Origin of the sequence: Silvimonas terrae (assembly GCF_014202765.1) — a bacterium.
In the GTDB taxonomy this organism is placed as follows: Bacteria; Pseudomonadota; Gammaproteobacteria; order Burkholderiales; family Chitinibacteraceae; genus Silvimonas; species Silvimonas terrae.
This window is the reverse complement of record NZ_JACHHN010000003.1, coordinates 57,672-115,342: the sequence shown is the minus strand read 5'-3', so window position 1 is coordinate 115,342 and position 57,671 is coordinate 57,672. Positions and strand designations below refer to the sequence as shown.

Sequence of the window (57,671 nt, the reverse complement as noted above, 5' to 3'; positions counted from 1 at the left end):
GGCAAGGTCGATTCCATCCAGATTTTCTCGCATGGGGCGGCGGGGCAATTTACCCTGGGCAACCAGACCTTTACTGCTGATACCCTCGGTCAAGTGACGGCCACGCTCAATAGCTGGCGGGCCGAACTCAACCCCGGTGCTGACATCTTGTTGTATGGCTGCGATGTGGGTGAAGGTGTCGCGGGCAAGACGCTGGTCAACACCCTGGCCAATCTGACCGGGGCGGGCGTGGCGGCGTCCAGCAATGCCACGGGCAGCAGCGCTGCCGGCGGTGACTGGGTCCTGGAAACCAGTAGCGGCGTGATCGACAAAAGCATTGCGCTGAGCGCCAGCGCGCTGGATCACTACGATGGGCTGCTCGCCAATGCCAGCCCGGTGGTGACGATCTCTGTCCCCAGCAACAACGTCCTGCTGGGCGATCAGGTGACCTTCAATGTCTCGCTCACCAACAGTTCCAGCCAGGTGGGCTATGCGCCGTACATAGACCTGTTCATGCCGGCCACCGGCAAAGATGGCAATGACGGCTTGTCGTTTGTGTCGGCCAGTTATCTGGGGCAATCGGTCACGGCGTTTGTCATTACTTTTGACGCCAATGGCAATGCCACGCACCCCTTGGCCAAGGACAGCAGCGGCAACCCGCTGGTGATCAACGCGGCCACCTACGGCTTGCGGGCCGGGGATCAACTGGTTGTACTGGAACTGCCGTTTGCCAGTGTGTCGCAATCTCAGCCCGCCATTGCCGTGCAAGTCACCGCCACACTCAGCAACCTGGCCGACACCAGTTTTTCCAACGGTTCACCAGACCTGACGGTGCAGGCCCGGGCCGGGTTCCAGTTTGGCAATGATTCGCTGGACAACCCGACCGTGGACCCAAGCATTGTTGAGGCCAGCACCAGCAGCCTGGCCATCCACCCCACCCTGGTCAAACTGAGCCAGACGATCGACATGCCGGAAGGCGAAACGGCCACGGGCCCCAACTATGTCCATTCGGAAACCATCACCGCCACACCGGCCGCCGGGCAGACCCTGACCGATGTCACGGTAACCCAGGCGATCCCGGGTAACGTCCAGGTCACGGCCATCAATACCGGCAGTGGCACACTCACCTCGCTGACCATGCAAGATGGCAGCGTGCTGACTGATCCCACGGCCATGAATCTGGCCATTGCCAGCAACACGCTGTTTATCCGCAGCTATACCGTGCATTACGCTACCCTCAGCGGCCCCACCAGTATCGTGGTGAGTTTTTATGTGCCGGAAAGTGACGCCACCGGTTTGCCGGTCCTCAATACCCAGACCGGCGCGAGCGTCACCATTGATTTTGGCGCACCGTCCGCCACCGGCTCCTGGGTGCCGCTCGACCCGCGTGATCTGCCTCCGGGCGAAACCACCATTGATTTCTCGGGCACGGGCGACGGTTCCGGCGGCAGTTTTCTGGCCAAATCAATCACGCTACAAAAGCAGGTCAGTGACGTGAACGATATCGGGCCTGCCGGGGTGACCCCGGGTGATACGCTGGGCTATACGCTGAATCTGAATATCTCGGATTACTACGCGTTTGGGATGACGTTGCTGCGTAATGGCTCGTTCACCATTACCGATCAACTGAGCGACGGGCAAACCCTGACCGGCACGCCCACGTTTACCTTCACCATGAACGGCGTGACCCAAACGGTGGCCCTGGTGGCGACCAGCACCGTCAACGCCGACGGCACCACCACCATCCAGTTCAATATCGCTTCATCGGTCCTCAATGCCGGGCAACTGGGCGCGCTGGTGGGGGATCTGGCATTTGACAGCAACCAGGACGGGGCAACCACGGCCAGTATCCATTACACCGCCCTGGTCGATCAGCACTACACCAGCACCTACGCCCAAAGCGAGATCAACGAGGGCGATTCATTTGGCAACAACGCCACCACCACCGCCACGGTCATGGTCGATCAGGTCAATCTGTCCGGTTTTTCTGCTACGGATAATTCATCGACCAACACCACCATTGGCACCGACACAGTCGATATCGCCATTACCTCGGTCAACGGTGGCACCCCTCCGTCCAGTGGTGAGCTCAATCCTGGCGATGTGGTGACCTTCCAGATGAGCTATGACCTGCTCACTGGCGACTACGAACACATGAACCTGACGGCCTATCTGCCGTTGCCGCTGTTTGATCTGACCAGCATCAACTGGACCCAGGGGACGGGCGCGGGCACGTGGGCACTGGGTGCGGGCAATACCAACGCCGGCGCTATCGATAGCGTGACCACCGGCCCGGGCAATTCGGTGGTGTTTAACCTGGGCAACTTTGCCACGTCGATCACCACCGGCAGCCGCATTGAGGTGACCTTTACCTTGCGCGTGGGGGATCAGCCCTACGCGGATCAGCGCTCTTTCAATGTGCTGGCCCAATCGGACCAGCTCACCACCATCACCCAGCAGCATCTGATTTCGTCTGACGTCGCCCCGATTGTCTCGATTGCCGAGCCAGTGCTGACCATTGCCCAAGGCGTCGTGTCACGCACGGGAGATGGCACCATCAGCAGCGGCACCACCGGCACATGGGCCGCACCGGGCACCAGCGGCGTGCCCTTTACCGGGAGCGTGACGGATATTTCTACCGTGACCGGCAGCATTAGCGGCATTGACGCGGGCGATACGCTACGCCTGGCCACCACCATTGAAAACGCGGGCGGGGGCGGGGCGTTTGATGTCGCCACCACGGTGACGATTCCTACCAGTTTGCAGTTCATTGGTGGTGCGCTGGGCACGGCCAATCTGCAAATTTATCGCGGCGACGGCACCGCGCTGGTACTGGGCACGGATTACAGCGTCAGTGGCAACACCATTACTTTTCTGGATGCCGGCAGCGTGGCGTCGCTCTTGCCTGGCCGGACTGGCACCACGGCGGATACCAGTGGCAGCAATGTGGTGGTGATCACCTATGACGTCAAAGCCATCAACACCATTGCAGCAGCGGCCACCCTGCAAACGTCGGCCACGCTAACGCATTATTCCAGCGTGGAAGGCGGCACCGATTTCACCCCCACCGACCTGATTGCCACGACCACAGAGCAAGTCTCCTCACCCGATGTCAAAGTGGTGTTTGCCGGCGGCGGCACCACGGCGGCAGATGGTGACTCCAGCGCCAGTCACACCACCGGCAACAACCTGGTGATTGGCGAGAGCATGCAGTACGACCTCGTCGTCACCCTGCCCGAAGGCAGCACGCAAACGCTCACGCTGGATGATCTGATCCCGGCCGGCATGCGGCTGGATACCAGCTTCAATGGCGGCCTGGGTTACCAGTTGATCACCACGGCTGCGGGCACCACGGCACTGGGCGCGGACTTTGGCGGCAGTGTCACCATCAGCGGGCTCACCGGTGCGGGCGGCACCCTGGGCAACGATGGCGTTGGCGCGCACTGGACCTTCTCTGCCGCCACCGCCACGGCCGACAACGTCAGTGGCAACAACAGTTTTGTGATACGCGTGCAGCTGGTGGCGGACAACGTCAGCAGCAATCAGGCTGGTACCCAGTTGCCCAGCACCGCCCGGCTGACCTTTAGCGACCCGGATGGTGACACCGCCAACGGCGCCACCCCCGTCACCCGCACGGTCAACCAAAGCGCACCGGTGGCGACCGCCGTGGTGGTTGAACCCACGTTGCAAATCACCCAGACGCTACTCACCGATCCTGGTCTGGGTGTGGATGCCGGCGACACGGTGGAATACATCATCACCATCAGCAACGGCACCAGCGCCACTGATTTTGATGCGTTCGATCTCAATCTGCAGGATGTGATCCCCGCCGAGCTCACCAATGTGCAACTGGTAGGCGGCGTGCTGTACCAGAACGGCGCCACCAATCATGGCGGCGTGGACTTCCAGTTGTCTGGCAATACCCTGAGCACGCTGGCCGGGGCCAATATCGACATTGCCAAAGGGGGCTCGATTACCTTGCATATCTCGGGCCAGGTGGTGGCGGCCGCTGCGGGCGAGCAATCGTTCAGCAATACGGCCACCGTGCGCTGGACCAGTCTGGACGGCACCTCCAACACCACCGCCGACCCGGCGGGCGAGCGCACCGGCGCAGATGGGTTATTGAACAGCGGGGCGCTCAATGACTACCGCAGCGCGGCCACCCAGGTGGTACCGATTGCACAAGCGGTGATTATCTCGCGCGTGGGCGGCTTGCCCGATACGCCCGCGCCCAATCCCACCAACGCGCCTTCTGAAAACGTCACCATTGGTGAAGTGATCCGCTACCGCGTGAGTTCCGTTGTGGCAGAAGGAACGACCGGGGATTATCTGGTGCAGGTGACGCTGCAAAACGGCCTGGCGTTTGTGAATGACGGCACGACGGATATCGCGTTTATTTCCAACCAGGGCGCCATTACCACCTCGTTCACGGATCTGATCAACAGTGGCACGCTGGCGGTCAATGGCAATCAGGACAGCGCCATCGCCACGGCCATTACCCCGGATTTGTCGGGGGCCGCGCCCACCGGCGTATTCAATACCGCCAACCACCTCACCATCAGTACCGATGCCAATGGCAATCAGGTGCTGACGTTCAACCTGGGCAACCTGCATAACCCGGACAACGATGCCGATCTGGAAGGCATTACGCTGGAATTCAATGCCCGCGTGCTCAATCAGGCTTCCAATGTGGCGGGTGCGGCGCTGGCGGTGTCGGCCAAAGATATTTCCGGCAGCACTACGCTGGCCAGTTCGCAAGCGGTGACAGAAAACCTGGTCGAGCCCAGCCTGACTGGCCTGAACAAACAAATCACCTCGTTTGACCCTAACCCGACCGGCACCACCGGCACGGCCACCGTGGCGGTGAGTTTTACCGCCGGCAGCACGGTCCCCGCGTTCAATGCCGAACTGGCCGATGGCTACCCCAGCGGCACCAATCTGACCGCAGTGAGCCTGGAAATCAACGGCACCACCTATGCCATCAATAGCGTACCGGGCAGCGTGGGCTTTACCTATTCGGTCACCGGCAACAGCATCACCGCCGATTTCAGTCAGTTGGACCCGGGCACCAGCGTCAAACTGATTTACCAGATTACATTGCCCAACACCGCCACCATTGCCAGCAGCGCCGCCAAACTGACGTGGACCAGCTTGCCAGACAGCTTTACCAGTTGGGGCGGCTCCAGCGTGGGAGCAGCCGGGGGAAGCACCGGCGAGCGCACAGGCAGCGGCAGCGGCCCCAACCAGTACGTGCTGACCGAAGGCGCGGGCCTGGGCGTGATCAGCGGCACCTTGTGGGACGACACCTTCTCTGCCACCACCTCCACCACGCCGGATGGCACGGCCCTGGCCGGCCAGACCGTCACCTTGACCTGGGCCGGGGTCGATGGCGATTTCAGCACCACCGCCGACAACCTGACCTTTACCACCACCACGGACGCCAGCGGCCATTACCAGTTTGGCGTGCTGGCGGCGGGCCTGTACCGGATCACCACGCCGACCACGATCAGCAATTACTCGCCCACCATTGGCGACCTGGCAGTGCGTATTGATAGCGACGCCGCCAGCCCGCTGGGCCAGGTGAATATCACGCTGGGTGAGTCCGCCACCGGCACCGCCAATGTCGGGTTTGTCGAACAAAACGACGCGCCGGTCAACCACCTGCCCAGCGCGCCAGCCGGGCAGGAAGATACGCCATTGCCGATCACCGGCGTGAGCATCAGCGACGTGGACGCCGGTAACGGCACCATGTCGGTGACGCTGGGTGTCGCCCACGGCACGCTCTCCATGGCGGCGGTGGCGGGGGTCACCATCACCGGGCAAAACAGCGGCACGCTGACCCTCTCGGGCACCACCACCAACATCAATACTGCGCTGGCCGGGCTGATTTACCTGGGCAACCTCAATTACAACGGCAGCGATACGCTGACCATCACCACCAACGATAACGGCAACTTTGGTGACCATAACGGCAACGGCATTCCGGGCGAACCGGGCGATGCGCTGATTACCCAGAACACCTTGCAGATCAATATAGCCGCAGTCAATGACGCGCCGGTTGGCGTGAACGATACCGCCAGCGCCACCGAGGCGGGTGGCACCAATAACTCCACCGTCGGCATTGATCCGCGGGGCAATGTGCTGACCAACGATACCGATGTGGATATCGCCACCAACGGCGATAGTCTGCGCGTGATTTCAATCCAGGCGCCGGGCGGCCCCACGGTGCTGTTGCCCGCTGGCGCCGGGAACATCGTGACCGGCCTTTACGGCTCTTTGTTCGTCAATACCAGCGGGGGTTTCGAATACACCGTCAACAACAGCGATCCGGCCGTGCAGGCGCTGCGCACCTTCGGCCAGACCCTGACCGATACGTTCACCTACACGCTATCGGACACCGGCAACGCGCACGCCACCGCGACCATCACCATTACCATTCACGGCGCCAACGACACGCCGGTCGGGGTGGATGACACCGGCAACGCCACGGAGGCGGGCGGGGTGAACAATGGCAGCGGCGGCAGCAACGCCACCGGCAATGTGCTGACCAATGACACTGATGTTGATAGCGCCGCCAATGGCGAAGTGCTGCATGTCACCGGCGTCCGCAATACCGTCGCCAGCGACAGCAGCCCGCTGACCACCGTGAACAGTGGCACCACCAGCGCCAATGGCACGCAGATTGTGGGTACTTACGGCACCTTGATCATCGGGGCGGATGGCACCTACCGTTATGTGGTCGATAACAGCAACCCCACCGTACAAGCGCTGGTGCCCAGCTCCGCCCCGCTGGTTGATCACTTCAGCTACCAGGTGACCGATGCTGGCGGCCTGAGCGCGCTGGCCAATCTGGCCATCAATGTACACGGCAGTTACGACAACCCGGTGGCCACGGATAACACCGCCAGCGCGACGGCGGGGTCGGCCCTGCTGGGCGTAAATCCGGTGAACCCTATTGGTAACGTCATCACCGACGACAACGGTCACGGCGTGGATTCTGATGTGGATGCGCCGGATCAGGTGGCTGGCGCGCTCACCGTGACCGGCGCCCGCACCGGGCCGGAAAGCGCCGGTGGCGCGCTGTCTGCGGTGACGGCAGGCAGTACGTCCGCCAACGGGCTCGGCCTCACAGGCAGTTATGGCACGCTGCACCTTGGCGCCAACGGCAGTTATGAATATGACGTCGACAGCACCAATGCGGCCGTCCGCGCACTGCCGGCCGGAGCCACGCTGACGGAGACGTTTACATATCAGATCACCGATACGGAAGGGCTGACCGATACGGCGCAACTGGTTGTCACCGTGACCGGCGTCAACGACCCACCTGTCGCCAACCCCGATACCGCGCACGCCGTGGAAGCGGGCGGCGTCAACAACCAGACCGCTGGCGTTAACCCCGGCGGCAACGTCCTGACCAACGATGCGGATCCGGACGGCGACGCCATCAGCGTCACCGGCATCCAGACCAGCGGCGGCACGACCGGCACCGTGGGCAGCGCACTGGTTGGCACCTACGGCAGCCTGACCCTGGCCGCCAACGGCCAGTACACCTACACGGTGGATAACAACAACGCTGCGGTGCAGGCGCTGCGTACCGCCAGTGACCAGCTCACGGAAAGCTTTACCTATACCGTGGCCGATAGCCATGGCGCCACCACCACCACCACGCTGACGATCACCATCACCGGTCAGAACGATGCCCCGGTCGGCGTCAACGACACCGGCGATGCCACCGAAGCGGGGGGCACCAACAACGGCACGCCCGGCAGCAACGCCATCGGTAATGTACTGACCAACGACACCGATGTGGACGCGGGCGACAGCAAAACGGTCGATGGCGTTGGCACCAGCGGCAGCTTCAATGCGGTGACCGGCCCCACCAGCGTTACCGGGCAGTACGGCACGCTGACCCTCAACACGGATGGCAGCTACACCTATGTGGTCGATAACAGCCTGGCCGCCGTCAATGCCCTGGCGCCGGGGGAAAGCCTGGCCGACACCTTCAGCTATCGCCTGCACGATACCGCCGGGGCCCAGGCGAGCGCCCAGTTACAAATCACCATCCACGGCGCCAATGACGCGCCGGTGGGCCACACCGATCTGAACTACGCACTTGCCGACAATGGTAGCGGCACCCCGGTGAATGCCAATGGCAATGTGCTGAACAACGACACGGACGTGGATCATAACGATCATCTGACGGTCACTGGCGCCGCGGTGGGGGCCACCGCATCCAGCCCCACACTGTCTGCGGTGACTGCAAGCAGTACCAGCACCAGCAATGCCCTGACCCTGGTGGGCACCTATGGCACGCTGACCATCGGCGCAGATGGCTCTTACAGCTATATCATCGACATCAACAACCCGACGGTGCAGAGCCTGACCGGTACGCAATTCCGGCTGGAGAACTTTACCTATCAACTGACCGACAGCGGCAACCTGCACGACGTGGCGCAACTGACCATTATTGTGCGTGGTCGCAATGATCCGCCGGTGGCCGTCAATGACAGCGGGGTGGCTGTCGAGGCCGCCGGCCTGAATAACACCACGCCTGGTAGCAACCCGACCGGCAACGTGCTTACCGGCGCCACTGACCCGGACAATGACGTTCTGGAAGTCACTACGCTGCACACCGGCGGCCAGGGCTCCAACGCGCCTTCAGTGACGGCAGGGACGCCCTTGCAGGGTGAGTACGGTTCGCTGGTCCTCAATGGCGATGGCACCTGGACCTATGAGCTCAACAATGATCTGCCGGCCGTGCAAGCTTTGCGTACACCAACGCAAACGCTCACTGAACAGTTCACTTTTGTCGTCTCTGACCCGTGGGGGGCGACGGACTCGGCCACCTTGACCATTGTGATTTCCGGCCGTAACGACACCCCCATTGCCGTGAACGACACCGCCACCGCGACCGAAGCGGGTGGCGTCAACAACGGCGCGCCCGGGGTCAATCCGACCGGCAATGTGCTGGCTAACGATATTGATGTGGATAGCGTCGCCAATGGCGAAACCAAAGCCGTGGACACCTTCAGCAACAGCAACGGTTCCAGCGCCAATGCCGGCAGCACACTGACCGGCACCTATGGTTCATTGACGCTCAATGCCGATGGCAGCTACCAGTACGTGGTGGATAACAACAACGCCACCGTGCAGGCGCTGCGGCCAGGCAGCACGCCGCTGACCGAGGTCTTTACCTACCAGATGCAAGATGCCGCCGGTGCGCAATCGGTCGCACATCTGACCATCAGCATCCAGGGGGCCAACGACAATCCGGTGGCGCACGACGACACCAATGTCGCCACCGACCAGACTCCCGCGCCGCAAGCCACCGGCAATGTCTTGCCCAACGACACGGATGTGGACGCTGGCGATCAGCTCACCGTGGTTGGCATCCATACCGATGGTAAAGAGGTACCTGGAACCACCGGCACCATCGGGCAGCCCATCGCCGGCCATTACGGCACGCTCACCCTCAAGGCAGACGGCAGTTACAGCTATGTGATCGACATGACCAACCCGGACGTACTCAAGGCGGCCGGGGCAGGGCAGGTACTCCATGACACCTTCACCTATACGGTCAGTGATCAGGCCGGCGCGACCGATCAGGCCGTGCTGACCATCAACCTGGATATCTCGGCCCCGTATATTCCGCCGTCACCCCCCATTGACGTGCTGGGTGCGGGCCCGAACGGCACCACGTATTACAACGACCCGGCGCGCACGATCCCGGTTCGCAATCTTGACCCGGTGGTGTTTGTGACCCCGGTCGTCCAGCAAACGGAACTGGTTCAGACGGTCTCTGCCTGGGAGGCCGATGGCAGCGACTTGCGCATGGGTGGCCAACCGATCCCCATCAGCCCCTCCATTGGCGCCGGGCTGGGGGTGATCCCCGGCTTGTACGTAACCACCACTGTGCGTGACAGCAGCCTGGAAAACGCAGAGAACGATGCCTGGGTGATGGGTCGGCACAGCCGGGTTGATCTCACTGCCGATGGCTTGTTGAGTGACCCCTCCGTGTTTGCCGTCGGCAGTCACGAACTGACGCGCAATGCCCCGGCCGCGCCGCATGCCCCGGATCGTCCCGCGCATCCGGCACACCCTGCCCGTCCGCACGGCAAGCATCCAGCCCCGAAAGTAGCCCAGGGCTTCAAGGCGCAATTGCAGGCGGCCGCGCCCGCGCTGCCGCCCATTCAAACGCACGAACCCGTGGAAAGTGAGGCATGACCCTTATGTTGAAGCCCCCTGCCACGCTGACATTGGTCCTTGGTAGTAGCTTGCTGCTGGTGGCGTGTTCATCCATGCAACCCAAGCCGGCCACCGCCGATGAAATGCGTCAGCGCGTCATTGATGACCAGGTCAAGATGTACGCTGACCAGGAACCGGTGACCGGCCCCATCACCTTTTACGAAGCCGCCGCCCGCGCGCTGAAATACAACCTGGACTACCGCCTCAAGCTGATGGAAAGCGCACTGGCGGCCAATATGCGGGATGTGTCCGCCTATGAAATGCTGCCCAAACTGGTGGCCTCGGCCGGTTATAACCAGCGTAGCAATGATTCGGGCGGCACCTCCATCGGCATTGAGGACCGCCAGGTCAGCTTGCGGCCATCCACCTCGGAACAGCGCTATCACACCTTGGGCGGACTGGGGCTGAGCTGGAGTCTGCTGGATTTTGGCGTGGCCTATTACCGCACCCAGCAAAAGTCCGACCAGATTCTGATGGCTGAGGAGCGCCGCCGCAAAGTGGCGCAAAACGTGCTGCAAGACGTCCGCAACGCCTATTGGCGAGCCCTGGGCGCGCAACGCCTCAAGCCGGAAGTCGATCAACTGTTAAAGCGCACGCAAACCGCGCTGGATGCCGCGCGCGTGGCAGAAAAAAAGGGCCTGTTACCCCGCCAGGAAATTCTGGCGTATCAGCGCGCCTTGCTCGATTCCATCTCTTTACTCACGGTGCGCCGGCAAGATCTGGAATTCGCCCAGTCTGAACTGGCGGCCTTGATGTCGCTGCCGCCAGGCTCGCCCATGATCCTGGCCGACGAACAGGAAACCACGTTGCCCGACATGAATGTCAGCGAAAACAAGCTGGAAATGCTGGCCATGGAGCACCGCCCGGAGATCATGGAAGAGTGGTATCGCAAACGGGTGAACGAGAACGATCTGAAAATTGCCAAGGCGCAACTCTGGCCCAACGTGGGGCTGGACTGGAGCGGCCAGTACGATTCCAACCAGTACCTTTATAACAACCAGTGGTCACAGGTCGGGGTGCAGGTCTCGATCAACCTGCTCAAGCTGTTGCAGTACCCGGCTTTGAATGCCGAACAAGATGCCCAGGCGCGCACGGACGATATGCGTCGCATTGCGCTGTCGATGGCGATTCTGACGCAGGTGCGCGTTGGCAATCTGCGCTATCGGCTGGCCCGCCAGGAAATGGACTTCGCTGACGAAAGTCTGCGCGTGGACGGCAGTTTGCTGGATTACGCCCGTGCGGCCAAAACCACCTCGTTTGGTTCTGAACTGGAGGTCATCCGCGCCGAAGGGCGTTATCTGCTGTCGCGCTATCAACGGGAGGCCGCGTATTCAGACGCCCAGGCCGCATGGGGGCGTTTGTATAACTCGGTTGGTTTTGACGTATTGCCGGATTCCATCGAAAAAAATGACATCAAAACGCTCGCTCAAGCTATCAAAACCACGATCACTGCAACACCGCAGCTTCGTTCTGACATCGCTGAAAAAGCCGTGCCCCACGCCGTGGATGCCTCGGCACCAGCGCCACAGTAAATGGCGCTGGCTGGCGCTGCTGGCGGCGGTGGCGTGTTCCGCCAGCCTGGCCGCCACTGCGCCGCCCAAAGCGGCCGAAACCTCGGATGACATTCGGGTATTGCTGGCGCCCCGGCTGGAAACCACGCTGTCGGCCCAAATGAACGGCACGCTGAGCGACTTTCACCTGACCCTGGGCAAGCGGGTGGGCAAGGGCGCAGTGCTGGCGCAACTGGATTGCGCGGAGGTTGAGGCGCGTGCCAATGTCGCCAAGGCGGAGTTAAACATGGCCCGGCAGAATCTGGCGGCCAAAAAGAGCCTGCAACAATTGAATGCCGCCGGCGACATTGAGGTTGCCACCATGCAGACCGAGGTAGAAAAAGCCAACGGCGCGCTGGCTCTCTCCAAGGCGCAACTGGGCTATTGCAAAGTGCTGGCTCCGTTTGCCGGCCGCGTTGCCAAGGTCTACGTCAAACCCTATCAGACGATCAGCGCCGGCACGCCGCTGGTGGATCTGGTCAGCGATGGCCCGCTGAAAGTGCGGCTGAATGTGCCATCCACCTTGTTGCCCAAACTCAAAGCGGGCATGCACCTGAATGTGAACATTCATGAAACCGGCAAGAGTTACCCGGCCCGCATCAGCGCGGTGAACTCCCGCGTGGATGCCGTGGCGCAAACGGTGGAACTTGAAGCGCAACTGGACAAGGAAAGCCCGGAACTGATCGCGGGCATGAGCGGCACAGCCAGCTTTGCCGATACCCCATGAACGCCCCCACACCCACGACCGCCAATCTGCCGCATCCGCAGTTGCTACTGCACCTGGATGCCCTGCGTGACCGGGCGCTGGCGGCAGAATCACTCAATGCGCTGGCCTTTACCATGGCCAACGATCTGTACGCTTTGCTGCATTTTCGCCAGGCGGTGGTGTTTGCGGAACATGGCAGCCGGCTGGAACTGCTTTGTATTTCTGGTCTGGCCAAACCGGCAGAAGACTCGCCTTATCTCGTCTGGCAAAACCGGACGTGCCGCTGGCTGGCCGACCGCCTGACGACCGATCAACCCGAATGGTTAGCGCGGGAAACACTGGATCTGCCCCCGGATATGGCCGAAGGCTGGGCCGAGTGGTGGCCCGCTGGCGTGTGGTGTGTTCCGGTACAAAAAACCGGTGAAAAGCGGCTGGGTTTGTTGTTTGTGCTGCTCGATGAGCCCCCCGCGCTGGCGCTGGAAGATCTATTACAGGGTGTGCGCCAGACCTGGTCCTACTGCTGGTCGGCCTTGACCCGGCAACAACGGCACTGGCGCTGGCTGCCCGGTCGCAAACAGGTGTTGATCGGGCTGGTGGTGCTGGGTGCATTGCTGTTGATTCCGGTGCCGCAGACCGTGCTGGCCCCGGCAGAAATTATCTCCAGCGATGCGCGGGTTATCAGCTCGCCCATTGATGGCGTTATCGCCCGCATGGCTGTGCGACCCAACCAGCCAGTGGCCGAAGGCGATTTGCTGTTCACGCTGGATGAGACCTCGCTGCGCAGCCGGGTAGAGGTACTGACGCGGCAAGTCGCGGTCGCGGATGCAGAACTGCTCTCTGCCAGTCAGCGTGCGTTTGATAACCCGCAAAGCAAAAGTGATCTGACCGTGCTGGCCGGCACGGCACAACAACGCCGGGCAGAACTGGCCGCCGTGGCGGCGCAGCTTGAGCGCACCCAGGTGCTGGCACCCGAGGCCGGCGTGGCGGTCTTTAGCGATCCCAATGACTGGCTGGGTAAACCGGTGCAAACCGGTGAACGCATTCTGCAACTGGCCGACCCCACCCGACCGGCCATCCTGATCCAGTTGGCGGTGGCCGACGCCATTGCGCTGGAACCTGGCGCAGAAGTCACGCTTTACCTCACCGCCTACCCGCTGGCGCCCCTGCACGGCAAGATTCTGCAAACCAGTTACCAGGCCAGAACCGGCGATGATGGTGTGGTGGCCTACCGGTTACTGGCGAGTATCGACGGCAAGCCGGCACACGCCCGGCTGGGTCTGCATGGCACGGCCAAACTGTACGGACAAAAAGTCAGCCTGGGCTACTACCTGCTACGCCGGCCGCTGGCTGCCGCCCGCGCCTTTACGGGTTGGTAAATGGAACTCGACCCCACACTGCCGTTTCCGCCCCTGCGCGAAGACCTCAAACTGGTTGAGGCGGCCACCGGCAAAGATGGCGAACCCAGCTGGGTGATTCAGGATACCGTGCTGAACCGCTTCTACCGTATCGGCTGGCTGGAGTTTGAATTTCTGCTGCGCTGGGCCCTGCCACCGGCGCAAATCTGTGCCGATATCGCGGCCCAGACCGCGCTCCAGCCTGATCTGGAACAGGTTGTCGGGTTCCGGCAGTTTCTGGAGCAACATCAACTGCTCCGGCCCACGGCGGCGGGGCTGGCCCGGTTGCAACAACGCCAAAGCGCCCAAAGTGGGCTGAGCTGGCGCTGGTTTTTGCACCACTACCTGTTTTTCCGCATACCGCTTTTGCGCCCGCAGGACTTTCTGACCCGCCTGGTGCGCCATCTCAACTGGCTGTTTACGCCGTTGATGGCGGGCCTCGTCATTGCACTGGGTTTGCTGGGCGTGATGCTGGCCCTGCATCAGTGGGATACCTTTTCCGCGGCGGTGGTGGAGTCATTCTCGGTCAATGGCTTGTTGAGCTTTGCGCTGGCGCTGGCCTTTGCCAAAGCCATGCACGAACTGGCGCATGCGCTGGTGGCTACCCGGCTGGGTTTGCGGGTGGCGCATATGGGCGTGGCGTTTGTGGTGTTGTTTCCCATGTTGTACACGGATACGGGCGAGAGCTGGAAGCTGCGCAGTGCGCGCCAGCGGCTGGCCATTGCCTCGGCCGGTATCTTGTGTGAACTGGCCATTGCCGGGCTGGCGACGCTGGCCTGGGCGCTCAGTGATCCCGGTGCATGGCGCAATGCCATGTTGTACCTGGCCACCACCAGTTGGGTGTTATCGCTGGGCCTGAATGCCAGCCCGTTCATGCGCTTTGATGGCTATTTCATCCTCTCTGACTTGCTGGATTTCCCCAACCTGCACGAGCGGGCCTCCGCGCTGGCCAGGGTCGCCATCCGGCGTGGCTTGTGGGGGCTGGATGAACCCTGGCCAGAAGCCTTGCCACGCACCCAGCGCCGCTTGCTGATTGTGTTCGAGTTTTTAACCTGGCTGTACCGGCTGGTGCTGTTCCTGGGTATCGCGGCGACCGTGTATTTTTTCTTTTTCAAACTGCTGGGCATCTTTTTGTTTGGCGTGGAAATCACCTGGTTCATCGTGATGCCGATACTCCGTGAATTGAAATACTGGTGGGCCAACCGCGCTCGCATTCGCGCCAATCGCCGTGCAGGGTTCTGGCTGTTGCTCGGGCTGGTGATCGTGCTGCTGGCGTTGCCGTGGCGTAGCCAGGTGGCGGCGGTGGGGGTGGCGCGCTCCGCCCACCAATTGCGCGTGTTTGTGCCGTTCCCGGCGTTGATCCAGCAGATTCATGCGGGCGGCACGGTTGCTGCCGGTGACACGCTCATGGTCATGCAAGAACCCGATCTGGCGTTGCGCATGCAAGGCAGTGAAGCCGGGTTGCGCGGCTATGAAGCACGCCTGGCCGGGTTGATTGCGGATACCGAGGGGCTGGAGCAACAAGTGGCCACGCAACAGCGTATTAACGTCCAGCAAAAAGAGTCGCAAGCCACGCAGCTGGAAATGGCCCGGCTCACCCTCAATGCGCCTTTTTCCGGACAGTGGATGGATGTGGACCCCGCCTGGCGCAAAGGGCAGTGGATCGATGCCAAAACGCCCATAGGCGTGTTGATCGACCCCAGACACTGGCAAGTGGATGCCTATGTCCGCCAGGACGATCTGCAGAAAATCGCCACGGGTAATCCTGTGCGCTTCTATCCGGTGGGGCAAACGGCGGTGCTGGCCGGTACGGTGATCTCGATCAGCAGTACCCGGGTCAAACAACTGGACCACGCCATGCTGGCCTCACGTTTTAAAGGGCCAATTCCGGTGGCGACAGAGCGCGACACGCTGGTGCCCAATCCGGCGGTGTTTCACGTTCTGGTGCAGCTGGACACGCCGCCGCCCAGCCAGTGGGAAACGCGGGGACAATTGCAGATTCAGGGCCAGCGCCGCAGCGTGCTGGCAGAGACAGGCGCACATCTGCTCGCGGCATTATTGCGGGAGAGCGGGTTTTAGTGCGGGTGCGTCAAAAGCTGGCGGCCAGCCCCACCGACACCCCGGAGACATTGTTGCCAAACACATAGCGGGCGACGAGCCGGGTGCGGGTGATGAACACATCATATTTGCTGGAATCCAGCTCCAGCCCGACCCCGAGCGAGGTCAGATAGTCAAACCCCAGCGCCCCACGCAACTGGCCCAGGTATTGCGTATGGGCAAACTCCAGCACATAGCGCACCGGCCGATCCAGCGCGGTCATCCCGGTGGGCGCGCGGTAGCGGGCCCAGACGCCCAGGCTTTGTGCCACTGCACGCCCCTCTACGGCGGCATTGCTCTCAAAACTTTGCAGCACGATATTGGAATAACGCACCTCTACTTCCTGCTCGCGTTCCGGTTTGAAATCCTCATACACCAACATCAGCGAGCCACCCAGCCCAAAGGCATTGAGTGAGCCCCCATTCACAAAGCTGATATCCCGATCGGTCTTGTGGTTGATCAGCCATTGCCCGGCCGTGAGGTCACTGACGACCTTACCCAGGGCAATGTTGAAAATAGGCCGGATCTTGATGTATTCGGACACCGGGAAATCCCAACCAATCCCGCCGCTGACATCACCGGTATTCCAGCGCAATGGCAATTTCCGGTCCTCTGCACCATCGGTGGCGACAAAGGTGGGGTCATAACGGGTGTAGGCCGCCAGGCCTTCCAGATACAGCGGTACCGAGTCGCTGATGGTCGCGCCGCCGCCCAGTTGGGTGGACCACAAACCCGGGTTGCCGGAACTGCCGTTGTTAATGGATAGCGAACTGGTGGTGACGTCCGGCACGACGGCGTAGCCGATCAAGGCCACCACGGCATTGGCCTGGCGCTGGACATCTGCACCCACCACCCGGTAAGGCAGAATCGGATCGGCCTGTGCCGCAACACCGCAACACACGCTGATCAGCAGCAAGCCCGCTTTGCACAAACGGGCTGACCCATGGGCGGCGCTGATGCTGAAACGGTGCATGGGCATGCTTTACTCCAGGAGGTTGTGCGAGCCAACAAAACCTGACGCCGCGACCGGCAAAGGCCCCGACACTGGCGGGGCCTTTGGCAAGGGACTTCATCCGGCCAGTGGAAACTCAATCTCCGCTGGGCATGGGCAGGTTGAAGCCTTCTTTGGCCAGGTTATCCCGCACGTACTGGAAGCGCATGTATTGGGTGAGGGTGATCGGGCCGGTATACGCTTCACCTTGCGGCTTGCGTGGCGGGTATTTCACGTAGGTCGCCATCAGCTTTTTAACCTCTTCATTGAACACTGGCAGTGTCCAGGTGCGTTCGGTGTAGTTGTTCATGAACAGGTCATAGCGCTCTTGCGGGTCTTGCCAGAGGTCAAAAATCTGCGGTACGGCAGCCACGTAGGAAGAAGCGCCTTTCCAGCCCAGATTGGAGTCCACCGCCAACCCGCCGGTGGCGGTACCGTCGCTGCCGCGCAAGTTGTAAACCGCCTTGTAGTTACCCACCCGCACCGCACCGGGGGAGAGTTCATCTTCAGTGAAGTAGAACCAGGTATTACGGGCCGATTTGCCGGTACCAAACAGTTCGGGCGACATATCGTAACTATCAAAAATGATGGGCTTGCCTTCACGGTCATTGACCGGCAGTTTGACGCCGGCCATGGCGGCAAAGGTGGCCATCAGATCAAGACCGCCATTGATCTCGTGATTGCGGGTATCTGCCTTGATATGGCCTGGCATCCACGCAATGGCGGGCACGCGGCTGCCACCTTCCCGGTCCGTACCTTTGGTGCCACGGAACGGGGTATAACCCGCGTCAGGGTAGACATCCTGCCAAGCGCCATTGTCTGTGGTGAAGAACACCAGCGTGTTTTTATCCAGCCCCAGCGCGCGCACTTTATCCATGATCCGGCCAATGCGGGCATCCAGTTCGACCATGGAATCGGCGTACTTGGTCTTGGACATGGATTTACCGATGTAATCCGGATCAGGCATGTTGGGCTGGTGGTTTTTCATGAAATTGATGCTCATGAAAAACGGTTTGCCGGAGCTACCGTTTTGGTCCAGATAATTAATGGCTGCTTTTTCGACATAGCGATCAAAGAACGGAATGCCCACCACGCCAGGTTTGCCATCGACAACCGGGGTATCGACGTACTGACCATTGACCTTGAACTCTTCCACTGGTTTTTCACCGGCCTTGCCAGACAGGGCGCCGCGCGTCACTTTCTGGAACATCGCACGCAGTTTGGGATCCATGTCCGGAAACCAGGTGGTGTCGGCATAGGTATACGCGTTCAGGTGATACAGCCCGACGTATTTCATGTCGTCATAGCCCTGCGCATTGGGCAGCGAATAATCAGCCTCGCCCAAGTGCCATTTACCGGTAAAAAAGGTCTTGTAGCCCCCGGTTTTGAGTACCGAAGCCAGGGTCCATTCCGCTGCCGGTAACCCGCCCCCCTGGCCCTGGAAGGCAACTGTGGTCATCCCGCTGCGGTTGGGAATGCGCCCGGTCTGCATGGCAGCACGCCCCGGGGTACAACTGGGTTGACCGTAAAACGAATAGAACGTCATGCCTTCTTTGGCCATCTGGTCGATGTTGGGCGTAGGCATGCCGCGACCCTCGCCACCACCGTATGCGCCCAGATCGCCATACCCGGTATCGTCAGCGACAATCAGGATGATATTGGGTTTATCTGCTGCATAAGCTGCCGGGAACATCAGGGCAAGAAAAAGACTGATGCAGAACAGCAAGCAATGCCTGGCTTTGGTATGTGACAACATGGTCTGGCTCTCCAACGGATCAATGATGGATACAGCAGAACACCAGCAAGCAGCTTGCTGCCGGTAGACCGGGAGACGACCGCCGTTGGCTCCATTCAACTTAGCCAGGCTTTCAAACTTTGTTGGAAATTCAAGCAAACCAGGTGCCGGAGCGCCCGGCCAGACTATTTGCCCATTGAAGACGCCAGGCTCAACAGGTTCTGCGGCACAACGCGGATCAGCCCTTTGCGCGGGCTGTCGATATCGGCGATCAGCATCAGAGAGATGGCAATCGTTAACGGCATGATTGCCAGTAGCCGGGTGCTGGTCTTGGCCCCGTGCGCGCCATAGCCGACCAGAAAATTGCAAAACAGCCCCAGCACAATCATGAGTGCCCACGCCTCAGCAGGAATCCGGTTCCACCAGGCGGCCTGCGTGTAGCCCTGGGTATTGATCACGTCATTTGCGCCGGCCACAGCCAACGCGGTGACTGGATTGGGGCCGCTCTGGGTGCCATCTCGCGCGGCCATCCAGATGCTGTTTTGTAAAATGGCAGTCTGCTTGTTGTGGGCGGCGAGGGCCGCCTCATCCAGCGGCGAATAATAAAGAATCCGTTGTTCCAGATATTGCTTGAGCAAGGTGCGCATCTGCTGCGCCTGGGCGGGAGCCAGTAAATCTGCCCGCAAATACTCTGTGCCAATGGCGTTGGCTTCTTCCTCTTCATAGTTTTTGCGCTGGTCATAGCGGCCGACCGCCATGGACAAGCTAAAACCAATCACCAGAGCCAACAGGGTCAAGGCCGCAGACTGTACGGTACCGAAGTCAGCGCGGACCTCATCGTCCTGCAGACGCTCTTTGTGCGTAAAGCGGGCGCCCAGCAAGGCCGCCAGAAACATGAAAACCAATGCCACAACAAAGAAAATCAGCGGGCGATCGATGAGTTGAGCCATGGTTACCCTTTCTGGTGAAGGCGGGAGGTTGCTGGCCTCAAAGGCCAGGGTTTCCGGAATTATAGAAACCCGTGCCGCAATCGCTGGCATTGTTAAAACCTGCCGGCCGCAACAGGTGTTTCTGTCAGGCTGACGCAACGGGGGTGTGTGGGGAAATGCAAAGACACAGAGGCGGCCAGGTGGGGCGGCGCGTCAGCGGAGAGGTCGGCGTGGAAAACAAAAAAGCCACCCCGCAGGGTGGCTTTTTTGCTGACTTTCTGGAGGCGCGAGCCGGAGTCGAACCGACCTACACGGATTTGCAATCCGGTGCATAACCGCTTTGCTATCGCGCCAGAAGCACTGGCAAAAAAGGGAAAGTCATTGCTTTCCCTTTTTATGAATATCTGGAGCGGGAGACGAGGCTCGAACTCGCGACCTCAACCTTGGCAAGGTTGCGCTCTACCAACTGAGCTACTCCCGCATAGTTGCCGGGCACAAAAACGATACAGTGGAGCGGGAGACGAGGCTCGAACTCGCGACCTCAACCTTGGCAAGGTTGCGCTCTACCAACTGAGCTACTCCCGCACTGTTTCGCTGCTGTGCTGCAACGAGGAGCGCATTATGGCCGGGCCACCTGGGTGTGTCAACACCTGTTTTTGAAGAAAACCGAAAAACGGTGCTTTACCTGACATACCAATATGCTAATCTGGCTGACCCGGTATTGCATTGCGGGATTCGCAATGCGCAAAAAGTACCGTGGCGACAGAGAGTTGCGTCAATTTGTGGCGCAGCAGACCCACCGTCAAGCCCGTTTGCGGGATAGCCCGCAAATTTTTACATGGAGGAACGCCATGTCACGCCGCGTCGTTACGCTCGCGCATTACTATACCGAGCCCCACATCCAGCAAATGGCCGATAAAGTCGGCGATAGTCTGGAACTCTCCCTTTATGCCAAAGAATGTGAAGCCGACACCATTGTGTTTGCCGGTGTGCGTTTCATGGCTGAAACCGCCAAGATTCTGAACCCGCAAGCCGAGGTGATCCTGCCGGATCGCGGCTCGACCTGTTCTTTGGTGACCCAGACCGATGTCACCGCCCTGAAAGCCTGGCGCGAAAGCTATCCGGATCACGTGCACGTGTCGTATATCAATTCCTCAGCCGAGCACAAAGCCCTGTCTGACTGGATTGTGACCAGCCGCAACGTGGACGACATCATTGCCCATCTGTATGCCGAAGGCAAAAAGGTCATCTTCTCGCCTGATCGCAATATGGGCGCGTATCTGAACTTCCAGTATGACTACGACATGCCGTTGTGGTCGGCCGTGTGCGAAGTACACGACAAGTTCAACCAGGCTGCGCTGGATGAAGCCTTTGCTGCCATTAGCGGCGACAAATATCTGATCGCCCACCCGGAAAGCCCGTTGCCGGTGCTGCAAAAGGCCGATTACGTCGGTTCGACCTCCGGCATGCTGGGCTGGATCAAGGCGTATCACAGCGCGCCGGATGCCACCATTTTTGTGGCGACGGAAGACGGCATCCTCTACAACATGCGCAAGGCCCGCCCGGACCTGAAGATTGAACAAGCCCCCATTTACGCGGGCTGCCAGTGCAATCAGTGCCCGTACATGAAGCTCAACACGCAACAGGCGGTAGAGCGTGCGCAAGCCGGGGAGGGTATCCGGATTGACTATCTGACCGAGGCGCAAATGGACGCCGCGCGCTTGCCGATCGAGCGCATGCTGGAGTTCAGCCAGCGCTACTATCAGTGAGCGTAAAGATCGAAGAGGGCTGTTGCGACAGCCCTTTTTCAATGGATGCCGCTTGCCGGCAGACGAAGAGAATGGTGATTCATGCGTTTTGACTACCTGGTTTTCATTGGCCGTTTTCAGCCAGTACACCTTGGCCATATGAAGGTGATCGAGGCCGCCATGCAACAGGCCGGCAAGCTCATCATCATTTGCGGTTCCGCCCGCCAGGCGTTGAGCCCGCGCAATCCGTTTACCCAGGATCAGCGAGAAGACATGCTGCGCGCGGCTTTGCCGGCTGAGTGGCAAGACCGCGTGTTTCTGGTGGGCTGTTCTGACCGGATGTACAACGATCAGCAATGGGTGACCGAGGTGCAGAACCTGGTCGACAAGGTCATCGCCGTGGATACCGCCAATGTGGGCAGCCGTGAGGCGCAGTTTCGCATTGGCGTGATTGGCAGCCCGTCCCGTCGCCACACCTGGTATCTGGATCTGTTCCCGCAGTGGGAACGCGTCGAGGTGGAAGACGAGCCGGATATTGATGCCTCTCACATTCGCCAGGGCTTGTTGTGTGACGGGGGCAAGCACTTTGCCGACTACGCCCGCAAATTGCCGGCCGCTGTGTATGGCTGGCTGGAGCAGTTTCGGAGTGGCGAAACCTGGCAGACGCTGGCCGACGAATACCGCTGGTTGCAGGACCACAAAAAAGCCTGGTCTGTCGCGCCATACCCGCCCACCTTTGTGACCGTGGACGCGGTGGTCATCCACTCGGGCCATATCCTGCTGGTTCGGCGTCGCAACTTGCCTGGACGCGGCTTGTGGGCACTACCGGGTGGGTTTGTGAATGAAGATGAACCGGTGCGCGACGCGGCGATTCGGGAGTTGCGTGAAGAAACCCGCTTGAAGGTGCCCGCGCCGGTGCTGGCAGGCTCTATCCGTGCCAACCGGGTGTTTGACCACCCGCGTCGCAGCCTGCGCGGCCGTACCATTACGCATGCGTTTTTGATTGAACTGACCCCGACGGGCGATGGTTTACCCAAAGTGCGCGGTGGCGACGATGCCGACCGGGCGCGCTGGGTGCCGCTGTTTGAGTTCACGCGGATGGAAGCGCAGTTGTTTGAAGATCACTTTTATATTGTGAACTGGTTTCTGGGGCAGATTTAGGGGCATGGGACTCTGACGGCAATACATCTTTGCAAAGGGCACAGGTCCCTTGTCTGATTCGGATCGACAGGACGTTTGCGGCAGGGCAAATTATCGCCGCCTGGACATCTGCAAGCATGTTGAGGTTGATTAACCACTTCGTCATTCCCGCGCAGGCGGGAATCCAGCCGCAATGCCTGATAAACAACCTGCCGTTTACATCCTTGCTAATGCCAGAAACGGCACGCTCTATATTGGTGTCACATCAAATCTATTACAGCGCATGTGGCAGCATCGTGAATCTGTGATAGACGGGTTTACCAGTCAATACGAAGTCAAAACCCTGGTCTGGTATGAAATGCATTCGACGATGGAAAGCGCAATTTGCCGGGAAAAGGCACTCAAGAAATGGGAAAGAAGCTGGAAGTTGCGGTTGATTGAAAAGACCAACCCGCAATGGTGTGGTCTTTGGCCGCAAATCATTGGTTTGACTTGATCATGCTTGCGAATGGCGCAACTGGATTCCCGCCTGCGCGGGAATGACGAGGTGATGTGCTGGAAGTGTTGGTTGTTGTGCCCGGCGGGCACACGCTGGCTAACCGCCAACCGCCAACCGCCAACCGCCAACCGCCATTTCCAAATCCCTTACCGCCGCATCGCCCCGCCTCCGCTGGGCCATTGCACAAACTTCCAGTCCTGATAACTGTTCTTGTTGGCAAACGTGGCATAACTGGCGGGGAAATTATCCTGCTTGAGCGGCTTGTCCGTCGACTTGCTGTACACGCCCATAATGCCGCCGCCAGGCGCGGCAATATACAACCAGTCTTCGCCGGTGATGGGGTCTTTGTAGGGTTTGCGCAGAAAACGGCGAGGGAAGGGCACGCGCGGGTCGGAGACCAGATCATCCAGCGTTTTGGGATATTGCACCTGCTGGCCGGCGGCAGTCTGGGCAATGTAACCGGCGAGGGCGTGGCCGATTTCATCGCCTTCGATCAACAGTTCCTGCTCTTTCAGGCGGCGGATGCGGGTTTGCCAGACATCGGCTACCTCAGCCAGGTAAATGCCGGTGATCAGCACCATCATCAGCGCCCAGGCATAGGCAAACCCCCGCTGGCGGCGCATTTTACCAATCCTTGTAGGCCGTGCCGTCGTGTGCGGTGCCATCGGCGCCACTCTTCACGTCGTATACGCCGGTGCCGTTTTCCGGGTTGACGATCACCCATGTATCACGGCGGCTGGTGATGGGGTCGAGTGGTACTTCGCGCAGGTATTTGCGCGTGACCAGTTCATCCAGGTTTTCCGGGTAATGACCGGTGTCGGCATCAAACTTGTCGATGGCGTCACGCATAGCCACCAGGTTGTGCCGCAGCACCACTTCCTGGGCACGGTCGGTCTGCTGGAAGTACCGGGGTACAACCAGCGTCAACAGGCTGGCCATGATGGCCAGCACGACAAGGAGTTCGATCAGCGTAAAACCACGGCGGCTGGTCAGAGAGGAGGGGCGGATGGGCATGAATCAACGGTTACCACTGGCGATACGGCTGGCCATTGACGCCCACCGCTTCTGATAAAGAATAGACGTCATATACATCCTTGCCTTCTTCCGGCGAGTCTGGCGGACTGGCGTAGCTGCGTTTGCCCCAGGTTTCGTCGTTTTTCTTGCTGGGGCAGTCACAGAACGGATCACGTGGAATGCGGCGCAAGAAATACATCTTGTTGCCGGCCGGGTCTTTCATGTCTTTCACGCCATCAACCAGCACGTTGAGCGTCGGTGGAAAACCCGTGTCTTCAATCGATTTGGTGATGCGGCCGTCATCCGACGCTTGCTTGTAGGCGTCAATGGCGGCGCGCATCTGCCACAGGTCACGGCGCAGTTCTTCTTCACGCGTGCGCTGGGCGGCAATCTGCGTCAGCGGCAACGCCACCGTGGCCAGCACCGCCAGAATGGTCAGTGTCACCATCAGTTCAATCAGCGTAAAACCGCATTGCCGTTGCATCATGCGATCCCGGACTTAGCGCCTGCCCATGCTGCTGCGCACCTGCGGCACTGGCGTCGGTTGCCCGGTCGGCTGCGGCACGGGTTGTGGCGGCAAGGGCTGCGGTTGCGGCACGCCCGGCAATTGCTGTTGTGGCACCGGCATGACCGGTTGTTGGGCCGGCGCGGGTGCGGGGGCCGGCATGCTGCCATCCGTACCGTTGGTGATGTTGACCGTGGACTTGCTGCGCAACAGCAGTGGCTCCGTGGTCATCTGGCCTTCGGTACCGCTATCAAAGGTGGTGATGTAGGAGCTGGGCAGCGGCAGGTTGCGCACAATATGCGGCGTGATCAGCAAAATGAGTTCGGTTTTGTTCTTCTGGGTGGATTTGGTGCCAAAAATCCGATCCAGCACGGGGACTTCACCCAGGCCGGGAATGGCCGAGCCGGTGATCTGGTCATTGCGTTGCAACAGGCCGCCCAGCACCTGGGTTTCGTTATCGTGCGAGGCCATCACGGTTTCGGCGTGGCGCGTGCCAATCTGGTACACGGTCAGGCCGGTTTGCGTGGTAATGGTGTTGGTGACGTTGGAGACTTCCATCGTTACCTTCATGCTGATGTCGCCTTCCACCGAGATGGTCGGTTCTACGTTCAGCGTCAGGCCCACGTCCTGGTAGTTCACGTTTTCGCTGGTCACGCCGTTGCTGGTGGTGTTGGTAATCACCGGCAGCCGGTCACCAATCAGGATTTTGGCTTTTTCCTTGTTCTTCACGCGGATATTGGGCGAGGCCAGTACATTGGTATCGCCTTTGTCATGCGTGAGGTTGGCCGTGATGGTGGGCGAGCCAAAGTTCATCAGCACGTTGGAGCGGTTGATATTGGCCAACTGGCCCAGCGTGAGCGAGCCGGTATAAGTGCCGGCCGCGCTCGGGTTGACCGTGCCATCCGCATTGAGTGCCGGTACGCCCAGCGTGGCCGTAGCACTCTTGGGGTACTGAATGCCCAGGTTCAGCAGATCGGTGGTGGTGACTTCCAGAATCTGCGCGTTGATATCGACTTCAGACTGCGGCAGGTCAATGGCGTGGATCAGCCGTTCGGCCACTTCAATGGCTTCTGGCGTGTCCCGCATGACAATCATGTTCAGCCGGTCATCAATGTAGACGTCCCGCGTTTTGACCATCTGTTTGATCATGGCCAGCACTTGTTTGGGATCGGCGTTGCCCACGTAGAACGTGCGCATTACCAGGTCCTTGTAGTCCCGGTCTTTATCCGGACGCTTGGGATAGATCAGGATGGTGTTGTCGTTGAGGATCTTCTTGTCGAGCTGATTGGTGGTTAGCAACAGGTTGATCACATCCTGCACCGTGGTATCACGGGCAAAGATGGTGGTTTTCAGATTGGGTGGTACGTCCCGGTCAAAAATGAAATTGACCTTGCCAATGCGCGAAATAATGTCGAACACACTGGTCAGCGATTGGTCCCGAAACTGCAAAGAGATGGGGCTTCTGAGCGCAGCGGCCAGGGTCGGCTTGAGCGTGTTGTTGCGGGTGATTTTGCTCTGGATTTCATCTTTGAGGCGGATGGCCTGGATGTTGCGCGGATCGTCCGCCAACACCTGTTCGATCACCACCAGCGCGTTCTCGGGCTGATCGTTCTTGAGCGTTTGTGCGTACTTGAGCATGGAGGCGCGCCGCAGGTCGCCTTCAATCATGCTCACGCCTTCCTTGGCTACCGCATTGCCGGGCGCCCATTGCAGGGCATGCTGGAACGCGGCCAGCGCATTGGGGCTGTCACCCGCGTCACGCGCGGCGGCACCTTGTTGCACCAGCAACTGGACATACGTCTGCTTCTGGCGCTCATAGGCGGCTCGCAGTTGCAGATCATCCGGGTGGGCCGCCAGTTCGGTCTGCATGTACTGCATGCCCTGTTCCGGATTGCCCTGCAGGATCATCTGCCGGCCCATATCGGGCGCGGTCGGCGTGCACGCTGCCAGCAGCGCGGCCAGCAGGCCGGACCCCAAGTAGCGTCGCAAGCAAAATTGCGGGATGGTCATCATTCTTTTGTCCGCGCCGGTTACGGCGCTCCTCCGACGGGAAGCGTCTGCGGTTCATTGAGCGGCAGATAGGTCATGGCGATGGCGTCGCGGCTGACTTTATCTATGCGGTAAATGCCCAGCAGCACTTCTCCTTGTTGTACGCGTCCCAGCGCATCACAACGCTGGCAGATCACATATTGCTGACCACCCGCTTCCACCACAATCTGGTCGCCGGCCGGGTCATGCCAGGTGGCGACAACCCGCAGTGGCAATGGGGGCGCCACAGGTTTGGGTGTCGGTGTGGGTTTGGGGGTGGGGGTAGGTGGGGGCGGCAGCGGTTGCCAGTTCTGCCGCGGAAACAAATCAATAAAAGCGACGGCAGAGGCCGTGGATGCGGCAGAGGCTGTTTTGCCCGCCACAACGACCCCGCTGGCGGCGCTGGCCGTACTGGCGTCGGCCGCATCATTGCTGGCTGCCGCTTCACTGGCAATCTGGCTGATACGGGCAGGGCGGGCGCGGGATTGCACCACGGCATGGCTAGCGCTATCGGCCTCTTGCTGGCGGCCTTGCCACCAGGTGTAACCGGTCAGGCACAGGGTGACGCCCAATACAATCTGCAACGGACGCGACAGCATCAGCGTACCTCCGTCAGGTAGCTCAGCTGCAACTGCATGGACAACAGATCGTCATCAATGCGGCCACGCGTCATGATCAGTGTTTCTACCCGCACGCCAGGCAGGGCCTGCAGGTCTTGTACCAGCCCCCGGATATCCAGATAACGCCCTTGCGCCGGAAACTGCACGCCATAGCGCACCAGATGGCCATCGGCCTCGGTGGAGGATTTGAAATCGCTCTGGTTGATGACAATGTGGTGCTGCTCGCCCAGGGTGCTGACCTGGCGCAAAAAGTCGGTAAAGGTATTGGGGGTCTTGAGAGCCTGCAAACCCGCCGTGGCCGACGCCGCGCTGGCGTTGCTGCGCAGGCGGTGCGACAGGTCTTCCACATCCGCCTCGCGCCGGTCCAGATCCTTGTTGAACGGCATTACGGTCTGCCGATACACCAGAATGCCGGCCACGATCAGCGCCAGACCCACCCAGCCCAACAGACCGGCGTATTTGGGCCACTGCCGCAGTGTCCAGATCACTTGGGCTTGCTTCATGGCTGCGGCTCCCGCCACACCACTTCCATCACCGCTTGCGTTGGCTTGAACGGGTCGGTGATCTTGACGCCTTCATGCGCCATGGTCACACGCTGGACGTTGGGCGTTTTTTGCAGGGTATCGACCAGCGCCAGGGCATCGTTGAGCGAGCGTGATTCCAGTTCCAGCTTGAGATCACGGTCGGCCGTATTGACCTCAATCTTGGTGTAGGCCACGTTAGGGCCCCAGGTTTTTTCCAGCAGCGCCAGGCCGGTGACCGGGCTGATCATCTGCCCACGGCGAATGGTGGCGATCTTGGCGTTGGCCGGAATCTCCTTGCGGGCGGCCTGCTGCTGCTGTTCCAGGTGTTTTTTCTGCCAGTTCACCTGGTCTTCGCGCTCCGCAATCTGGTCGCGGCGCTGCTTGGCGATATCTTGCTGGGTCAGTGCCCACAACATGACCACGACGCCAATCGTGGTCATGACCAGGCCAATCCACGGGGTGTGGGTGGCTTTACGATGAAAATCAAGCTGGATGGGCTGCATCAGACTTGCCCCGCCAAGACGGGTTCAGCCGCTTCACGCCAGTCGGCGGGCCACGCAAAGCGCGGGTGCACGCCACCCAGCGGCTGCAAGGTCATGCCTTCGGACTGCAGATCAGCGGCTTGAAGCTGGATGTCTGAGGACACCACATACACCTGGCGCGGCATGAAATCCGACACCAGCATGGCTGCATCACGCACCAGCGCGGCCAGCGCTTCGCCATCCGGCCTTGGGTTCAGTGCAAAGGGCAGGGTGACACTGGCACGCCAGCCGCTGCGCCAGAACACACAGGTGCTGTGCTCGGCTTCAATCAGCAGCAGCACAAACTCTTTGCCTTTGAGCGCTTTGTGATGGCGGTTGATGGCGGCGGTCAGCAGCGGCTCGCAATGGGTCAGACGCACTTTCTGGGTTTTGGCCAGCTCCACCAGGGTTTGATACAAACCCTGGTCCATGGCTGCGGCCAGCCGTGGCCGGCCGTACACGCCCTCGGCTACCTGAATGCGCCAGGTTTCCGTTCCTACGCCATATTGCTGACCCAGCAGCACGCGGGCGTAGCCTTGCCAGTCCGCATCCCGCTTCAGGTTGTCTTGCCACGGCAGCACCGTATAACGCACCCACGGCGCGCCAATCATTAACTGCAGTGTGTCGATACCAAAGCGCCCGCGCGGAGATTGCGCCAGCAGTTGCTGCAAGCGGGTGATGGCACTTTCGGTGGATTGTTCAATCGGGGCGCGCCGGCGCTGGGGCAGGGCTTTGCCGAAAGCCGGGCCGCTGGCCAGCAAAATGTGCCGGCGCGAAAACCATGCGTGATGGTTAATCCAGGAATGTGACACGATTCACCTCCTGTAATGTCGTTTCTCCGCGTGACACCACCGCAATGGCGGCCTTGCGCATGCTGATAAACCCTTTGCTGGCGGCCAGTTGTTTGACTTCCCCAGCGGGTGCGCGGCTGGCGATGGCTTGTTTGAGGGCGTCATCCAGCCGCAAGACTTCGGCAATGGCTTTACGGCCCAGGTAGCCGGTGCCACGGCAGGCCTGGCAGCCGGTGCCTTTCCGGAAACGCCAGGCGGCGGTTTGTTCACGCGTCACGCCGGAGACGGCCAGCAGCTCGTCGTCCGGATTGTCGTCGGTAATACAGTGCGGGCAAATCTTGCGGATCAGCCGCTGTGCCACCACGCCAATCAGCGCGTCGACAAAACTGTGTGTTTCCACGCCCATATGCAAAAAGCGGTCGAGCACGCTGAACACATTGTTGGCGTGGACGCTGGTCAGCACCAGGTGGCCTGTCAGCGCCGCCTGCACCGCAATATTGGCGGTTTCACCGTCACGGATTTCCCCGACCAGAATCTTGTCCGGGTCATGCCGCAAAATGGAGCGCAACCCCCGTGCAAACGACAAACCCTTCTTGTCGTTCACCGGAATCTGCAAAATGCCCTGCAACTGGTATTCCACCGGGTCTTCAATGGTGATGATCTTTTCTTCACCGGTGTTGATTTCGGAGAGCGTGGCGTACAGCGTGGTGGATTTGCCCGAGCCCGTGGGGCCCGTCACCAGCAACAAACCGTAGGGCTCGGTGGCCAGGCTGCGGATATTGCTCATGGTGGTGTCATCAAACCCGAGGATATCCAGCCGCAACTGTTTGAAGGCATCCCCGGCGTTTTGTTTATCCAGCACCCGCAGTACCGCGTCTTCGCCCCAGATGGAGGGCATAATGGAGACGCGAAAATCCACCTCGCGGCCATTGGCCAGCACCTTGAAACGGCCATCTTGCGGAATACGTCGTTCGGAGATATCCAGTTCTGCCAGCACCTTGAGGCGAGAGATCACCTGCTCGGCGGTCTCGACACCGCTGGCACCGCCAATATGCAGCAGTACGCCGTCAATCCGGTATTTGATCGCCAGACCAGTGTTGGTGCTTTCGAGGTGGATGTCCGACGCCTTGGCTTTCAGTGCGTCATACAACGTGGAGTTCACCAGCTTGACCACCGGGTTGCTGTCTGCGGCCAGCGTGGCCAGACTGATTTCCGGCACGCCGGCCTGACCGGTTTCGCCTTCGGTGCCGACAGCCAGTTGATCCATGGCCCGGTGCGAGGTCTCAAAACTCTCCAGCCAGGTACGCACATCGTCGTAATGCGCCAGCACGGTGGTGTAGGGCATGGATACGCGTTGTTGTACCCAGTTGCGGGTCACGCGGTTGAACGGGTCGCCCAGCACCAGCCGCAGCGTGCCATCCACGTCTTCCACCATCAAACATTGATGGCCGACCGCATCGCCATAGGGCAGCAGGTCATAGCGCGGAAATTGCGCCGTCAGATCTTCCCGGCCCAGAGCGGGCAGGCCCAGATAGCGGCTGACTTCCTGGCGGTAACCGTCGTTATCCAGCCCCAGCGTTTGCTGTAACAACAGCGGCACGCCCGCTTCGCCGGCGCTTTGGCGCAAATGGCTCAGGAGTTCCAGGTTGAGCGTGCTCATTGCATGCTCCCGGCCAACTGGAAAATCGGCATATATAAAAGGAACACGATGGAGCCGATCAGTACGCCGATCAGCAACATCAAAATGGGTTCAAACAAGCGCGTGAACATTTCAATGGCGCGATCCAGTTCTTCATCACAGAACTGTGCCGCGCGCTCGCTCATGGTGGCCAGCTCGCCGCTTTGCTCACCCACGCGCAACAGGCGTTCAGCCACCGGTGTGGTCAGCCCGTAGCGCGGCAGGGTAGCAGAGAGCGACTGGCCGGATTTGATATCGACAATGGCTTGCCCCAGCGCCAGACGCATGGGGGTGGGCAACAATTGCGCCGCCATTTCCAGCGCCGCCACCAGCGATACCCCGCCCGACAACAACAAGCCCACGGTGCGGAAAAACCGGGTCAGCGAAAACAAGCGCCGGTATTCGTTCATGCTGGGTAAACGCCAGAACGCCTCGGTCAGCGCCAGTTGCACCGCCGGAGTCCGCAGCAACACCACGGCCAGAATAATGCTGCCGATAATGCCGCCAAACAAAATGTCGCCATGCTGGTGCACCAGTTCACCCCACCACAGCAGCACCTCTGCGGCAAATGGCAGATTCTTCATGCTGGCGTAAATCTGGCTGAATTTCGGGATCACATAGAACAGCAAGAACAGCATGATGCCGCCGCCAATGGTGATGATCACCATGGGATAAATCAGCGCGGAGATAATCTTCTTCTTCACCGCCGCCAGGCGCGATTCGTAGTGGTGATAACGCTTGAGCGCGTTGGCCAGATGCCCGGTTTTCTCGGCTGAACCCACGGTGGCAATGTACAGCGGCGGAAAATGCTCCGGCATTTGCGAGAGCACCCGGGAGAACGTCAAACCCTGATACAGGCCATCAATCATCAGCCCCAGCACCACACGGTTACCGTCAGCGGCACTTTTTTCCTTGAGCGTTTCCACGGCTTCCACCAGCGTCAGGCCGGCTTCCAGCAGCGCAATCAGCTCTTGCGTGAACAGAGAGAGCGCAAACTCGCTTTTGCCCATGGAAAGCCGTTGCACCGGGCGTGCCGAAACCAGAGCCGCACCCTGCGAAGCGAGGCGCTCTTTAAGCTCGGCCTCGTTGGCAGCGTCCAGCTCCAGTTCCTGCAGATTACCGGCAGAAAGGGCAGTGACCTTGTAGCGCATGGCGCAAGACCGGGGTGCGCTTACTTACTGGAAGTAAGAGATGTCGGCGTCCTCATCGGTCCCGCCCGGTTTGCCATCGGCACCGTAGGAGATGAGGTCGAAATCGTGGCCGTTCTCGCCAGGGCGGCGATACACGTAGGGTCGATCCCACGGATCATTGGGCACGTCCTTGGTCAGGTACGGGCCTTGCCACTTGGGCTCGTCGTTGGGCTTGGTGTTGAGCGCAGTCAGACCTTGCTCGGTGGTGGGGTAGTGGCCCACATCCAGCCGGTAATGGTCCAGCGCGTCTGCCAGAGACTTCATCTGGCTGGCTGCGGTTTTGATCTTGGCCTTGCCGACCTCGCCAAACAGCTTGGGGCCGACGTAGCCGGCCAACAGGGCAATGATCAACAACACGACCAGCAATTCAAGCAGCGTAAAGCCGCTGTTACGCATACGACGATATTGCATTGCTTTATCTCTACTTGTTTTTACCTGCTTTGGCCGCGCCGTTTGATCCGGCGCAACTCCATCCTCAAATCGCATCGTATACGGCAGGCTAAAGTGCGGCAAGCGAGAGGGCGCGCGGCAGGGAGCAGGTATGCTAAAAGAGTCAGTACCCACCACGAAGCTCACAGGGAGCTGACGGGCAGCAGACAGAATCTACAGTGACTTGAGTAAAAAGGGTCAGAAAATCAGAGCTTTGTCGGTTAGAGGCAACAATCAGGATGAAGTGTCGCAGATTATCGGCAAAACAACACCGTTGGGCCGATGCAACAGCCTGAAAGGATTGTCAGCCTGTGTTGGCTTCACGGTGATGACAATGGCGTGCCTTGATGAAAAATCATTTGCCAGCGGGCCTCACGCTGCTGCCAGATTGAGCTGCGCAAAGACCGTGCGCCTGGCCGCTGCGCCGTGGCTAGCCGCTCTGCCGCATAGGTCACCAGCGCCGTATCTGGCGCCAGCCGGGTCAGCACAAACTGGCTGATGCGCCGTTCAGAAAATGTTTCTTGGGCCAGGGCCTCAATCACCGCAGATTTGTGCCAGTGCGTGCCGTTGATGCCGTGCTCAAAATAATCATCCGCCAGTAACTGCCCCAACGCGGCCGCATCCGCCCGGATGTTTTGCTGGTGCAGTTGCTGTTCCAGATGCAGCAGATGATCTGCCAGGTGCGCGTCAGTCATATCGTTGCCAGAAATACGGTGTATGGATATATAGCCTGAACATTGCCTGAACGGCGCATCCGAAACAGCAAACCAGAAGGAAAAACCATGTCCGCACCCGTCACCGTTGCTGCTGATAGCACCGCCGTTCGCGTTGCCTTATGGCGCGCACTGCATCTGGAAGCCGACGCCGCACCGCATGTCATCCATGACGATGTGGGCCTGAAACTGGCGGCCCCGGAGGGTGACTGGCGGGCACGGCCGGATATGCACCCCCAGCACACCGCACCGTTCCGGGCCTCCATCATTGCCCGTTCCCGGTTCATCGAAGACCAGGTCATCGACGGGATCAAAGCGGGCGCGGCACGGCAGTACGTGTTGTTGGGCGCCGGGCTGGATTCGTTTGCGCTGCGTCGCCCGGATATCGCCGCGCAACTGGCCATCTTTGAAGTTGATCAACCGGGCCATCAGGCGTGGAAGCAACAACGACTGGCCGAACTGGGCCTGACGCCGCCCGCGAGCGTGCATTTTGTACCGGTGGATTTTGAAGCGGGAGATGACTGGCTTAAAAAACTGGTCAAAGCGGGTTTCCGGACGGACGAGCCCGCCATGGTGACCTCTACCGGCGTCAGCATGTATCTGACGCATGACGCCATTGTCGCCATGTTGCAGCAGGTGGCCTCCCTGGCGCAGGGCTCGCAATTGGTCATGACTTTTCTGTTGCCGATCGAGATGGCAGACCCCGCCTTGCAACCCGTTTTGCGGATGGGTGAAGCGGGCGCAGCCGCCAGCGGTACGCCCTTTATCAGTTACTTTCAGCCGCAAGAGATTGTGAATCTGGCCCTGGCTGCCGGGTTCAGTGAGGTCACGCATATCTCGGCCGACGCGCTGGCCGAGCGCTACTTTGCCGATCGTCCGGATGGCCTGCGTCCGCCCGCCCGTTGTGAAGAGTTGATTGTGGCGACGGTGTGACCTCTGCCGGTCAGCCTGGCGCTTTGACCTGCAACAGGCGTTCGGCCAACTGGTGGATTTCCGCCACCAGTTCAGGTGGCGAAACCACTGTAAACGCATAGGGCATCTGCGCCAGTTGGCGTGCCATCCAGGACAGCGTGTCTACCTGACTGCGCAGGCGCGTACCCTCCGGGGTGCTCTCCAGAATACCCAGATCGGCGTAGACATATTTGCGCGTGTCTTCCAGCGGCGCATGCAGGATGACCTCCACCGCAAAGCCGCGCGGCAAAACGGCCATGGCGTGGTTCAGAAAGGCCAGCACATCAAAGCCTTCCGGTCGCAGAAAACTGGCCGGCACCGGGCGCACGGCCAGCATGCGGTCCAGCCGGAACGAGCGCATTTCACAGCGCAAGTGACAATACCCCACCGCATACCAGCGGCCATCGCGCCAGGCCAGGCTATAGGGGTCAAACTGGCGCTCGGTGATCGCGGCATCGGTCTGGTATTTGATCTGGACGCGTTGCTGCAATTGGGCGGCGGTCGACAACGCCACCAGCGCGGCATTGTCCTGGACTGCCGGGGCGCGGGTCAGGTCCAGGGTGACGGTCTCTGCCACTGCGCGCAACTGGTGACGCAACATGTCTGGCAGTACGCGCTCCAGCTTGGCCTGGGCGCTGCTCACGGCCGGCGCGGCCTGGGCCAGCCCCAGGCTGCGCGCCGCTTGCAGCCCCAGTGACAAGGCCAGGGCTTCCTCGTTGGTGAACATCATGGGCGGCAGCTTGAAGCCATGCATCAAGCGGTAGCCGCCATCCCGCCCGCGTTCTGCGGTAATGGGGATGCCCATTTCTTCCAGCCGCGCGATATCGCGCCGCAGGGTGCGGACGTCTATATCCAGCCTTCGTGCCAGTTCACTGCCGCTGACCAGTCCCTGGGTCTGCAGCACTTCCAGCATGGCCAGCAAGCGATGGGATGAATGTGCCATGCCGGAGCCTGTTCATGGCCTTTGCGCGCCAGCGTTCATGACGCAAGCGGTGCGATACAAGGCGCAAGTCGCGCCGTGGTACGGGTACCCCGAAAGCGGGGCACCACAAGGGCGCCACAAGCGGCTTGCAACGCCGTAGCGTGCCGCTTGCGTCTTGAACCCGAAGGGCCGGGCCATTAAAAGGTCATTCACTGCGTTGTACTCCTTGCCAATAACCGGTTATTGGCTGCGTCGCACGCCTTGTGCCTGACCTTTTAATGACACGGCGCTGGTGTGCAAAGACCATGAACAGGCTCCAATCATAAGCGCGAATCAGGGCAGTTTCTGTCCTCTTTCGCGCATAAAGTTTGTCCACGGCAAATAACCGGCAACGACCGCTTTTGACACTGGCACAAGAACGCAGGAGCAGATCATGGACAGCTTGGCAGGACTCTGGTTGATTTTTGGACACGCCATCACCGCCCAGTTGCGGACGCACCGGCTGCAAGCCCGCTGGTGGCTGCTGCGACTGGCGGTGGTGTTGTTGCTGGCGCTGGCATTATGGTTGATCTACACCCACTGGCCGACGTGGCGACCGGCCCCCATGCATTTTTCCATGGCCATTGATATCAACCTCTTCGATAGCTCATCGGGCTGATTTGCCAAAGCATCCGGCGCGTTGGGGCGTAAACCGCTACCATTGCGGTTTTACCGCTGTATGCCGGATTAAACCCATGTCTTTTGACACGCTTGGCCTGATCGACCCCTTGTTGCGCACCTTGCAGGCGCTCAATTACCAGAAACCCACGCCCGTGCAGGCCAAGGCGATCCCGGCCGTATTGAGTGGGCGCGACGTCATGGCGGCCGCGCAGACCGGTACCGGCAAAACGGCAGGCTTTGCCTTGCCGATCTTGCAACGCCTGACGCAGAACGGCCCGGCGGTGGGCAGCAACCGCGCCCGCGTGCTGGTGCTGGTGCCCACGCGGGAACTGGCCGAGCAGGTACTGCAAAGCTTTATTGATTACGGCAATGGTCTTGGTCTGCGTTTTCTGGCGGCCTACGGCGGCGTCAGCATCAACCCGCAAATGATGGCGCTGCGCAAAGGCGTTGATGTACTGGTGGCTACCCCGGGTCGATTGCTGGATTTGCATCGTCAGAACGCCGTGCAATTTGACCAGTTGCAAACGCTGGTGCTCGACGAAGCCGATCGCATGCTGGATCTGGGTTTTGCGCGCGAACTGACCGCCGTATTTGCGGCCCTGCCAGCGCAACGGCAAACCCTGTTGTTCTCTGCCACCTTTACCGATGATATCCGCAGCATGGCGGCGGGGATTCTGATCAACCCGCTCAATATCAGCGTGAGCCCGCCCAACGTCACCGCCAGCAAAATCAAGCAATGGGTGGTGCCGGTCGACAAGAAAAACAAACCAGAACTGTTTATGCATCTGGTGGCGCAGAACAAGTGGGAACACGCATTGGTGTTCGTCAAAACCCGCAAGGGTGTGGATTACCTGGCGGAACTCTTGTACGCAGCGGGTCATGCGGTGGATACCATTCACGGCGACAAGCCCCAACCGGCCCGTTTGCGCGCGCTGGAGCGCTTCAAAACCCGTGAGATCGACATGCTGGTGGCCACCGACGTGGCCGCGCGCGGGCTGGATATTGACGATCTGCCGCTGGTGATCAACGTGGATTTGCCGATTGTGGCGCAAGACTATGTGCACCGCATTGGCCGTACCGGCCGTGCGGGGGCCAGCGGCGTGGCCGTGTCATTGGTCTGCGCGGATGAAGCCCCGCAACTGGCCGCCATTGAAGCGCTGATCAAGCAAACCCTGGTGCGGGAAGAAGAACCGGGTTTCGAGGCAGAACATCGCGTGCCGGAAACCAGCAGCACCGGTCATGTCCTGAAAAAACCCAAGAAACCAAAGAAACCCAAAGTAGCATTGGGGGTGCCTGGCGAGCAGGTGTTGCGCAAGCACCCCAAGCCGCAAGCCAGATCGCAAGGTGCGGGCGGCCGCAATCCGGCCGGGGCACGTGATCCCGGCGCCGGAAAAAGCGCCGAACCCGTCAACCCCTTCAGCCGGCTCAAGCCCGGCGCCAAACCGGCCAGCAAGCCTGTTGGCAGCAAACCGGCTGCAGGCAAACCGCGCTCGGGTGGCGGTAAACCTGCTGGCAAACCCATGGGCGGCAAGGGTCGCCGCCAACCTTAAAACAGACTGGCGGTTTGCGGGCCGCTAGCCGGAATCGGCGCGGCCTCTGCCTTCATCAAGTCTGCCGGAAAAGGCCGCAGAAAACTGCGCGCCAGTTCCGGGTCTTTACACGCCAGCCAGGCGTCGTATTCCCGGGGCGGCACAATCACCAGTGAGCGCTTCTCGTCCTCTGGCTTGTGAAAGCGCCGCATCAGCGGGTGATCATCGGCATTGATGGTGATCTGGGTAAACGAGTAACTCACCATGTCATCCGCCTCGCGCCAGGCCCGGATCAAACCGGCCACGGCAAATGGCTCGCCGCTTTGCATGCCGATACGCCAGCGCACGGGGCGGCCGGCTTCATAGTTGGGCTCAAAGAAACAGGTCATGGGCACCAGGCATAGCTGGCCGCGCAGCCACGGCTGCCGAAAACTGCGGGTCTCGCCCAGGGTTTCAGAACGCGCATTCATGGTGCTGTAGCGCACGCCTTCGGGCAGGCGACGCTTGGGGATCATGCCGTAACTGCCCACCAGCGCTCGCCGTGCCTGATCACCCGCAGCAATCACCGGCGCGGCGTAGTCCTGCCAGGTTTCAGCGGGCCAGGCTTCATGCTCCATGGCGAGGCTAGTGGCGAAATAACGGGTGATCTGCTGCTGGGTGGGCGGGATGAAATTGACGCACATGATCCGGTACGCAATGAGGCGGATAGGGCTTGATTGTATCCAGGCATCGCGCAAATCACGAACGGATGAATGCAGATGGAGTCTGGAATGGCGAACAAGCCGGTGCCTGGGGGAAATCAGTTATCCAGTTCATGCGCCACGTATGCGGCCCAGTCAAAGCGCGTATCCGGAAAGCTCAGTCCGGCATTGCGGCTGGCTTCCAGGATATAGCCGCTACTGACCATTTGCAGCATGGCCTCGTTGATTCTGGCGAATAGCGGCGCGTTGCGCCATTTGTTGGAGAGGGCGAAATAACCGGCGGAGTTCTGAATGCGCGGCGTTACCGGTTTGATGCCGGCAAACTCCGGCCGGGCAACGCGCGGGGCAAAGTCACGCTCGTTGCCTGCCACCAAAGAGATCCGGCCGGTGAGCAAAAGGCGCAACGCCTGGTCAGATGAATCGACCTCGACCAGATTCAACTGCTGGCGGAACGCCTCAAAATGCTCGCCCAGTGTCCAGCCGCGCACGATGGCCACTTGCTGGCGCGGCAGGCTGGCCAGTTGACCATCCCAGGTGAAGGGGACTTTGGCCAGGCCGTAAAACAGGGCATCGTCGAAATAAAATGGCCGGCTCAAGTAGACCATATCGTGTTCGCGCACGCGGGTGCGGTACGGGCCGATCAACAGGTCGGCCTCATTGCGGGCAATGAGCGCCTGTGCGCGTTTCCAGGGCAAGAGTTCCACATTGCAATGAAATCCGGCGCGCTTGCCCAGTTCTTCCAGGACATCCAGCGCAAAGCCGCGCGGGCCGTCGGGGGTGTTGCGGGTCAATGTGGTGAATTCGGTGCCGACACAGCGCAGTTCAGTCACCGCCGCAGAGGCGACGGCGGCCACCAGCCACAGGCCCAGGGCACACAGTGCCTGATGCAGCCGGTCAAGGCGCATAGGGTAATCGTCTGAATGCGGCCCGCATCATGCTGTTATCCCCCGGTGTCATTATGTATATCAGTATAGGTGGCGGGGCATTACAGGCGCTGTACACAAAAGAAATCTCCCATGACCGGAATGCCGGATTCATTGCGGATGGCGCCATGGCTGTGATGCACCAGCGTGAGATGGTGTTGTTCCAGTTGCAGGGAGACCCATTGATATTGATGGCTGTAGCGCCCGCTGGTGTTCAGCCGCCAGGGTTGTTCCTGCGCAGGGTCCAGCGTTTCCGTGGTGAATACCAGGTGGCCACCGGGTTTGAGCGCAGTGAAGGCTTCTTCAAAAAACGGTGCCAATACGCCGACGTAGATCAGCGTATCCAGACAAACCAGCAGATCAAATCCGGCCTCATGTTTGGCCAGAAAGTCGTGTACATCCGCCTCGTGCAGTTCGGCGTAGACCTGGCGTTCTGCGGCTTTATCCAGCATGGCACGGCTCAGGTCGACGCCGATCAAGCGGTGGGCATAAGGGGCGAGGAGCTCGCCAGCCAGGCCAGTACCGCAACCCAGATCGGCCACACTCAAGGACGTGGCTGGTCGATACCGGGTTTGCAGCCAGGTGGCCAGCCATGTTGGCCCGGCATAACGCAGCCGGCCCAGAATATGGTCGAAATTGTGGGCAAAGCCATCAAACGTGTTCTTCACGTAATCCGGGCTGCAACGTACCGGCATTTGCTGCAGATAAGCCGCGCGCAGGTGCAAGGCTTGCGGATGGTCTGGTTCGGCCGCTAGCCATTGTTCGAACACGGCCAGCGCCGCTTCGGTGTGGCCCAGTGCGTGCCAGGCTTGCGCCAGCATGACTTTGGAAGTGACCTGCTCCGGTGCGGCAATCAGTCCCTGACAGTTCAGGGTGCGTGCCTCGTCAAACCGTTGCTGGCGCAGGCACAGGGCGGCGTGTTGAAACCAGGCATCCGGGCAGGCGGGGTTGATCTGTTGGGCGCGGATAAAACACGGCTCGGCGTGTTCGTCTTCGCCCAGGGTTTCAAAAGCACTGCCCAGGTTGGTCCAGTAGAAATATTGCGTGGGGGCCAGCGTCACCGCGCGTTGCAGGGCAGAGATGGCCGCTTGCGGGTCGTCCAGCCGCGCCAGCGTCAGCCCCAGATTGAAATGCCATTCACTGTGCCGTGGATCAAGACTGACGGCGGTGTAGAGATGCTCTCTGGCCTCGGTCAGCCGCTGGTTTTGTTGTAACAGAAACCCCAGCCAATGGTGGACGTCGGCCCAGTCCGGGGCCTCGTGCAACAAGGTACGGTAGTGTGCTTCGGCGTCGGCGGTCTCGCCTGCCAGATGCGCTTTCAGGGCAAGGTTCAGACGCGCTTGCAAAGGGTGCTGTGCCTGCATGGGGAGCCGCTGATGAGCCTGGATACCAGCGGCATATTCCCACAGATTGCCCGGCGCGGGCAGTGCGCGGGTTGTACTGTTGCGTCAGGTGCGGATCAGCCGGGGTGCGCTGGCGCTGCTGGCGGCAAATTCCGGGAACAGTGCCGCCAGATGGGCATCGGGCAACAGCAAGTGGCGCTCCGCCACTTGTGCCAGCACCGCCCGAAAATCCGTGGTGATGGCCAGATCCCGCCCGTCATGCAGATTGCCGCCGGATAAACCCGGCCACTGGCCGTGAACCTTGCCGCCAGCCACATCGCCGCCCAGCACCCACATCACATTGCCGTGGCCGTGATCGGTGCCGCCGTTGCCATTCTGGTGGACGGTGCGGCCAAACTCAGACATCACCACCACCACGGTATCGTTCATGGCCGGCCCCATCTGCCGCGTAAACGCCGCCAGACCCTGGCCCAGCGGGCGCAGGCGATTGGCGAGCTGGCCGGTGGCGTTGCCCTGGTTGGCATGGGTGTCCCAGCCACCCAGCGCCATAAAGGCCAACTGGATATGGTTGTCATGACGTAGCAGGATGGCAAGGTGGGCGGCATCGTTGGGAAAGCCATCCGGCAGCGGTGCCCCGTTGTTGGCGGCCTGCATTTCTTTGTCCAGATCGTCATTGCTGGCGGTCATGGAATTCATCATCTGTTCATGCGCGGCCCGGCCTTCTTGCCAGGTGGCGGCCAGTTTGTCGTCCCCGGCATACATACGGGCAAAGGCATCGCCAATGGCGGGGCGATCCAGCACGGTGGGTTTGGTGGCAGCCGAGCCGGCTGGCATATTGGCGACCGGATTGCTGCCGGCATAGATACGCGGCAACACCGGCCCGACACTGACTGCCCGCAGGCCGCCCGTTTGTGCGCTGGGCGGCAACTGACCCAGCAAGCGGTTCATCCAGCCGTCTTGCGTGGCTTTGCGGCCCGGCGTGCCGGACTCCATATAGTCTTGCGCATCAAAGTGCGACCGGGTGCTGTCGGGCGAGCCCGAGGCGTGGACAAAACCCAGTTGGCCCGATTGCCACAAGGGCAACAGTGGGGCGAGCGCCGGATGCAAGCCAAAGTAACCATCCAGATCCAGCACGCCGTTGTCGGCGCCCGGCTTGCCCAGCGCAATGCTGCTGCGCGCGGCGTAATAACCAGGGTCGCCATAAGGCGTGACCACGTTCAGGCCATCGACCGCGCCGCGCAGCATGATCACCACCAGCCGCTTGCCCGCTGGCGCGCCGGGCGCGGCTGTGGCGCCCCACGCATTGTGGCCCAGCGGAACAATCAGTGACCCGCTCAAGGCGGCCAGTTTCAGAAAATCGCGACGATGCATGGCGGTTCTCCAGTGAGGTGTGAGGGGTGAGGAGTGAGGTGAAAAATCAACACCGGGCGTAGCACTTGGCACATCGCCGGTTTTGGTTTTACCCCTCACACCTCACTCCTCACACTCAATATTTCATGAAATCCGGGCTGCCCAGCACCAGCGCGGCCTGCAGTTTTGCCGGGCTTTGCGCGATGGCGCTGCGGGTTTTGTCAGAGATACTGCTGCCCAGAACGGCGTACAGTTGCCCGGCATCCAGCGGGTTGTAACCGCCACGGTCTTGCGCCACGGCAGAGGCGTCATCCATCCCGTCCGGCACCTTGTTCAGCGGCAATTTGCCGGAGGCCAGGGCGGTGGCAAAGGCGGCGCGTTTGGCCAGGGCATCCTGGTTTAGCCAGGCGGCGTCGGTGACTTTGTAGCCATCTGGCGTTTGCCAGCCATACAGTGGCTGACCCATCTGGGCCAGGGTACGCAAGACCGGGCGCGGATTGATCAGTGGCACGCCACTGGCCCGCAAGCTGGAAATCACATAACGGTACGGGCTCTTGAAGCGTGTACCGGTGCCAGCGGTAAATTCCGGGCTGGTGAGCAAGGTGCGCATCACTTCACGCAGGTCGCCATCCGTTCGGGTGAAGGTCTGCGCCATGCGCTCCACCAGCGCGGGCGGCGGGTTGTCAGCCACAAAATAACGCGCCAGTTGATCACTGATGTGGTGTGCCGTGGCCGGTGCGCGTGCCAGTTGATCCAGCGCCAGTTCACCTTCACGCTGGCCCTGGTTATTGACCACCTGGCCCAGCCAGTGTTTGGTGCCCGTGTCGTGGCGGCGCGGATCAAAATAGAACGCGTCCTCGCCCCCGCCCTGGCGCGGGTTGATGGTCCAGCCGGTGAGCATGCGGGCCAGTTCGGTGACATCGGTTTGGGAATAACCGCCATCCACGCCCAGGGTGTGCAGTTCCATCAGTTCACGGGCGTAGTTTTCATTCAGACCGCTGGCTTTGGCTTGCTGGCCCAACGCCGCCCTGGGGGTGAAGCCGGGCGCTACCGAGAGCCAGTTGTCCAGATAAAACAGCATGGCAGGGTGGTGCGCCGTAGCCCCCAATAGATCACGGAATTTGCCCAGCACGTACGGGCGGATGGCTTCACGCTCATAACTGGCCATCAAGGCCCGATCCAGCCCTTTGCCCTGAAACACGTTGAAATGGTTGAACCAGAATTCCACCAGTGCTTCCTGCAACTGGTTCGGGCTGTTCACGGCTTGCAATAGCCGGGCCTCTGCGGCTTCTTCGGTGATTTGCCGGTAGAGATCCTGCCGGTCCTGCTTGCCCGCTTCCGGGTCTTTTTTGGCGGCTTGTGCGGCGGCCCTGAACTGGCGGATCAATTCATCCTGCGACAAGCGCGTGGTTTGCAATGCACCCAGTTGCTGCTGCAAAGCCGTGGGTAACGGCGTGCGCTCAGGGTGGAGTTGATCGTCCAGATAACGATCAACGCCGCTGGCCATGACGCGCGCGACGTCGCCCGGCGCCGGGCCGTAGGCGACGCGATTCAGCACATACAATGCCTGGGCTTGCGTCGCTGGTGCGGCCAGGCAGGTGGCCGGCAGCGCTGCCACTACGGCCAGCCGCAACAACACGTTCAACGCAGCGCGAGTCATGGCGCAGCTCCAGGTTTACTTGCCGATTTCGTGGCTGACAGCGTTTTCTTGCTGGTTCAGGCTGTGCTGGTCGGCCTTGGTCAGATGGCCGTTATCGTGCGAGGCCATGTCACGCTCTTCCTGACGGATCTGGTGGTCTTGCGTATGCAAAGACTTGGCCTGCGCCTTGGTGATCTGCCCATCCTTTACTTCATTGTGGATGCGTTTGTCCTGATTGTTCAGGCGGCTGTTCACTTGTTCGCGGCGCGGGTGATCCTTTTGCCACTGGGTGTCGGCCATAACGTGGCCAGCCAGCAGGGCAGAAACAGTCGCAATGCTGATAACAATCTTGTTCATGGTGTGTACTCCCCGTCATTGAAATAAATGTGTCGTGCATCGGCTACAGGGGAAATAACGGGGTCGCTGACAGGTCCGTGTACACAGCCAACGTCACGATACGTTGCGGTACGTGCAGAAAAGTGAGCCGGTTCACCCGTTCAGCGCCAGCGCGGGGCGGGCGCTGAACGGGTGTCAACCGCAAGTGCGCGGGCGGGTTACGCGCGGGCGTTTACCAACCCACCGCCACGATCAGATGGTTGGGATTATTGCAGCCCACGTCAGAAGAATGGCTGCCCACATCATCATAAGAGAAGCCATAGGCCAGGCCGGCAATGCCGTGGGTATGCCAGAACCGGGCGTACTGGTTGGCCGGTTCTGCCGGGTAGAAAGCGCTTTGCGGCACGGTGCTCCAGAAATTGGGGTTCACCAGCGTGCCATCTGCCTTGAACGTGCCGGGTTTCTCTGCCACATGGCGTTCTACGGCGGCGATCAGGTCTGGCCGGGAGCCATCGGCAAACCGGAGGAACGGCGTGGGCTTGGGTACGATGGACGGATCAATGCCATTGGCGGCCCACACCTGGTCGATATACGCGTTGTAGTACGCGGCGTTGGCGCCGTTGGCAGCAAAGTTGCTGGCGCTGCCGGGCTCCACAATGCGGTACGGCGCAAACTGGGTGGCGGTGCTGGCAAAGGTGGCTGAGACCTCGCCCAGATACTTCTGGAAGGTGACCGCGCGGTCTTCCAGGAAAGTGCCGTAGTCTTCGCCGCGCTGCACATCCGTGCCATCTGCGCATTGCAGGCGGATGGCCAGTTTCAGGCCAAACGCATCCACGCGGGTGGTGTCGCCGTTGAAGTTCCAGGGTTGCGAGGCATTGCTGCGGCCCACGTTGAATTCAATGAAATCGTAATAGCTGGTGTTGCTGGTGGTTGCCGCCGCCTGATTGGGGGCGATGAAGAAATACATGCGGGCCGAGTTGATGCCGGGCATGTCGTACACCGGTTCATCCGCAATCGAATGAAATTCGTTGACCTGGCCGCCGCTGGCGTTGGTGCCGGAAATCTTCCAGAAAATCTGCGCGTCCGGATACTTGCCGCCAGTCTGGTTGACGAACGAAACGGTCATGACATTGCTGGCGGCAGGCAGCGCAGCCACATTGCCCCAGAATGCGGCGGGTGGAGTGCCATCTGCATTCGGATTCAGGTGGGTGGCGGCCTGGTTTGATGCGGTCACGCCCGTGCCATTGCTGACGGCCACGGCGTACACGCTGCCGTCATCGCCCGTTGCGGTGGCGTTGGCAAAATAGCTGGCGGAGGTGGCGCCCGCAATGGCGACGCCATTTTTGTACCACTGCCAACCGGTCGCGCCGGGTGCGGTGACAAAGTAAAACGCCCGCTGGCCCACGGAGACCGTCTGGTCTGCCGGCTGGGTGGTGATCTGCGGGCCATTGCCGCTAGAGGCCAGCGGAATGGTCGGGGCACTGGTGTTGCTGGTGGTCGTGGTGGTGGCGGCACTGTTGCCACCGCCGCCACCGCAAGCGCTCAGCAGGGCGAGTGTGGCAAGGCTAAGCAAACCGGGTGCAATGCACCGGAAACGTGCGAATGGGCGGGTCATGAGCGGGCCTGTTTTCCTGGGATGTTTTTTTGGGTTCTGGTCTGTTGTCGGGCGTACGGTGTTGCGCCGCCATTGAACGCTTTCTGGCGGCGTTTTCTTCCTGCTTTTGTCCTGAAAGGCGCAGGCGGGGCGACAGCCGTTGGTCATCAGTCTGGCCAAAACGGTTTGGTGTTTTTAGCGTGTCGGGTCTCACACCGGTTTGCAGGTTTGTCTGAAACCGTTTTCAACAATGTTGACCAATTTCTGTTAACGCTAACAAGGCCGTTCACGATTTCAGGCAAGCCTCCTGTCAGAAAAAACAGTCCGGCCGTGCGCTTTTTTGGCACTTTTTCACAAAATAATGGTTTAGAATCACCAAAAAATAGCCGCATTGCCCATATTTGCACCAATGTTGTGCATTTTGACGCAGGGCATGCGGTAGGAGGTGGAGATGTGTTCAGTCGCCATTGTTTTATCCAGATTTGAAATCGATTTCATTGCGGATGGTGAACTGGGACACAAAAAGAGCATGCAGACCAACCATTTACGGGTTTTGCATGTCCTGGCGCGCGTGTAAACGTGTGATGGGAATGAAATCAATTTCAGAATCGGCATCGGTGGGCGAGGTTGTTTTTTGCCCATGCCAACGGTGTTGATCGAGAGCGCAAAACGCAGCCATTAGCTGCATGGGGTGGGTAAGGGCGCGGTGGTCGTCACGCTGCAACCGCGGCGTAGTCGTTGACGCTGGCAGTTCTGGCCAGCGTGGTTCCTGTTCGTGTTGTTGCTGTACCAAAAACATCGTCAATGTGGCTGACCGCCTCTCTGTGGGGTGGCGTGCGCGTTGGCGACACCATCAAGCAGTATGCGAGGGGTCGTCCATGAAACTTTACGAAACCAGCGAACCGCTGACCGAGTCTTTCCGGCGCAGTGAGGAGGGGGTTGAAGAGGAGATGCAAGGCGCAATCCACAGCCGTAGCAGGGCTACGGCGAGGATTTGCAACGCGGCAGATCGCTTCAAACACCTTCTCAACGCCCGGAAGGAAGAAGGTCGGCGGTTCCCCAGGTTGTTCAGGCAGTTGGCAGGCTGCCTGACCGCCGTTTCGGTACTCACAGGGCTCTATGCGCCCACCGCTGACGCGGTGACGCTAGCGCCCTCGGAGCGCCAGAAAATCAATCTCGGTGAAACACCGTGGAAATACATCAAGGACCAGGATCCAGCCACGGCCATGCAGCCGGGGTTTGATGATTCTTCCTGGTTGTCCGTCGGGATTCCGTATTCCGCCAACCAGCTGGATACCTTCATCAACACCGAATCCGGTGGCGGGGAAGGGGATCTGGACGGCACCAAAAACTGGTACCGCAAGCATTTCACGCTGGATGCCTCCAACAGCAGCCGCAAGGTGCTGGTGGAGTTTGAAGGCGCGCATACCGGCGCCCAGGTGTACGTGAATGGCACGTTCATTCCCGGCACCAGCGCCATCAATCCGCAAGCGACACACGTGGTCGGGTTTATCCCCTTCATGGTGGATATCACTCCCTATGTGAAGTTTGACGGGTCGGACAACATGCTGGCAGTGAAGGTAGCCAAGGGCGATACGTTCTTCGAATCGCCCGGGTTCTCGCAAGCGTTCCGTTTTGGTCAGTCTGATGCAGGTCTGTTCCGGCCGGTGTACATGTACATCACGGATAAAGTCCACATTCCGCTGAACGTGTATGCCGGCCAGAACACCTGGGGTACGTATGTCTCGACGGTGAGTGCAACCACGGCCCAGGCCACCATTGATGTACAGACCAACGTACTCAACGAAGGCACAACGGCGCAGCCGGTGACGCTGACCACGCAGATTGTCGATGCAACCGGCAACGTGGTCGCCAGTGCGCAAGCACAGAAGACCATCAGCCCCAATGGCACCGGTGCACTGCAGCCGACCTTGTTCGACCAGACCTTGACGGTGAACAACCCCACGCTCTGGTATCCGAACAACAGCCCGTATGGCAAACCGTACATGTACAAGGTGTTCCACACTGTCAGTATCAATGGCGTGGTGGTGGACTCGGTACAAAGCCCGCTGGGTATCCGCACGATCACCTGGGATAAAGACCTGCCCAGCATCAACGGACACCGCATGTTCCTGTGGGGTGGCTCTGGCCGCTACGACTACCCGGCTTTGGGGACGTCCGTCCCGGAAGAACAGCAATGGCGGGATCTGCAGCAATTGGCGCAAGCCGGCGGCAACTTGTGGCGGCCAGGTCATTCGACCTCCAGCCCCGAGTTTGTCGATGCTGCGGATAACCTGGGTATCTTCATCATCCAGCCGTCTGGCGATGGCGAAAACGGTTTTGCCAATGCCTGCACCACACCACCGTGTGACATGCAGACGCTCAAGACCGAACTGCATCGCGACATGATCGTGCGTGACCGCAGCCACCCGTCCATTTTGGCGTGGGAGGCTGACAACGGCGCCACGGACACCACCTTTGCCCAAAGCCTGAAAGCGCTCTCCCGTATTTGGGACCCAATCAACACCCGCGCGCAGTCTGACCGTACGCCCAACCCGGCCAATGGCGACATTCTGGGTTGCACGATGGAAGGGTGTGAAGTCCTGACCAAGCAAACCTATCCGGGCAGCCCGGCGTGGGGTGCGGAATACTGGGGGGCCGGTACGGCGCGTCAAGCCTGGGACTACGAACTGGCCTTTGCCGCACCGTTCCTGGATAACTGGCGCAAGGGCGTGGCCATTAACGCCTTCGGGATGGCGCAGTGGTATTTTGCGGATTCTCCGGGGGAAAGCAGCACCTATGTGGAAGGCACCACCGGGCCTGGCGTACGCTCGCTGGGCGCGTCCATGGTGGACATGAACCGCTTCCCCAAACTGTTGTACTACGTGTATCAGGCTGCATGGACGCCGTACTCCATCAAGCCGGTCGTCAAACTGGCGCACCACTGGAACCGCTCCGGCAATATCCAGGTGAACGCCTTCAGTAACTGTCCGTCCGTGCGCTTGCTGATCAATGGCACGCCGCAGGGTTCGGATCAGGTACCCAATCCGTGGAATTCGGATTCCAGCGCCAACCTGACCCAAAGCACCACCAAGATGCCGTTCCAGGTGTCGTGGAACGTGAACTGGGCAGCCGGTACAGTGACGGCCGAGTGTCTGGATCAGTACGGCAATGTACAAGCCACCGACTCCAAAACCACCGCCGGTGCAGAAAGCCGCATCTTGCTGACTGTGGTGCCGGAATTGACCAAGCCGGATGGCACCAGCTTTGCGGTGACCGCCAATGGTTCTGATGCCGCGTTCGTCGTGGCGCAAGTGGTGGATGCCCAAGGCAACCTGGTGCCGACCGCAGCTGACAATATCAACTTTACTGTCAGCGGCCCGGCGACCTACATGGGCGGTTCCGAGCAATATGTCACGGCGGGCCAGCCGCTGACGTATCACTCGCCGGGTGATCCGCAACTGCAAGCCGAAGGCGGCATGACCAAGATTGCATTGCGCTCGCAATTTACCTCGGGCTCAGTGACGGTCACGGCCACGGCACCAGGGCTGCAAAGCGGCAACGTGAGCTTTACCATCCAGCCGGTTACTCACGCCACCCCGCCGGCCAGCGCACCGTCCATCATTGCGCAACCGGTGTCGACCTCGGTCACGTCCGGTCAGCCTGCGCTGTTCTCGGTGACGGCTTCCGGTGCATCTCCGCTGACGTTCCAGTGGTACAAGAACGGCACGGCGATTTCCGGCGCCAATGCGGCCAGTTACACCACACCGGCTACCGGTTCGGGTGATAACAACGCCAGCTACACGGTAACCGTGACTAACAGTCTGGGTAACGTCACCTCGACTGCGGCCACCGTGACGGTGGTCGCGGCGGCTGCACCGGTCATCCAGACCGCGCCGGTAGCGCAGAACGTGGACGCCGGCCAGACTGCCATCTTCAGCGTGGCCGCAACTGGTTCGCCCACCCTGCAATACCAGTGGTTGAAGAATGGTGCGCCGATCAACGGAGCAATCAACACCAGCTACACCACCCCGGTGCTGACCACGGCCAATAATGGCGAGATGTATTCGGTGACGGTCACCAACCCGGTCAACACGGTGACCTCGCCGGCCGTGAGCCTGACCGTGAACGCCGCCCGCGTACCGGCCATTACCACGCAGCCCAACAACATCACCGGTATTCCGGGCCAGCCGGTCACGTTTACCGTGGCGGTGTCGGGTTCGTCGCCGTTCCACTATCAATGGCAAAAGAATGGCACCAACGTGGGTACCGATTCGGCCACTTTCACCATCCCGACTGTGCAGAACACCGACGCGGGTAATTACACGGTGACGGTGACCAACGTGGCCGGCTCGGTGACCAGCAATGTCGCCACGCTGACCATGGCCCCGCCGGGCGTGAATCTGGCACTGGGCAAGACCGCCACGGCCAGCAGCTATGAAAACCAGCAAGGCAACCCGGCTTCCAACGTGGTGGATGGCAATACCACCACCAAGTGGGGCTCGGCCTTTGTTGATCCGTCCTGGATTGAAATTGATCTGGGTACGGCTACTGCGTTCAACCGCATCATCCTGCGCTGGGAAGCCGCTTATGCCGTGGCCTACCAGATCCAGGTATCCAACGACAACGCCAACTGGACGACGGTTTACACCCAGACGGCCGGTGTCGGTGGCAACGAAGACTTCAGCTTCCCGACCGCCCGCGCCCGTTATGTGCGCATGTATGGCACGCAGCGCGGCACGCAGTACGGGTATTCGCTCTATGAGTTTGAAGTCTATAACGTGGCCAATTGTGGCGATGCCAACGAGCGTTACACCATCGTTGATACCGCCAACGTGCATGACAACCAGACCGGCCTGACCTGGCGCCGTGCTCAATACACCTACACCACTCAGGGTGCGCAGTTCACCCAGTCTGTGGCTGCCGGTTATTGCGCCAGCCAGAACATGCGCCTGCCGACCAAGGATGAAGCGCTTGCCATCAGCGGCGCCAATGCCTCGTCTTGCGCGTTCCCGTCACCGTGGAATACCTGGACGTCGACCAACCAGGACAGTACTTATTCGTACTGGGTATCGTCGGCCGGTAATGCCAGTGTGGCCGTTGCCAACAACTTCCCGGGCTGGGCGCTGTGCACTTCCGGGACATCTGCCCCGGCACCGACCATCACCACGCAACCGGCTAGCCAGAGTGTGAATGTTGGCCAGACCGCAACATTCAGCGTTGTGGCCAACGGTAGCGGCACGCTGAGCTATCAGTGGATGAAGAACGGTTCTGCGGTGGCAACCACCACGACCGGCTCTTACACCACACCGGTCACCACTGCGGCAGATAACGGCGCCGTGTTCTCGGTGGTGATTACCAGCTCGCAAGGCGGCAGCGTGACCAGCGCCAATGCCACGCTCACCGTCAACGGGGGCTCCAGTGGCGGCGGTACAACCATCAATCTGGCGTTGAACAAGCCGGCTACCGCCAGCGGCTATGAAAACCAGACGGTGGAACCGGCGTCGGCCGCGTTTGATGGCAGCACTACTACCCGTTGGTCCTCGGCCTTTGTTGATCCGGGCTGGATTGCGGTTGATCTGGGCTCGGCCAAAACCTTTGACCACGTGATCCTGCGCTGGGAAACCGCCTACGCGACGGCTTACCAGATACAGGTGTCCAACGACAACACCAACTGGACCACCGTGTATACCCAGTCTGCGGGTGTGGGTGGCGTGGAGGACTTCCGCTTTACCGCTGCAACGGCCCGTTACGTGCGCATGTATGGCACCGCGCGCGCTACGCAATATGGTTACTCGCTGTGGGAATTCGAGATCTACTCGACCGCCGCGCCGACCATTACCACGCAACCGGCCAACCAGAGCGTCAGTACCGGCCAGACCGCCAGCTTCAGTGTGGCAGCCACGGGTAGCAATCTGAGCTACCAGTGGCAGAAGAACGGTGCGGCCATCTCCGGCGCAACCAGTGCCAGCTATACCACGCCGGCCACCACGGCGGCTGACAACGGCGCGGTGTTCACCGTGGTGGTGTCTGATGCCAACGGCAACAGCCTGACCAGCAGTGCGGCCACGCTGACCGTAGGTTCGGGTTCTGGCGGTACGGGCGGCACCGGGGGTACGGGAGGGACCGGCAATACCGGTACCAACCTGGCACTGGGCAAAACGGCCACCATCAGCAGCAATGAAAACCCGGCGTTCTCGCAAGCGGCCTATGTGACCGATGGCGATCTCACCACGCGCTGGTCTTCCGCTTCTGCTGATCCGCAGTGGGTGCAGATTGATCTGGGCTCGACCCAGAGCATTGGCCGCGTGATCCTGTATTGGGAAGCGGCTTACGGCAAGGCGTACCAGATCCAGGTATCCAATGATGCCCAGAACTGGACCACGGCTTATAACCAGGCCAACGGCCAGGGCGGCACGGAAGATATCTCGTTCCCGACCGTGACCGGGCGTTATATCCGCATGTATGGCACGCAACGCGGCACGCAGTATGGTTACTCGCTGTATGAGTTCCAGGTGTTTGCAGCGCAGGCCGCAGGCGGCAATACGCCTAACGTCAGCACCCAACCGGCCAGCCTGGCGGTGAAGGTAGGCGCGACCGCGCTGTTCTCGGTCACCGCAACCGGCACCGCGCCGCTGACTTACCAGTGGTACAAAAACGGCGCAGTGATTACCGGTGCCACGGCGGCCAGCTACACCACGCCCGCCACGGTAGCGGCAGACAATGGCGCAACGTTTGACGTGGTGATCAGCAACGGCAGTGGCAAGGTGACTTCGCTCAATGCTGTGCTGACGGTAAACAGTGCCACCGGGGCGGCAACTGCCGCAGCGGCGACGCTCTCTGCCAGCCCGGCAAGCACCACACCGTCGTACACCGTGTATCCGGGTTTTGTGGGGATCGATCTGCAAAACAACACTCGTGGCGCTTATGCCGATAACCAGATCTACGTCGCCGTTATCGGGCGTGATCCGGCCACCGGCCAGTTTGCCTGGGTTAGCCCGGATGGCACCATCACCGACGCCAAAGTGGCGGATAACAATGGCGCCAACCACCTGAGCAAAAACGGCCAGAACTACTCGAACTACTTCTTCACCCTGGCGCAAGCCAAGTTGCTGAAGCTGCCCAAGATGGATTCGGGCCGGGTGTTCGTGTCTTTGGGTGGGCCGATGTACATCACCATCTTGTCTGACGTGAACGGGAACATCGGTTTTGCCGGGCCCAACCCGCTGAACCCGACGGACCCCAACATCAACGTCAATTACGACTGGTACGAGTTCACCTACAACGACACCGGCCTGTGGATCAACACCACGCAAGTCGATGAGTTTGGTATCCCGTTGATGGTGGATGTGTGGGGCGCCAACGCCACCTTCCACATGCAAACGGGTACGGGTGAACCAGTGGCCGCCATTTACAACGAGTTTGTGAATGAAACCCCGGCCGCCTTCCACCTGACTGCACCTGCCTTGCCGCGCATTCTGGCACCAGGCAAGAGCACGTTTGATGTGGGCCAGGCCAACGCCAACTACTTTGATGCGTACGTGAACCAGATCTGGAACCAGTACACCACCAGCACCCTGACCATTGATATGTGGGGCGGCAGCCGTCGCTTTGCCGGTCAGGTGCAAGGCAACACCATGGTGTTCACTGAGGTCAATCTGAACAACGGCGCGTATGTAGGCGGCACGTATAACGTCAGCAAACCCACCACCCAGGACATCCTGGAAGGCAAGGGCACGCTGGCGACCGGCAACAGCACTGAACTGGCGCTGGAGGCGCAAATCTGCGCCGCCTTCAACCGCCACATCATGGAAGACGTGAGCAAGTGGTCGACGCCGTCTGCGTGGTATTTGACTGCACCGGCCAACTACTACGCGCAGTTCTGGCACAACCACAGCGTCGGCGGCCTGGCTTATGGCTTTGCCTACGACGACGTGTCCAACCAGAGCTCCACCATCATGTCACCGACACCGGAACATGCCGCGTTTGGCATTTACTGGTAAGGGCCGGATTGACGGTAACGCTGGCTAGCCAGCAACAAAAGCCCCCGCGCAATGCGGGGGTTTTTCTTTTGGGGCATGTACAGGAACCGCCCGTAGCCCGGATGGAGGCGAAGCCGGGAATCCGGGGCCGCGGCATTGGTCATGGCAGAGGGTGTGATTTGGGTTTTTGCCAGCAACGCCACCCCGGATTCTCGCTGCGCTTCATCCGGGCTACGGTGTTGGTCAGTGCCAGATTGGTGGTCACGCCGGCACCCCCCCGCGCAAAGCGGGGGTTTTTCTTTGGAGATGGGCTTAGCCGGCGGGTGTTGTCAGCAGTTCCTGATGGAGCCGGGTGAGGTCCACATTCATCAGATAATGCGGAATGTTGAACCAGATTTCATGAAACCCGTAATGACCGTTGCGGAGTTCATCCAGCGCCCGCTCCCGGCTCCAGCCTTGTTCTGTCATGCGGTACATGGCGGTCACAATGCCGGTCCGGTCCGCACCATGGTGACAATGAATCAGCACCGGCCCCTCTTTTTGTGCCGCTCTGATGGCCTGCAAGGCCGCCACAATTTCCGGATCGCCAATATGCCAGGTATCCATGGGCACCCGTACCCGCTTTACCCCGGGAAAATCCAGATGGGCGTCATCGTGATTCGCCCGAAAGCTGATAATCGTACGAATCCCCAAAGACTGGATTAGCTTGGCATCTTCAGGTTCTGGCTGCGCGCTGCGGTAAAGCAGCGACGTAACCCGGTATAGATTGCGTGCCGGAAAAACCGGCACTGCCCATGCCGGGTTTCTGGAAGCGTCAGCCTGAGATACCGAAGGCATGATTTGAAGCTCACCATAAGCCGCACCGACTGCGATCAACGCCGCAAAACACGCGGCCCATACCAACTTTTTTTTATTTTTCATGCGTTTTATGACCACAGCACGACAGCGCGAAGAGCGTCACCGCAATGATTGAAGAGGTCCAGTAATCCACCGGTGCCGGGCCAAGCCAGTGAATGTGCCACGGTATAAACGCAGAACTGAACCGGGCCAGACCAAACGCAGGGTTGCAAATGAACCAGATAAAATCTTCCGCCACCCAGAAGAGCATGATGCAGGCAATCACCCGCGCCTCTGCCCGCCATGAGAAACGGCCGGCAAACACCAGCGGAAAATGGAACAACAGCGCCATACACGGGAACAGCCAGGCGTGATACCCGGTCATGGGGCGGCCACCCCAGAACAGATCCAGCCAGGGCGAATGGGCAATGCGCCAGGTCGGCAACGCGGCCGCCCAACCTGCCGCTCCTTCAATCTGGATTTCCACCTGGGCAAAGAAAAAGGCCAGCAGTAAAACCCAGCCCAGGGTCAGCAAGGCGCGCCACCCACCCGGGGGAAACGGTGTGCTCGGCGCTGGCGGTAGCACCAGGGCTTGAGGTTCTTCGCTGCGGGTGGGTGCCAGATCAGCAAGCACCGTGCGTAACACGCTCTGCGCTGCATGCGGGCGGCCAATCCGTAAAGCGTTATCGCGCATGGTTTGCAGCTGTTGCGGCTGAGACAGCAACTGTTCTACCCGCCAGACCAGCGCCGTTGTATCAATGGCTTTGACCGCAGCGCCTTGCTCCAGCAGATAGTCTGCGTTGTGGTCTTCCTGGCCGGGAATGGGGCTATTGAGGATCATGGGCAAACCCATTGCCAGGCACTCAGAGGTGGTCAGCCCACCCGGTTTGGTGATCACAAAGCTGGCGCACGCCATGATCTGATCAACCCGATCGGTAAACCCGATCGGGAAAAGCCGCTGCGGGTAGTGCGCCACCAGTGCCTGCAACGCCTTGAGTGCAGACTCGTTCCGGCCCGCCATCACCACAAGCTGAAAATCAGCCTTGATCCGCAGCAAGGCGCTGGCCACTTCATCCAGTTGGCCCAGCCCCGCGCCACCGCCCATCAACACAATCACCGGCCGGGCAGGATCAAACCCAAGGTCTTGTGCTGCCGCGCCCGCATCAGGCTTTTGGGCAAAGGCCGGCATGATGGGGATCCCCGTCGGATTGACGCTGGGTTGCTCCGGCAGAAAGGTGCGGACGCGCTGGGCAATTTCTGCATTGCCCGTAAAGTAGCCCCGCATGTGCGGAATCACCCACATACGGTGCAAATCAAAATCGGTCACCTGCACCCACACCGGCAAATCAGTCCGCCCCCGGTTGATTTCATGCATCAGCAATTCGGCCGGCAAGAAATGGGTGCAGATCACCGCATCCGGCCCAAAATCGGTAATGGCCTGCAACAGCGGGCGGGTATTCAATCGCTCGCTGGCACGCCGCAACTGTTGGGTGAACGCACCGGGGTCCGTGTCTGATGAAATGCGGTACAACAAACCCCAGGTGGTCGGGCTGATATTCACCAGCTTGATATACCAGTCGGTGTACACCTTGCGAAACGTGGGCGTCACATAGTCCATTGCATCCAGATGCAGTGTTTCTACATCCGGAAAATGAAGCTGGGCCGTGCGATGCAGCGCTTCCGCTGCGCGCATGTGACCCGCCCCCGCAGAAACGCTGAGTAAAAGGATTTTCTTCTTGGTCATGGAGTGCAAACCGGCGAAATGGAAATGTGGGCCGCCATGGGGTGTAACCTGGCAAGGCACAAGACGGTGCCCCACGCGTGGCGGCATGTCGATCAGTTCAGTCCGAAGTTTGCTGCCTGACGCCTGGCGGTTGTGCGAAGCAGCGGCGCGCTCTTGCTGGCAACAAAAAACCCCGGCAATGAAGGGGGCTTTTGGCGGTACCACACCGGGAGCCCGGATGAAGGCCGCAGGCCGGGAATCCGGGGTGACGCTGTTGGCCAGGGCGCCGTATTGGGTTCTTGCTAACGTGGCAACCCCGGATTCTCGCTTTGCTTCATCCGGGCTACGAATTTGGCAATGCTTCAGTGACCCAGATGCACACCCAGCTTCGCGCAATCCGCCTCGCTCAATCCCAGGTTGTAGCGGGTATGTTCCAGCGCGTTGGTCAGCGCGGCGCTGGCTTTGTCCTGTTCATCCAGCGAGGCCCCCAAATGCAGTCGGTACGCTTTGCCTTCGGCCGCGCCGATGGCGTCGTGGGTGGCCAGGTCGTCATCGAGCAGGGCAGAGAACACCGGGTCTTTGGCGTTGGGGATGGCTTTGAGCGCTTGCGCGGCCACGTAATAGACGTTGCAGGACTGGCGGGCGCGTTCTTCATCGCTGCCGCCGGGGGCGCCGCCCAGCAAGGCGGTGGCCTTGTTCAGCTTGGCGGTGGCCAGTTCAATCTGTGCCAGCGCAGGGGCGTCGGCGGCGTGTGCCACGGTCATTAGCGTGGGCAGGATGAGGGCAAACAGGGTGAGGGCGGTTTTGATGGTCTTCATGGGCAAACGGGGCGGGAGTGTGGTTTTCCGGCAAATGGGCCCGGATAAACGGCTCCGGACGGCTGTGTGGGCTTGTTGAAGTGATCGCAACCGGCTACAAGAAAAAGAGGTTCCCTTTGTACTTCAAGGGTTTGGCTTCTTTCATTGATCTGCTGCCTAAAGATTGGGCAACGGGCCGGTAGCGGGCTGGCTCTTGATGATGGCCAGTTCCATGATCGAATCCACAAACAGGGTCAGGATGGTTTCGGCTTCATCCACATTCATGTCGTTGGGGCTGGATAGCATAAAGAGCTTCACGCCCTCGACAAGGCTCATGAAACCCATGGCCATGACTGCGGGCGAGGTGGGTGGCGTGGCGCCGGCCAACTGGTAGAAGTGGGCAATGATGCTGGCGACCTGGCCGCGTTTTTCCACAAGGATGGCCGAGAGCTGGCTCTGGAACGCGGTGTCGCGCGCGGCCAGCATGCGTGCTTCGGTCCAGTTCATGAAACACACGTTGTCGCGATACATGCGGGCGTACATCTCGCGGATGCGCTGGCGCAGTTCTTCTGGCGGCAGGGGCTGGCCCATGAGCGCCGACATTTCATCAACGGCTTTCTGGTGATCCGCGCGAAGAAGTTCGATAAACAAATCATTCTTGCTTTCGAAATTGGAATAAAACGCACCGCGCGTATAACCGGCGGCCTCCGTAATGTCCTCAACACTGGCGGCAGCAAGCCCCTTGCTGGCAATGACTTGTTGCGCGGACTCCAGCAGGCGCTGGCGCGTCTGGTCGCGGCTTTCTTCTCGGGTGAGGCGTTTACGGGTCATGGGGCGATGTTATCACACGGTCAAAACAGGCTGACAGGCGCGACAGCCCGCTGTGGCAAAGCGTTGTCGCTGCCTGGAGTATTGCAGCCGTCACAAGAAATTCAAGAATTCGATATTGTATTCAGATACAACTGTGTATTAGGATGCAATGACAAATGAGTAGATGAAGTACCGACCCGATTTCAGGAGTGGCAGTGACCATGACGCACCCGTTGTCCCCCATGTTGTTGCTGGCCGCTGCCAGTTTGCTGGCTGGCTGCAAAGACGCCACGCCCCCGCCTGCGCCGCTGGCCGTGGTGGTGGCAGGCCCGGTCCATGCGCAAACCGCACCCGACAGTGATAGCGCGCTCCATTACCCGGTTGAAGTGGCCGCCCGGTACAGCAATGTGATGTCGTTCCGGATTGATGGGCAGATTGTCAGCCGCACCGTGCGGCTGGGCGACAGCGTGCATCAAGGCCAGGTGGTGGCCCGGCAAGACCCGGTCGACGCGCAAAAGCAGGTGGCCAGCGCGCAGGCGCAACTGGAA

At 60.3% G+C, this 57,671-nt stretch carries 41 protein-coding genes and 3 tRNA genes (2 of these 44 cut by a window edge); 14 read left to right on the top strand and 30 right to left on the bottom strand.

Annotation, left to right across the window (positions count from 1 at the left end; translation table 11 throughout):
* The 5 genes in view from HNQ50_RS07780 to HNQ50_RS07760 are tightly spaced (each overlapping or abutting the next) and all read left to right on the top strand, a layout consistent with a single transcriptional unit that may run on beyond the window.
* On the top strand, nucleotides 1–10,203 hold the 3' portion of the coding sequence (locus tag HNQ50_RS07780) for a cadherin-like domain-containing protein (RefSeq protein ID WP_184099314.1). 384 nt of this gene lie to the left of the window's left edge; the window shows 10,203 of its 10,587 coding nt (coding positions 385–10,587); its start codon lies beyond the left edge, outside the window; the stop codon is at nucleotides 10,201–10,203.
* A complete protein-coding gene (locus HNQ50_RS07775) occupies nucleotides 10,200–11,756 on the top strand; it encodes a TolC family protein (RefSeq protein WP_221303070.1) in 1,557 nt (518 codons plus the stop codon). The genes HNQ50_RS07780 and HNQ50_RS07775 overlap by 4 nt, the downstream gene beginning before the upstream one ends.
* Complete coding sequence (locus tag HNQ50_RS07770) at nucleotides 11,731–12,501, top strand: efflux RND transporter periplasmic adaptor subunit (RefSeq protein WP_184099312.1); 771 nt, start codon at nucleotides 11,731–11,733, stop codon at nucleotides 12,499–12,501. Before HNQ50_RS07775 ends, HNQ50_RS07770 begins: the two co-directional genes overlap by 26 nt.
* The gene (locus HNQ50_RS07765; protein WP_184099311.1) at nucleotides 12,498–13,856 is read left to right on the top strand and encodes an efflux RND transporter periplasmic adaptor subunit; all 1,359 of its coding nucleotides are present in this window, start codon (nucleotides 12,498–12,500) and stop codon (nucleotides 13,854–13,856) included. The genes HNQ50_RS07770 and HNQ50_RS07765 overlap by 4 nt, the downstream gene beginning before the upstream one ends.
* On the top strand, nucleotides 13,857–15,953 hold the full coding sequence (locus tag HNQ50_RS07760) for a site-2 protease family protein (protein ID WP_184099309.1): 2,097 nt from the start codon (nucleotides 13,857–13,859) through the stop codon (nucleotides 15,951–15,953). It abuts the gene before it with no gap.
* Nucleotides 15,954–15,963: 10 nt separating this feature from the next.
* Here the strand turns inward: HNQ50_RS07760 and HNQ50_RS07755 are convergent, their stop codons facing one another.
* The 6 genes from HNQ50_RS07755 to HNQ50_RS07730 form a co-directional block, all read right to left on the bottom strand.
* The gene (locus tag HNQ50_RS07755) at nucleotides 15,964–16,950 is read right to left on the bottom strand and encodes a hypothetical protein (RefSeq protein WP_221303069.1); all 987 of its coding nucleotides are present in this window, start codon (nucleotides 16,948–16,950) and stop codon (nucleotides 15,964–15,966) included.
* 109 nt (nucleotides 16,951–17,059) lie between these two features.
* On the bottom strand, nucleotides 17,060–18,718 hold the full coding sequence (locus HNQ50_RS07750; protein ID WP_184099307.1) for an arylsulfatase: 1,659 nt from the start codon (nucleotides 18,716–18,718) through the stop codon (nucleotides 17,060–17,062).
* Nucleotides 18,719–18,882: 164 nt separating this feature from the next.
* Nucleotides 18,883–19,647 (bottom strand): bestrophin-like domain, encoded by a 765-nt coding sequence (locus HNQ50_RS07745; protein ID WP_184099305.1) that lies wholly within the window; start codon nucleotides 19,645–19,647, stop codon nucleotides 18,883–18,885.
* Nucleotides 19,648–19,905: 258 nt separating this feature from the next.
* Nucleotides 19,906–19,979, bottom strand: a tRNA-Cys gene (locus HNQ50_RS07740).
* 52 nt (nucleotides 19,980–20,031) lie between these two features.
* Nucleotides 20,032–20,107: transfer RNA gene (locus tag HNQ50_RS07735), tRNA-Gly, on the bottom strand.
* Nucleotides 20,108–20,135: 28 nt separating this feature from the next.
* Nucleotides 20,136–20,211, bottom strand: a tRNA-Gly gene (locus tag HNQ50_RS07730).
* 266 nt (nucleotides 20,212–20,477) lie between these two features.
* On the opposite strand from HNQ50_RS07730, the gene nadA reads away from it, so the two are divergent.
* From nadA to HNQ50_RS07715, 3 genes are all read left to right on the top strand, one after another.
* Nucleotides 20,478–21,395: a quinolinate synthase NadA gene (gene nadA, locus HNQ50_RS07725; protein ID WP_184099303.1), complete on the top strand. Its 918-nt coding sequence runs from the start codon at nucleotides 20,478–20,480 to the stop codon at nucleotides 21,393–21,395.
* Between the two features lie 81 nt (nucleotides 21,396–21,476).
* Nucleotides 21,477–22,535, top strand: coding sequence for a bifunctional nicotinamide-nucleotide adenylyltransferase/Nudix hydroxylase (locus HNQ50_RS07720; protein ID WP_184099301.1), 1,059 nt, complete (start codon nucleotides 21,477–21,479; stop codon nucleotides 22,533–22,535).
* A 172-nt stretch (nucleotides 22,536–22,707) separates the two neighbouring features.
* The gene (locus tag HNQ50_RS07715; RefSeq protein ID WP_184099299.1) at nucleotides 22,708–23,010 is read left to right on the top strand and encodes a GIY-YIG nuclease family protein; all 303 of its coding nucleotides are present in this window, start codon (nucleotides 22,708–22,710) and stop codon (nucleotides 23,008–23,010) included.
* A gap of 149 nt (nucleotides 23,011–23,159) precedes the next feature.
* On the opposite strand, the gene HNQ50_RS07710 is transcribed toward HNQ50_RS07715, so the two are convergent.
* The 12 genes from HNQ50_RS07710 to HNQ50_RS07655 all read right to left on the bottom strand — a co-directional run bounded on the left by HNQ50_RS07710 (nucleotide 23,160) and on the right by HNQ50_RS07655 (nucleotide 33,008).
* Nucleotides 23,160–23,636, bottom strand: coding sequence for a type II secretion system protein (locus HNQ50_RS07710; protein WP_246428637.1), 477 nt, complete (start codon nucleotides 23,634–23,636; stop codon nucleotides 23,160–23,162).
* Nucleotide 23,637: 1 nt separating this feature from the next.
* On the bottom strand, nucleotides 23,638–24,027 hold the full coding sequence (locus HNQ50_RS07705) for a type II secretion system protein (RefSeq protein WP_184099297.1): 390 nt from the start codon (nucleotides 24,025–24,027) through the stop codon (nucleotides 23,638–23,640).
* A gap of 10 nt (nucleotides 24,028–24,037) precedes the next feature.
* A complete protein-coding gene (locus HNQ50_RS07700) occupies nucleotides 24,038–24,514 on the bottom strand; it encodes a type II secretion system protein (RefSeq protein ID WP_246428636.1) in 477 nt (158 codons plus the stop codon).
* Nucleotides 24,515–24,526: 12 nt separating this feature from the next.
* Complete coding sequence (locus HNQ50_RS07695) at nucleotides 24,527–26,521, bottom strand: secretin GspD/PilQ domain-containing protein (protein WP_184099295.1); 1,995 nt, start codon at nucleotides 26,519–26,521, stop codon at nucleotides 24,527–24,529.
* A 41-nt stretch (nucleotides 26,522–26,562) separates the two neighbouring features.
* Nucleotides 26,563–27,159, bottom strand: a complete 597-nt coding sequence (locus HNQ50_RS07690; protein WP_184099293.1) for a hypothetical protein — start codon at nucleotides 27,157–27,159, stop codon at nucleotides 26,563–26,565.
* Entirely contained in the window at nucleotides 27,159–27,683 is a 525-nt protein-coding gene (locus HNQ50_RS07685) for a hypothetical protein (RefSeq protein WP_184099291.1), read from the bottom strand. Before HNQ50_RS07685 ends, HNQ50_RS07690 begins: the two co-directional genes overlap by 1 nt.
* Nucleotides 27,680–28,207 (bottom strand): hypothetical protein, encoded by a 528-nt coding sequence (locus HNQ50_RS07680; RefSeq protein ID WP_184099289.1) that lies wholly within the window; start codon nucleotides 28,205–28,207, stop codon nucleotides 27,680–27,682. Before HNQ50_RS07680 ends, HNQ50_RS07685 begins: the two co-directional genes overlap by 4 nt.
* Nucleotides 28,207–29,037, bottom strand: a complete 831-nt coding sequence (locus HNQ50_RS07675; protein WP_184099287.1) for a hypothetical protein — start codon at nucleotides 29,035–29,037, stop codon at nucleotides 28,207–28,209. The genes HNQ50_RS07680 and HNQ50_RS07675 overlap by 1 nt, the downstream gene beginning before the upstream one ends.
* Entirely contained in the window at nucleotides 29,018–30,676 is a 1,659-nt protein-coding gene (locus HNQ50_RS07670) for a GspE/PulE family protein (protein WP_184099285.1), read from the bottom strand. Before HNQ50_RS07670 ends, HNQ50_RS07675 begins: the two co-directional genes overlap by 20 nt.
* Complete coding sequence (locus HNQ50_RS07665) at nucleotides 30,673–31,845, bottom strand: type II secretion system F family protein (RefSeq protein WP_184099283.1); 1,173 nt, start codon at nucleotides 31,843–31,845, stop codon at nucleotides 30,673–30,675. The genes HNQ50_RS07670 and HNQ50_RS07665 overlap by 4 nt, the downstream gene beginning before the upstream one ends.
* A gap of 24 nt (nucleotides 31,846–31,869) precedes the next feature.
* Nucleotides 31,870–32,295 carry a type II secretion system major pseudopilin GspG gene (gene gspG / locus HNQ50_RS07660; protein WP_221303067.1) on the bottom strand — a complete coding sequence of 142 codons (426 nt, stop codon included), beginning with the start codon at nucleotides 32,293–32,295 and terminating at the stop codon, nucleotides 31,870–31,872.
* A 338-nt stretch (nucleotides 32,296–32,633) separates the two neighbouring features.
* Nucleotides 32,634–33,008, bottom strand: coding sequence for a nuclear transport factor 2 family protein (locus HNQ50_RS07655; RefSeq protein WP_184099281.1), 375 nt, complete (start codon nucleotides 33,006–33,008; stop codon nucleotides 32,634–32,636).
* Between the two features lie 87 nt (nucleotides 33,009–33,095).
* Between HNQ50_RS07655 and HNQ50_RS07650 the strand changes: the two genes are divergently transcribed.
* Complete coding sequence (locus tag HNQ50_RS07650; RefSeq protein ID WP_184099279.1) at nucleotides 33,096–33,959, top strand: class I SAM-dependent methyltransferase; 864 nt, start codon at nucleotides 33,096–33,098, stop codon at nucleotides 33,957–33,959.
* A 10-nt stretch (nucleotides 33,960–33,969) separates the two neighbouring features.
* On the opposite strand, the gene HNQ50_RS07645 is transcribed toward HNQ50_RS07650, so the two are convergent.
* Nucleotides 33,970–34,920, bottom strand: a complete 951-nt coding sequence (locus HNQ50_RS07645; protein WP_184099277.1) for a helix-turn-helix transcriptional regulator — start codon at nucleotides 34,918–34,920, stop codon at nucleotides 33,970–33,972.
* 412 nt (nucleotides 34,921–35,332) lie between these two features.
* Here HNQ50_RS07645 and HNQ50_RS07640 point away from each other — a divergent pair, with 412 nt between their 5' ends.
* Nucleotides 35,333–35,557, top strand: a complete 225-nt coding sequence (locus HNQ50_RS07640) for a hypothetical protein (RefSeq protein WP_184099275.1) — start codon at nucleotides 35,333–35,335, stop codon at nucleotides 35,555–35,557.
* A gap of 76 nt (nucleotides 35,558–35,633) precedes the next feature.
* Nucleotides 35,634–37,109: a DEAD/DEAH box helicase gene (locus HNQ50_RS07635; RefSeq protein ID WP_184099273.1), complete on the top strand. Its 1,476-nt coding sequence runs from the start codon at nucleotides 35,634–35,636 to the stop codon at nucleotides 37,107–37,109.
* On the opposite strand, the gene HNQ50_RS07630 is transcribed toward HNQ50_RS07635, so the two are convergent.
* From HNQ50_RS07630 to HNQ50_RS07600, 7 genes are all read right to left on the bottom strand, one after another.
* Nucleotides 37,106–37,771, bottom strand: a complete 666-nt coding sequence (locus HNQ50_RS07630; protein WP_184099271.1) for an SOS response-associated peptidase — start codon at nucleotides 37,769–37,771, stop codon at nucleotides 37,106–37,108. The two genes, HNQ50_RS07635 and HNQ50_RS07630, sit on opposite strands and share 4 nt — an antisense overlap.
* Before the next feature lie 116 nt (nucleotides 37,772–37,887).
* Nucleotides 37,888–38,694 (bottom strand): substrate-binding periplasmic protein, encoded by an 807-nt coding sequence (locus HNQ50_RS07625; protein WP_184099269.1) that lies wholly within the window; start codon nucleotides 38,692–38,694, stop codon nucleotides 37,888–37,890.
* Nucleotides 38,695–38,774: 80 nt separating this feature from the next.
* Nucleotides 38,775–40,076 (bottom strand): tetratricopeptide repeat protein, encoded by a 1,302-nt coding sequence (locus HNQ50_RS07620; RefSeq protein WP_184099267.1) that lies wholly within the window; start codon nucleotides 40,074–40,076, stop codon nucleotides 38,775–38,777.
* A gap of 84 nt (nucleotides 40,077–40,160) precedes the next feature.
* Nucleotides 40,161–41,426, bottom strand: coding sequence for a DUF1501 domain-containing protein (locus tag HNQ50_RS07615; protein WP_184099265.1), 1,266 nt, complete (start codon nucleotides 41,424–41,426; stop codon nucleotides 40,161–40,163).
* Nucleotides 41,427–41,541: 115 nt separating this feature from the next.
* Complete coding sequence (locus HNQ50_RS07610) at nucleotides 41,542–43,065, bottom strand: DUF1800 domain-containing protein (RefSeq protein ID WP_184099263.1); 1,524 nt, start codon at nucleotides 43,063–43,065, stop codon at nucleotides 41,542–41,544.
* A 15-nt stretch (nucleotides 43,066–43,080) separates the two neighbouring features.
* The gene (locus HNQ50_RS07605; RefSeq protein WP_184099261.1) at nucleotides 43,081–43,401 is read right to left on the bottom strand and encodes a hypothetical protein; all 321 of its coding nucleotides are present in this window, start codon (nucleotides 43,399–43,401) and stop codon (nucleotides 43,081–43,083) included.
* Between the two features lie 211 nt (nucleotides 43,402–43,612).
* A complete protein-coding gene (locus tag HNQ50_RS07600) occupies nucleotides 43,613–44,995 on the bottom strand; it encodes a beta-1,3-glucanase family protein (RefSeq protein WP_184099259.1) in 1,383 nt (460 codons plus the stop codon).
* A 72-nt stretch (nucleotides 44,996–45,067) separates the two neighbouring features.
* Here HNQ50_RS07600 and HNQ50_RS07595 point away from each other — a divergent pair, with 72 nt between their 5' ends.
* Both HNQ50_RS07595 and HNQ50_RS07590 read left to right on the top strand, forming a co-directional pair.
* Nucleotides 45,068–45,460 carry a hypothetical protein gene (locus tag HNQ50_RS07595; protein WP_184099257.1) on the top strand — a complete coding sequence of 131 codons (393 nt, stop codon included), beginning with the start codon at nucleotides 45,068–45,070 and terminating at the stop codon, nucleotides 45,458–45,460.
* Nucleotides 45,461–45,852: 392 nt separating this feature from the next.
* A complete protein-coding gene (locus HNQ50_RS07590; RefSeq protein WP_221303066.1) occupies nucleotides 45,853–52,977 on the top strand; it encodes a beta-1,3-glucanase family protein in 7,125 nt (2,374 codons plus the stop codon).
* A gap of 291 nt (nucleotides 52,978–53,268) precedes the next feature.
* Here the strand turns inward: HNQ50_RS07590 and HNQ50_RS07585 are convergent, their stop codons facing one another.
* From HNQ50_RS07585 to HNQ50_RS07565, 4 genes are all read right to left on the bottom strand, one after another.
* On the bottom strand, nucleotides 53,269–53,793 hold the full coding sequence (locus HNQ50_RS07585; RefSeq protein WP_221303065.1) for a dual specificity protein phosphatase family protein: 525 nt from the start codon (nucleotides 53,791–53,793) through the stop codon (nucleotides 53,269–53,271).
* A 73-nt stretch (nucleotides 53,794–53,866) separates the two neighbouring features.
* Entirely contained in the window at nucleotides 53,867–55,537 is a 1,671-nt protein-coding gene (locus tag HNQ50_RS07575) for an MGDG synthase family glycosyltransferase (RefSeq protein ID WP_221303064.1), read from the bottom strand.
* Between the two features lie 341 nt (nucleotides 55,538–55,878).
* Nucleotides 55,879–56,334, bottom strand: coding sequence for a hypothetical protein (locus HNQ50_RS07570; protein ID WP_184099253.1), 456 nt, complete (start codon nucleotides 56,332–56,334; stop codon nucleotides 55,879–55,881).
* A gap of 156 nt (nucleotides 56,335–56,490) precedes the next feature.
* Complete coding sequence (locus HNQ50_RS07565) at nucleotides 56,491–57,144, bottom strand: TetR/AcrR family transcriptional regulator (protein WP_184099251.1); 654 nt, start codon at nucleotides 57,142–57,144, stop codon at nucleotides 56,491–56,493.
* Nucleotides 57,145–57,344: 200 nt separating this feature from the next.
* Between HNQ50_RS07565 and HNQ50_RS07560 the strand changes: the two genes are divergently transcribed.
* A protein-coding gene (locus HNQ50_RS07560; RefSeq protein ID WP_221303063.1) for an efflux RND transporter periplasmic adaptor subunit crosses the window boundary here: on the top strand, nucleotides 57,345–57,671 show its 5' portion. 849 nt of this gene lie beyond the right edge of the window; 327 of the gene's 1,176 nt are visible here — the first part of the coding sequence; the start codon lies at nucleotides 57,345–57,347; its stop codon lies off the right edge, out of view.

What these genes read in the sequence shown, in the direction of transcription:
- HNQ50_RS07710 (WP_246428637.1), bottom strand. Translation starts at nt 23,636, where the DNA reads ATGCGCCGCCAGCGGGGGTTTGCCTATGCCTGGGCGCTGATGATGGTG.
- HNQ50_RS07665 (WP_184099283.1), bottom strand. Translation starts at nt 31,845, where the DNA reads ATGCGCTACAAGGTCACTGCCCTTTCTGCCGGTAATCTGCAGGAACTG.
- HNQ50_RS07655 (WP_184099281.1), bottom strand. Translation starts at nt 33,008, where the DNA reads ATGACTGACGCGCACCTGGCAGATCATCTGCTGCATCTGGAACAGCAA.
- HNQ50_RS07685 (WP_184099291.1), bottom strand. Translation starts at nt 27,683, where the DNA reads ATGAAGCAAGCCCAAGTGATCTGGACACTGCGGCAGTGGCCCAAATAC.
- HNQ50_RS07765 (WP_184099311.1), top strand. Translation starts at nt 12,498, where the DNA reads ATGAACGCCCCCACACCCACGACCGCCAATCTGCCGCATCCGCAGTTG.
- HNQ50_RS07610 (WP_184099263.1), bottom strand. Translation starts at nt 43,065, where the DNA reads ATGACTCGCGCTGCGTTGAACGTGTTGTTGCGGCTGGCCGTAGTGGCA.
- HNQ50_RS07630 (WP_184099271.1), bottom strand. Translation starts at nt 37,771, where the DNA reads ATGTGCGTCAATTTCATCCCGCCCACCCAGCAGCAGATCACCCGTTAT.
- HNQ50_RS07705 (WP_184099297.1), bottom strand. Translation starts at nt 24,027, where the DNA reads ATGCCCATCCGCCCCTCCTCTCTGACCAGCCGCCGTGGTTTTACGCTG.
- HNQ50_RS07575 (WP_221303064.1), bottom strand. Translation starts at nt 55,537, where the DNA reads ATGACCAAGAAGAAAATCCTTTTACTCAGCGTTTCTGCGGGGGCGGGT.
- HNQ50_RS07600 (WP_184099259.1), bottom strand. Translation starts at nt 44,995, where the DNA reads ATGACCCGCCCATTCGCACGTTTCCGGTGCATTGCACCCGGTTTGCTT.
- HNQ50_RS07770 (WP_184099312.1), top strand. Translation starts at nt 11,731, where the DNA reads ATGCCTCGGCACCAGCGCCACAGTAAATGGCGCTGGCTGGCGCTGCTG.
- HNQ50_RS07670 (WP_184099285.1), bottom strand. Translation starts at nt 30,676, where the DNA reads ATGAGCACGCTCAACCTGGAACTCCTGAGCCATTTGCGCCAAAGCGCC.
- HNQ50_RS07760 (WP_184099309.1), top strand. Translation starts at nt 13,857, where the DNA reads ATGGAACTCGACCCCACACTGCCGTTTCCGCCCCTGCGCGAAGACCTC.
- HNQ50_RS07775 (WP_221303070.1), top strand. Translation starts at nt 10,200, where the DNA reads ATGACCCTTATGTTGAAGCCCCCTGCCACGCTGACATTGGTCCTTGGT.
- HNQ50_RS07690 (WP_184099293.1), bottom strand. Translation starts at nt 27,159, where the DNA reads ATGCTGTCGCGTCCGTTGCAGATTGTATTGGGCGTCACCCTGTGCCTG.
- HNQ50_RS07625 (WP_184099269.1), bottom strand. Translation starts at nt 38,694, where the DNA reads ATGCGCCTTGACCGGCTGCATCAGGCACTGTGTGCCCTGGGCCTGTGG.
- HNQ50_RS07755 (WP_221303069.1), bottom strand. Translation starts at nt 16,950, where the DNA reads ATGCCCATGCACCGTTTCAGCATCAGCGCCGCCCATGGGTCAGCCCGT.
- HNQ50_RS07745 (WP_184099305.1), bottom strand. Translation starts at nt 19,647, where the DNA reads ATGGCTCAACTCATCGATCGCCCGCTGATTTTCTTTGTTGTGGCATTG.
- HNQ50_RS07645 (WP_184099277.1), bottom strand. Translation starts at nt 34,920, where the DNA reads ATGGCACATTCATCCCATCGCTTGCTGGCCATGCTGGAAGTGCTGCAG.
- HNQ50_RS07605 (WP_184099261.1), bottom strand. Translation starts at nt 43,401, where the DNA reads ATGAACAAGATTGTTATCAGCATTGCGACTGTTTCTGCCCTGCTGGCT.
- HNQ50_RS07635 (WP_184099273.1), top strand. Translation starts at nt 35,634, where the DNA reads ATGTCTTTTGACACGCTTGGCCTGATCGACCCCTTGTTGCGCACCTTG.
- HNQ50_RS07700 (WP_246428636.1), bottom strand. Translation starts at nt 24,514, where the DNA reads ATGATGCAACGGCAATGCGGTTTTACGCTGATTGAACTGATGGTGACA.
- HNQ50_RS07720 (WP_184099301.1), top strand. Translation starts at nt 21,477, where the DNA reads ATGCGTTTTGACTACCTGGTTTTCATTGGCCGTTTTCAGCCAGTACAC.
- gspG (WP_221303067.1), bottom strand. Translation starts at nt 32,295, where the DNA reads ATGCAATATCGTCGTATGCGTAACAGCGGCTTTACGCTGCTTGAATTG.
- nadA (WP_184099303.1), top strand. Translation starts at nt 20,478, where the DNA reads ATGTCACGCCGCGTCGTTACGCTCGCGCATTACTATACCGAGCCCCAC.
- HNQ50_RS07585 (WP_221303065.1), bottom strand. Translation starts at nt 53,793, where the DNA reads ATGCCTTCGGTATCTCAGGCTGACGCTTCCAGAAACCCGGCATGGGCA.
- HNQ50_RS07640 (WP_184099275.1), top strand. Translation starts at nt 35,333, where the DNA reads ATGGACAGCTTGGCAGGACTCTGGTTGATTTTTGGACACGCCATCACC.
- HNQ50_RS07615 (WP_184099265.1), bottom strand. Translation starts at nt 41,426, where the DNA reads ATGCATCGTCGCGATTTTCTGAAACTGGCCGCCTTGAGCGGGTCACTG.
- HNQ50_RS07715 (WP_184099299.1), top strand. Translation starts at nt 22,708, where the DNA reads ATGCCTGATAAACAACCTGCCGTTTACATCCTTGCTAATGCCAGAAAC.
- HNQ50_RS07620 (WP_184099267.1), bottom strand. Translation starts at nt 40,076, where the DNA reads ATGCAGGCACAGCACCCTTTGCAAGCGCGTCTGAACCTTGCCCTGAAA.
- HNQ50_RS07650 (WP_184099279.1), top strand. Translation starts at nt 33,096, where the DNA reads ATGTCCGCACCCGTCACCGTTGCTGCTGATAGCACCGCCGTTCGCGTT.
- HNQ50_RS07590 (WP_221303066.1), top strand. Translation starts at nt 45,853, where the DNA reads ATGAAACTTTACGAAACCAGCGAACCGCTGACCGAGTCTTTCCGGCGC.
- HNQ50_RS07570 (WP_184099253.1), bottom strand. Translation starts at nt 56,334, where the DNA reads ATGAAGACCATCAAAACCGCCCTCACCCTGTTTGCCCTCATCCTGCCC.
- HNQ50_RS07565 (WP_184099251.1), bottom strand. Translation starts at nt 57,144, where the DNA reads ATGACCCGTAAACGCCTCACCCGAGAAGAAAGCCGCGACCAGACGCGC.
- HNQ50_RS07750 (WP_184099307.1), bottom strand. Translation starts at nt 18,718, where the DNA reads ATGTTGTCACATACCAAAGCCAGGCATTGCTTGCTGTTCTGCATCAGT.
- HNQ50_RS07680 (WP_184099289.1), bottom strand. Translation starts at nt 28,207, where the DNA reads ATGCAGCCCATCCAGCTTGATTTTCATCGTAAAGCCACCCACACCCCG.